Source organism: Marinomonas lutimaris, assembly GCF_019426345.1.
In the GTDB taxonomy this organism is placed as follows: domain Bacteria; phylum Pseudomonadota; class Gammaproteobacteria; order Pseudomonadales; family Marinomonadaceae; genus Marinomonas; species Marinomonas lutimaris.
Genome location: NZ_JAHLLW010000001.1, coordinates 575,851 through 633,521 on the forward strand (window position 1 = coordinate 575,851; position 57,671 = coordinate 633,521).

Sequence of the window (57,671 nt, forward strand, 5' to 3'; positions counted from 1 at the left end):
TCGTGAGTCTAAAGCAAAAGATCTTGTCATTATTGGATTTGATTCTGGTACAGCTCAGATGAATGCGATTCGTAGTGGTTTGATGGCGGGTGCGATTACTCAGAATCCAATCGGTATTGGTTATGAAACTGTGAAAGCAGCGGTTAAAACCATCAAGGGTGAAAAGGTGCCAAAAATTATCGACACAGGCTTCTATTATTACACGGCTAAAAACATCGACGATCCAAAAATCGCTGCAGTTCTATATAAATAACAACCTTATGCTGTGGTGAATCTCTTATTCACCACAGCATTTTTTACCGATAGGAGAAAACAATGAAATTAGTTCGCTTTGGGCCACTAGGGAAAGAAAAGCCAGGTTTACTTGATGACAATGGTCGAGTCCGTGATTTGTCGTCAGTCATTCCAGATCTATCTGATGAACATCTAAGCTTAGCAAGCATGAAAAAGTTAAACGCCTTAGATATTAATAGCTTGCCTTTGGTCGCTGGCGTACCGCAAGAAGATCTGCGTCTTGGAGCTTGTGTGGCCAATGTGGGTAAATTTATTTGTATCGGCTTGAATTATGCCGATCATGCTGCCGAATCTGGCATGCCAGTCCCTGCTGAGCCTGTTATTTTCAATAAATGGACGTCGGCGATTGTTGGGCCAAATGATGATGTGAAAATACCAAAAGGCTCTGAAAAAACAGATTGGGAGGTCGAATTAGGTATCGTTATTGGCGAAGGTGGCAGCGATATTTCTGAAGCTGACGCAATGAAGCACGTAGCGGGATTCTGTGTAATTAATGATGTTTCTGAGCGTGCTTTCCAGCTTGAGGGAACAGGCACTTGGGACAAAGGGAAAGGCTGCGACACCTTTGGTCCAACGGGACCTTGGTTAGTAACCCCAGATGAAGTCGGTGACTTCAATGATCTTGGAATCTGGTTAGAAATCGATGGTAAACGTTACCAAAATGGCTCGACATCAACCATGGTATTTAAAGTGCCTCATCTGATTGCTTATTGCAGCCGATATATGAGCTTGCAACCGGGCGATATTATTTCAACTGGTACGCCACCGGGTGTAGGTTTGGGTTTCAATCCGCCAATTTATCTAAAAGGTGGTGAAGAAATGAAGCTTGGCATTGATAAGCTCGGTGTGCAATGTCAACGAGTGGTTAAAGCTTAACTTAATCAAAATCCGACTAATGATTGCAGCACCGCCTGAACGGACATCCCTGCCCGCGACAGGCGTAGCGCCCATCCATGGGCTTAATGCTTGCAATCATTAGTCTCCTTTTTGAGTTTTTAGCTCTTAAGTTGGTGACATTGAAGCGTAATGTGCCGCGAACAAATATCTATTGGCTATTCAGCCCCTTAACGCCGTTAAGCACCTTTATATTTTAAGTACAAAGGGCTGTGAATAAGTGAGCAAGCAATGAAAACAAGAATAATAAATAGCAGTGGTTCCTCGATTACAGAAATAGGATTTGGTTGTGCTGGCGCGGGTAATTTATTTCGTCCGGTGTCTTACGAGAATATCTGTGGTGCCGTTCTTAAAGCGAGTGAGTTAGGTGTTCAGTACTTTGATACCGCTCCTCATTATGGTGCCGGCCTCTCAGAGCGTCGTTTAGGCTTGGCTCTTGGCGAAACGCCACACCAAGATATTTTCCTATCCACAAAAGTGGGAAGATTGCTGCATCCAGACTGCAAAGTAGATCAAAAAGAAGCCGACGGTTTTGTTAGCGCCAGTCCCTTTGATCGAGAATACAATTATAGCTACGATGGCGTTATGCGTTCTTTCGAAGATTCTCTGCAGCGCCTTGGCGTGAGTCATATTGATATGCTGTTGATGCATGATATTGGCGAATTGACTCACAAAGAACAGCACGCAATGTATTTTCAACAAGCCATTGATGGTGGTTTTAAAGCCATGATGGAATTACGCGAGCAAGGTCTAGTGCGCAATATTGGTTTAGGTGTGAACGAATGGCAAATATGTGATCAAGCGATGAACCACGCCCAGTTTGATTGCTTCATGGTCGCCAACTGCTTCACTTTACTAAACAACGATATTACGCATACTTTTACCAACAAATGTAGCGAAAATAATATCTCTCTTATTGCCGCCGCGCCGTTTAATTCTGGCATTCTAGCCAAAGGCTCTAAAGACTTAGGCCATTACTTTTATGGCGATGCTCCTAAAGATATTGTAAACAAAGTCATCGCTATAGAGTCTATCTGCGAGCAGTATAATGTCTCGTTACAGGCTGCTGCGATTCAATACGCATTGCGATACGATTGCGTTAAGTCGGTGTTAATTGGCATGACCAGTGAAGAGCGTGTTGAGCAAAATATTGCTTGGTACGAAGAATCCATCCCGGAGGAGTTTTGGCAGGCATTATCTCCAGTTATCTACTCGTTATAACGTCCTTCATCCTGTTTTAGGACGCTTTACTCGCATTTTCCTTTCATTGTGACTTCTTTTAAAAGCACTTTGAAAGGAAATATCTCCATGAAACGATTTGCGTGTTTTGTTTTATTGGTCATCAGTTGGGCGGCGAATGCTTCTGCGTATTCGGTGGGTTTTGATCAGGTTCAGTTGTATACCGATAGCGATAGACCGTTAAAAGCCAGTGTTTGGTATCCATCACAGACGACCTTTCCCACTGAAAAAATTGCGGAAAACGCGGCGTTTTTGGGAACCGATGTGGTACGAGTTGGAACGCCAATGCTGGGGGAATTTCCTCTGGTAGTGATTTCTCATGGTTATCGTGGCAACTGGCGTAATGAAAATTGGCTGGCAACGCGACTCGTGCAAGATGGCTATATTGTGGCCGCATTGGATCACCCAGGAACTACCACGTTTGATCATTCCTCGCAAGCAGCGGCTCAGTGGTGGCAGCGCGCGGGCGATTTATCCCGTTTGTTGGATTGGTTGTTAAACGAGTCTTATCTATTGCCAAATATTGATGCTAATAACGTTACCGCAATCGGTCACTCATTGGGTGGCTGGACGGTGATGTTGCTAGCGGGCGCGCAATTTGATCGTGATCAGTTAAAGCAAGAATGCAGCCTGAAAGCGAGCCCTCGGGTGTGTGGTTTGATGGCAGAGCTTGGTTTGGATCAACCACAAATCGGCGAACCGAATGACAGTTTACAAGATGAGCGAATCAAGCGAGTGGTTTCATTGGATTTAGGTTTAGCGCGCAGTTTGTCACGCCAGAGTTTACGGGCTTTAACCTCACCGACCTTAATTCTCGCAGCCGATGTCGATATTGGTGATTTACCTCAAGCAGAAGAATCCGGCTTTCTCGCCCAATATATCCCCAAAAATAATCGTCAATACATTGTCTACCCAGACGCCGCGCATTTTAGCTTTATGCAGCTTTGTAAGCCCGGTGCCATTGAGATGATAGAAGAGGAAGAGCCTGGTGATGGCATTGTTTGCAAAGACGGTAATGAACGATCTCGGGATGAGCTTCATCAGGTGATTTATCAAGACATCATGCACTTTCTCAAAAAGTCTTAACTCTTCATGTTAGCACGACGAAAGGCGCTTGGTGTTTGTTGCGTCACCCGAGAAAACTCTCGATGGAAGTTAGATTTCGTCTGAAAGCCAGAGTCCAAGTAGATTTGGGTGATGGCTTTATCGGTTGTCAGTAGCAGTGTTTTGGCCCGTTCGATTCGATATTCGTTCACCACTTGAGAAATGTTGCGGCCGTAAACTTGGTTAATGGCAGCGGAGATCTGACGCGCTGGAATACAGGCTTTTCTGGCGAGTCTGTCGAGCGTTAGGTCTGGATCGAGAAACACTTCCTTGGTGCTAAGCAGCACGTCTATTTTATGCACTATGTCTTTCACCTCATCGTCGGTTAACGGGTGCTGAGGCTTGTCTTTTGGTTCTTCTATAAGGGCTGTTTGTTTATCCTTGCTTGTCGAGTCATGGATATTGGGGGCCATGCTTAAGCTCATCATAATGACGGCAACTGACAGCATTGGCAGTAATATCGCATGGCCAATAGCGAGAATAATCAGTGCATGCTCGCCAGCAAAAAAAGAAAAATCGACGGCTAAAGCACCATCAATCATGGCAGACATTAAGAGAATAGCGCCGGCGATTCGTTCGGCTTTTAAGGCGTTATCTATGTCGGACAAGCGTACTTGTTCAGGTAGGTTTGATGTTTTAAACGAGGCTCGAATCAATGCAATGCCATAGCCCATATAAAGCAGCGTTAACATTGGGTCCAAAGGTGGTCGCCAGAATGGATAGCTGAAAGACGCCAAGGTAACAAAAATAGGCGGTAAAAAATGCCAAACTTTAAACTTATGGCGCTTATGAGCGCTTGAAAAACAGTACCAAGCGGTAACGGGAATACAAGAGGCTAGGATAGGTTGGATCAGACGAAATAGTGAATAATCAAAACTCCAACGCAAACCAACGACGGTCGTTGTTAGTGCACACAAAGCAATAAAAACAAACGCTGATGGTGTGGTTTCTTCGCGACGAAAAAACAAGACGCCAGCCAAGATAGCTAACAGCAAGGCAACCACAAAAGGTAAGGGAATAGCGATCATTTTGGCTCCATCTTTTATCACTCAGATCTTTATTATGTCCTAGATCCTTATTAAGCACGTCCTTAAACCTGATTTAGGACGCGAATCTTTCTTTCGCAACGTACTTTTAAGCCTTCAATAACTCTTTGGGTTAATCAAAGGAGAAAAGTATGGACTGGTATTTTGATGCGTGGAAGCGTTATGCGCAATTTTCTGGACGAGCATCGCTAAAAGCATTTTGGCTGTTCTTCTTGGTGAACTGTTTGATCTCGGTTGTGTTTGTTGTGTTGGAAATAGTCTTTCAATCGACATGGAAAATAGAGGCGCTTTATAGCTTGTTAGTTTTTTTACCCATGCTGTCTTTGACTGTGCGTAGATTACATGACACCAACCGTTCCGCTTGGTGGTTGCTGGTGGTTTTGGTGCCCGCGATAGGCATGCTTGTTTTGCTGATGTTATTGGCCTTACCAAGTGAACCTGACAGCGATTTTGGACATTATCCACAAAATAACGCCATGCTATAAACAGGAGCCAAACATGAAAGATGTTAATAACTTACCCCACTTATCCACCATGTTATGCTCAGTTTTGCTACTTTTGTCCGTTTCTGCTTGCAGCAGTGAAGCAAAAAACGCGGATCAGATTAACTTAGCATTTTCAGATGACGTAAAAGCGGTGGTCTACATCGAGTCGCCAAAAGTTGGGACTTTATTGCAGCTGCGAGGTATCGCAGGAAAAGGTGTGCTTATCGCCAAAAAAGACAAGCGACAAGAAGACCAAGCGGCCTGCGTTTCTTCACCTATTCGGTTCGCTGCGGGTGATTTCAGTGGTGACAGCATTGGGATTCAGTCAGCAGAGCCCATTCGACTGCTTATCTACTCCGATAAGGTCGCAGAAAAATTGGTGGAAGGAGATGAAGTCGTCAGCGAACATTATGTTATTACCGATCAAAACAATGCCGGACTTGGCGACATCAAAATTGAATCTGGTTTAACGCTCAGTTATGGCTTTGTTCTTAACCCCGGCGAATGGTCTTGGTCGTCGATATTTGGCTTGGATCACCACGATGTGAATTGTAGTCTCAATAGCAATGCGTTAAATCGCCCAACTTGAGACGTTTTTCATACTGTCTAGCAGTATCTTTTTTGCCTGTTCGAAGCCGTCAGGCAACGTATTGTTTTTGAGAGATACAAGGTAAATGGGATAAGTAAATTCTGCCGCGCCTTTTACCTTGTGCAACCGTCCTTCTTGCAAATATCGATCAACCACTCGTGTGCGGAAATAACCGTTTCCACCTTTTGCTAACATGTATTTGAGCGCCATAGGTCCAAGGGAAAATTGCATCGCTGCTCGGCGGTTAAAAGGGACACAACGATCAAACTGCAGGGTAAACTCTTCCCCCCATTCAATGAATAAATCTGGCGTTTTTCGCTGTTTGGAGACGACGTGAATGAGCTTTTCCTCAATGATCTGTTCGACGATTAAACCGGGTAAATAGCGTGGACTATGGACAATAATGGCATCTACTTCTTGTTTCTGGAGGGATTGATACAAACTGTCGGTTGTCGTCACTTGGCTGTTGATGACTAAATGAGGCATGTCGTCACTCATCGCCAGTAGCCAGTCGATGAGAATCGGGTTCCACAGGCTAATTTCGCCACCAATACTCAAAGTCTGCTGAGCCTGATAATCTGAAATGTCGCAAAGCTGCTTTGCCTGATCCCAAGCTTCCAGCATATTTTTCGCCGGGGACACAAAGGCTTCACCACTTTTGGTCAGCTTAGCGCCGGCTCTATTTCGCACAAATAATCGACAATTTAACGCTGATTCTAGTGCTTGTACACGGGCGGTCACTGTGGTTTGAGTAACATGAAGGCGTTCTGCTGCACGGGCAAAGGTGCCAGCATGAATAATTTCGAGAAAGGTTCTGGCTTGTTCAATATCCATTTCAATTTTAAATGCAATTATATTGCATTTAAACCTCATTTAAATTCGTTATACATGAGGCTATTTTAATCACTAAAATGGCGCCGTTACTAGGAAATCACTACAGATTGCTTTAGTTGTTTGAAATCGTTATTTACTTTTGTAAGGCCTTATTGAATAAATGTTCCTCTCATTTTGTCGTAATATTGCTCTATTTATTGGTATTGAAACCAATAAAACCTCCCACTTTGAACGCTTTTTATCAGGTATGACGGCTTGTCTCGCATTAGTTAGTGTTTACTCTGTATCAAGTTTGTTTTTATCTCTACCGGATTCATTATTGGTGGTCGCTTCTATTGGGGCCAGTGCCGTTTTGTTGTTCGCCATTCCTCATGGTGCCTTGTCTCAGCCGTGGCCCTTTGTTACTGGTCATCTAATATCAGCGCTGATTGGTATTGGCTTTTATCAGGCGTTCGGAGCGTCTTTTGTGACTGGAGCGGCCGCTGTGGGCGTGTCGATTATCGGCATGCATTACCTTCGTTGCTTGCATCCACCTGGTGGGTCGACCGCGTTATCGTGTGTGATTGGTGGAAGCAGTATACATGCAATGGGGTTTGAATTTTTACTGTATCCATTATTGATCAATTTATTAGCGATGCTTGTGTTCGCTTTCATCATCAATAATGCTTTTCACTGGCGGCGTTATCCTGCTTCTTTAAATATTTCATTCCATCAAGAAGCCCATGAACAGCACTTGCTTGAAATGGACGATCTTTATCATGTGCTAGAGCAGGAGGATATTTTTATCGACGTTAGTGCTGAAGAGCTTATGCACATCTACAACGCCGCAAGAGAGCACGCGAAAGAGCGCCATAAAAGACTTGTATCTACATTGCCGAAGTAGGATCTTAGTGTGAAGACGCTATTTAATGAAAAAGGAATAACATGTTTTCGCATATTTATTACGGTGTTAGTGACTTTGAGCGAGCTTATGCTTTTTACAGCAAGCTAATGACTTGTTTAATCATCAAAGAGCGCTTTTATGATCGAGATAAGCCTTGGGCAGGTTGGAACAGTCCTAGTTCAAACGGCCGGCCGTTATTCGTTATCGGCAAACCTTTTAATGGTAAAGTCCATGATCAAGGCAATGGACAAATGATTGCCTTCAATGCAAAAGACAGAGCCACCGTCACGGCAGCTTACAACTTAGCTATTCGAAACGGCGCCACATGCGAAGGTCAGCCCGGATTACGCAGTGAATACCATGAAAGTTACTTTGGTGCTTATTTTAGAGACTTAGACGGCAACAAGGTTTGTGTTGTTTGTCATGGGGTTGAGTAACAATATATTTATTCTTGAATCCGATGTTTGAAAAGGAGTTTTATGACAGTGTTAATACGCGAAGCCAAACGAGAAGATTCAAATACCATTCTTAAATTTGTTAAAGAACTGGCCGCTTACGAAAAAGCAGAGCATGAAGTCTTGGCCACTGAGCAGATGATTGAAGACTCTATTTTTTCAGAGCACTCGTCTACCAAAGCGATCATTTGTGAGAAAGATGGCAATCCAATTGGCTTTGCCGTGTACTTTTTTAACTATTCCACATGGCTAGGAAAGCATGGTCTATATCTTGAAGACTTGTTTGTGTCACCGTCGGAACGAGGCAGTGGCGCTGGCAAAGCATTATTAAAGCATTTGGCAGGAATTGCAGTTGCGAATGACTGTGGCAGGTTTGAATGGAATGTTTTGGATTGGAATAAACCCGCCATCGACTTCTATGAATCACTAGGCGCAAAGCCTAAGAGTGAATGGCTAGGTTATCAGTTAACGGGTGAACATCTCACTGCGCTGGCCACTTCTTAAGCGATAACATATTCATTTAAAAAGGGAATTGATTGTAAAAGGGAGTTGGTTTGAAAAAGACAATAACTGTGATGATTTGCCTTCTGCTTTTTGGTTGCTCTCATGTGCCATTAGGCAGCATGCTTAGGCTGAGTGCCTTTGATGAAAATAGTTTTTTAAGCTTAAATCCGCATGAACTGAGAAGTCGAATTCAGGTCGATAAACCGGTTGAAATAGATATATCCAAAACAGCGTTATCATTGAATTTAGAAACATCGAATGGATGGCTGGTTTTTGATTATCCATTGAAGGTTCTCTCTATTAAAAATATTCATAAGGATGACAATAGCTGGTTCACATCGGCGACGGAATTTACGGAATATGAGTTTGCTCTATCAGATGAGGCAGTGCATAGCTTTCAAGCTTTACAAGAAAAAATGCAGTTGGAAAAACCTAAAAGCTACCGTTTGAATATTGATACGGAACTTGAAAAACTACCTGATGATCAAGACGAGATTATGCTATCTATCTTTGTAAGGCTGTCTGCAGAAAGTGATTACATTACCTTGTTTGATAGAGAATCTTTTGATGTTGAAGAGCATAACTAAAGCAAGTGGAAGCCATGTCATTAATTCTGAGTCAGAGCAGGATCAAAATTAAAGGACAAGCTGCGTAGTTAATAGATTCGTATTAGATATATCAACAGTCACTCAACAGGATTTGGAAAATATTTACCAATACTTCATGCCCGGTGGAAGACATCTAGATGGATATTAGATTTGAACCTATTGCTATCGATACACACATTTTCTCAATGTGTGGCATTTAGACGGGATGCTTACTTATGCAGCTTCGGAACGGATGTTGGTTTTGAAGATTCAATCATTGGCTACGAAGCTCTGTTACGGCGAAACACGTTAGAAGAAGGCTGGTATTATTTTCATATCTGGCATAAAAGTCAGCTTATTGGTCAGTTGGAGTTTAGATCTTTTTCTAGGTCTGTTGATACTGGTTATGTTCAATTAATCTATTTGATCTCTGAATATCGAGGTTTAGGCTTAGGCACTGAACTGCAAGAATTCATCCGCACTCAATTGAGAGATGCTGGTTGTAGCAAAGCAAAGCTTTCTGTCAGTAGGGCTAACAAGACGGCTTTGCGTCACTATAAACGCTCAGGTTGGACGTATTTATTCCCTAACCCTAAAGGTAAAAACATGGATTTTTATCAACTTGATTTGTAGGGACTGGGATTAGAGACTCTAGTTACCCGATTAAAGCACTTAGCTGGGATTGTAAGCATTCTTTACCCATTGATGTATTCTATTTGGGCTGACACACTGCGATATCCCATAGTTTCATTAATTCTGTAATGGAAGCGTCGAGATCCGAGGCATCCACTCCATCTCTAGCTAGAATCGATACACCAAGCAGGAAACTATTGAAGGAAATTCCCATAGACCTAGCGTTCGTTTTTTTGGGTAGTTCACCCATAGCTATTGCGCGTTCTACGCATCGCACAAAGCCTTGAAGCGTTCGTGAGCGTGAGGCGGTAAGTGGTTCAACAACGTGAGTAAGCTCTGGCGTGGGTGCGCTCATTGTCCCCAAAGACACCATACATCCCTTGGGATGCCCTGATTCACATTGCATTTTTGTCGAGCGACGGAGTGCAAGCTCAACAGCGTCTCTGGGTGGAATCTCGTCGTCCCATAGGGAGTCTGTTACGCATGCATAAGTTTCTAAATAACATTGTACAGCTTCATTGAACAATTCCTCTTTAGAGCCAAATGCAGCGTAAAAGCTTGGCGTAGAAATCCCTCCACCAATATTAGCCTTTAGTTGACTTAGAGAAGTCATTTCGTAGCCATGTTCCCAGAAAAGATGCATAGCTTGCATAACTGCTTTCTGGCGATCAAACGTTCTAGGTCTGCCCATTTTTGCCATTTTTGTCTCCCTTTTTCCTATGACTTATAGACTACTCGATACATAAGTTCTTGACAAGATTTGGTGTCTTGTCATACATTTGTATCGATCGATCTATATGTAATCGCGGAGGCACATAAGTGCCAACGTGGAACCCACCAAATTTTTAAAGGATATTTTTTTGTGAATAACTCTCTCAATAAAGCAAATGCCGAAGATCCGGATCGCTTACCAATGTCGGCACTGCTTGCATTGGCCATGACTGGATTCATTTGTATCGTTACAGAAACATTGCCGGCGGGGTTGTTGTCTCAGATCAGTGTAGGTCTGGATATTAGCCAGGCTATAGCAGGTCAAATGGTGACTGCATATGCTTTGGGATCTTTACTTGCGGCCATACCGTTGACGATTGCGACACGTGGCTGGAAGCGGCGTAACGTCCTACTGTTGACCATCTTTGGCTTCTTCGTTTTTAACTCGGTCACCGCTTTATCAAGCAACTATGTTCTAACATTGGTCGCTCGTTTCTTCGCGGGCGTTGCAGCCGGACTTGCTTGGAGTCTATTAGCTGGTTATGCGCGCCGTATGGTTCAGCCCCATCAGCAAGGCCGCGCAATGGCTGTCGCTATGGTCGGTATCCCTCTTGCTTTGTCTTTGGGTGTACCTCTTGGCACATTTATGGGCGCTGCTACCGGTTGGCAAACTGCATTTGGCGTCATGTCAGGTTTGGCACTTATCTTGATCGTCTGGGTGATAGTGAAGGTTCCTGACTATCCTGGGCAGTCCGCTCACGAGCGTTTACCGTTGAGGAAAGTCTTCATGAGTCCCGGAGTTCGACCAGTACTCTGCGTGGTTATGACATGGATGTTAGCTCACAATATTCTCTATACCTATATTGCACCGTTTGTTGAGCAAGCAGGGCTTGGGAAACGAATTGACTTGGTCCTACTTACCTTTGGTCTTGCAGCCCTTGTCGGTATTTGGTTTGCAGGCATGCTGGTGGACCGATATTTGCGCACTACCGTTCTAACAAGTCTTTTAGCATTCGCTTTAATTGCTTTGCTATTTGGATTTGGTGCTCAATCTCCAGAAATTATCTACATAGGTGTCGTAGTGTGGGGTATCACTTTTGGAGGCGCATCTACCTTATTGCAAACCGCATTGGCCGATGCGGCAGGTGATGGTGCTGATGTGGCGCTTTCTATGAATGTTGTTGCATGGAATTCAGCTATTGCTGGCGGAGGAATTGTTGGTGGGATACTGCTTGATTCAGTAGGTGTTAGCTCTTTCCCTTGGTCTCTGTTGGCTTTACTTTCGGTCGGACTTCTTATCGCTTGGTTATATCATTCGCATGCTTTTAAGTCTGGAGCGCGCATCGGTGGAAGGCCGGCCGTTGAACATTGATTGAAAGAATGGCTGGTTAAGTTGGGGTCTCAATTTGAGGTGGTTTTACAGAGTATTATCCTCTTCGCGAGCTCCTTGAAGCGCTCGAAGGTTTGAATTAATTCGTTTTGTAAAACCACACTCCAACTCTGGCATGTGGTTTTACTTGGTTTCTGCGACAGTTAAAGCACTGCCCCCATAAATTGTTTCAATTCATCTGTCTGTGGGTTGGACAAGATGGTTTTAGAATCGCCTTGTTCCCAGACTTTGCCTTGGTGCATGAAGACGACTCGGCTGCCGACGTCGCGGGCGAAGTTCATTTCATGAGTCACTAGAACCAAGGTGATGCCTTCTTTTGCCAGTTGTTCGAGCACTTTTAATACTTCGCCGACCAATTCTGGATCAAGGGCAGAGGTGATTTCGTCACACAGCAAGACTTTTGGTGACATTGCCAAGGCGCGGGCGATGGCGACACGTTGTTGCTGGCCGCCAGACAGTTTTTCTGGGAAGCTGTCGAATTTTTCTGCAAGTCCCACTTTTTCCAGCATGGCGCGAGCCGTAGCCTCGGCCTCGGCTTTGCTTTTCTTCAAGACGATAGTTGGCGCAAGCATGACGTTTTCGCCAACCGTCATGTGCGGGAACAGGTTGAAGTTTTGGAAGATCATACCGACGCTAAGCGCAAGACGACGAACCTGAATGTCTTCTGTGGTGACTTCTTTGCCGTCAACGGTAATACCGCCTTCTTGGTATTGCTCTAAGCCATTGATGCAGCGCAGTAGAGTACTTTTACCAGAACCACTTTTGCCAATGATAGAAACCACTTCGCCAGCTTTGATGTCTAGATCAATGCCTTTCAGCACATGATGATCGCCATAGTATTTATGGACTTGATGTAGGTTAACGAGAGACATTGAATTTTTTCTCCAGATGCTTGCTGTACAGAGACAGTGGATAACAGAGCATGAAATAAATCAGCGCAACTAAGGTGAATATTTTGAACGGCTCAAAAGTAGCGTTATTTAACATGGTGCCGACTTTTGTCAGTTCGACAAAACCAATCACCGATGCCAGCGCTGTGCCTTTAATCACCTGAACAGAAAAGCCGACAGTTGGGGCGGTCGCCACGCGAATCGCTTGCGGCAAGATAATATGTCTTAGGGTTTGTAAGAAGCTCAAACCCAAACAGCGGCTGGCTTCCCATTGTCCTTTAGGGAGCGTGTCGATACAGCCACGCCAGATTTCCACCAAGAAGGCACTGGTAAAAAACGTCAGCGACAAAATCGCTGCGCCCCAAGCGGATATTTCATAGCCCAGCATGGATAAGCCAAAGAAGCACAAGAACATCTGCATCAGCAATGGCGTGCCTTGAAACAGCTCCACGTAAACTTTTACGATGCGTTGCATAGCAGGATTACGAGTTAAACGCATGGCGGTTAATGTCAGTGCGACCGTGGTACCGCCTATAAACGCGGCGAGTGACAATAAAATGGTCCATTGTGTCGCAAACAGTAGATTGCGCAGAATGTCGTAGTTAGAAAATTCGATCATTGAGTTTCCCTCATTTTGCTTTTCTGGAATGCCTTTTAATTAGACGTTCGATAAGCAAATAGGCGTTTTCCTAAAGCGTTGAAAGCAAATCTCAGCAGAATCGACAAGCCAAGATAGAGCAAAGCGGTCACCAAGTAGCTTTCAAAAGCTCGGAAATTACGTGATTGCACAAGGTTGGCTGCGTAGGTTAAATCTTGCACTGAGATCTGAGATATCACCGCAGACCCCAGCATAACGATAATGCATTGGCTGGTAAGTGCTGGGTAAATCTTTTCAAAAGCCGGAATGAAAATCACGCGCGTCAGTGTTTGGCGAAAGTTCAGACCTAACACTTTTGCCGCCTCGATTTGGCCTTTGGAAATACTGGCAAGACCGGCACGAATGATTTCTGTGCTGTACGCGCCAAGGTTAATAGTCAGTGCGATCATGCTGGCTTCCCATGGCGACAACATCATGCCAATCGCAGGTAGACCAAAGAAGATAAAAAAGAGCTGAACAATAAACGGCGTGTTACGGATAAGTTCCACGTACACACTGACAACTCGTTGACCTGCTCGGTTGCCGTATTGGCGTACGGTCGCGCAGACCGTACCCAATACCACTCCCAAGATCGTTGTCAGTACAGTGAGTTCAACAGTGGTTTTTAAAGCACTGAGAAACACGTCGCTGTATTGCAATAGATCAGAGAAATACAACATAACAAAAGCCTTATGCGCCGAAGCCTTTAGGTAGTGGTGCTTTTAACCATTTCATTGAAATGTCGTTTAGTTCACCAGATGCCAAGGCGCCTTTGATCAGCTCGTTCACTTTGGCTTGTAGTGCTGTTTCGCCTTTTGCCATACCGATGTAGCAAGGGGAGTCTTTCAACATGAATTTACTTTCTGGTGCGCGTTGTGGCTGGCGTTTAGCAATTTCAGCGGCAACCAAGTTACCCGTAGCGATTAAGTTCACTTGACCAGATAGGTAAGCGGTTAGTGTGGTGTTGTTATCTTCAAAGCGACGTACGTTAACGGATTTCGGTGCGTTTTTCTCAAGCTCTAAATCTTCTACTGAACCACGAGTAACGCCTACTGTTTTGTCTGCTAGCTCGCCGATTTTTGTCACGGCAACGTCTTTAGAGCCGAATACGCCTAAGAAGAAAGGAGCATAAGGCGTTGAAAAGTCGATGGCTTTTTCACGCTCAGGGTTTTTGCCAAGGCTAGAAATAACCAAGTCTACTTTTTGAGTTTGTAGGTAAGGAATACGGTTTGCACTAGTCACTGGGACGATTTCGATTTTCACGCCCATTTCTTTCGCGATGTAATTTGCCATGTCCACATCGATACCCTGTGGTTTCAAATCAGTACCAACAGAGCCAAATGGAGGGAAGTCTTGAGGAACCGCAATGCGAATAAGGTTACGGTCTTTTATATCCTGCAACACGTCTGCGCTTGCGCTTAATGCGCTAAAGCCTGCAGCGATGATCAATGTTTTACCTAGTAGTTTGGTCAATCTTTTCATGGTTGGGGTTCCTGTTTCGTTTTGTGAATGCCTGAAACACAATTTGCAACACCCATGCCAATATGAAACAAAAGTTTCTTAACTGTTGATTTATGTAACAAAACACTTCAAAGATGACTTGAAGCGCCTAGTAATCAAGCTCGATCATAAAAAGGGTTTGCTATGAAATGGGGAGGATTGGCTTTAATTCGTGCGCCAACATAGGGCGGTGATGATTTTTTGGTGCGTGATAGCTTTTTTTAGAGATCAAATCGTACAACAAGATCTTTAAGCAATAATCTAAGTTGGCAGCTCAACGATAATCAATTACCGTAGAGCAAAATATCCCCGAATTGAGGTTAACACGTGGCTACAAAGCAGGATGTGCTATCTCTGATCGAGCAGACCTACCCGACTCTGTCTCCATCAGCGCGATCAATAGCGAACTATTTACAACAGAACCCTTTGGCGATTGTTAGTCAAACGTCGGCCGAGATTGCTGAAAACACCAATACGTCAAAAGCGACCGTGAGTCGTTTCTTTCGTCAGCTTGGCTACGATTCGCAACAAGGCGCGAAGCAAGCGCAACTAGCTCTGCGCGAAAGTGGTGTACCAATATTCACTCAAGGTTCGTCTTTGGATCAAACCGCGCAAGAGCTAAAAAACCTATCGCTTACTTTTGAAGGCTTGCGACCTGAAACCCTTAACGAGATCAGCGAACGATTAGCCAAAGCCAGCCGAGTGACTCTGATCGGCTTTCGTAATGCTTATCCTTTGGCGTTGCATTTTCGTCAACAGTTGCAACAAGTGCGTCATTCTGTGCGTTTATTGCCACAGCCGGGTCAAACATTAGGGGAAGATCTACACGACATTCTCGACGATGAAGTGATTGTCTTACTGGGCTTTAGACGTCGCACTCGTCAATTCAAGCAAATCGTAGAAGCCTTGCAAGGTCGAAATACCATCTTGATCACAGATCCAACAGGCCAGGTTTATAACCAACAAGTATCTCACGTGCTGGTGTGTCACCTTGGTAACGAAAGTCCATTCGATAGTTACGCCGCACCGATGAGCCTGATCTCTATGTTGTGCAACCGAGTGTTTGGTTTTCTGGGCGATGCGGCGAGTCGTCAGACACAAGCAATTTCAGCTTTATATGAAGATTTGGATGAGCTAGAGCCATAATTTTTTGAAAGAAACAGACCCGCACTGTTTGCGACACTTTTTCAGAAAAATTAGAATTCTTTTTTGTTTCAGTTGACAGAGTGGTGAAACGATTGTTTCATATATGCTAATTAAGCGGAGGATATATGAAACATTTCATGGTACAAAATCCATTCCTGAATCTCAGTGAAACGGCTTGGAACGATAGTTCATCAGCTAATCCTACTTTGCCACTGAGTGGTTTACGTTTGGCGGTGAAAGACTTGTTTCATATGGCTGGACTGCCAACTTCTGCTGGAAATCCTACTTGGCTTGCGACTCATCCTATTCCGATAAAAACATCTTCTAGCGTTGCCGCTTTGCTGAATGACGGCGCTATTTTTTGCGGTAAAACCATTACTGATGAGTTGGCTTATAGCCTAAATGGTCAAAATATTCATTACGGAACACCCTCAAATCCGGTGACACCAAATCGTCTCCCAGGCGGGTCGTCATCGGGTTCGGCGGTGGCTGTTTCAGCCGACTTTGCTGATATAGGATTAGGTACAGATACTGGTGGCTCGATTCGAGTGCCTGCTAGTTACAATGGTTTGTTTGGATTACGTCCGACTCATGGCGTGATTCCATCAGACAATATGGTCGCTCTTGCCCCATCTTTTGATACGGTAGGTTGGCTCACCAGAGACTTAGATACATTAGCGAAAACAGCTAGCGTTTTGCTTAAAAACAAACCACCGAAAGAATTTAATAACATCTTGATTGCTAAGAATTTAATTGATCAAGTTGCGCATGTGGATGAGTTGAAAAAACAGTTACAAACATGGCGTGAAAAAGGTCGGTTTTCAAGTGAATCTTCCATCGTCATCGATACCAAAGTGTGGAAAACTAGCGAGACATTTCGAACCTTACAAGGCGCAGAAATTTGGCACGAACATGGTAAATGGATCAAGAGTTTAGAAGATCTTGATGGTGTCGATGCCTCGGCGGTATTTGCACCAGATATTCAGTCACGTTTCGAATGGTGCCAAACCATTTCTTCAGCTGACGTTGCCGCAGCAAAACAGCAAAGGCAGCGTTTTACTGATTGGTTAGAACATGAAATCGAAGATGCTGTGTTGATCATCCCAACCACGCCAGGTCTAGCGCCATTATTTGATGCGGCTGATGATGAACTCGCGGCCTATCGTAATCAGTTGATGGACATTACAGCCATTGCTGGACTAGCTGGTTTGCCGCAATTGCATCTGCCTGTTTGTACCTTACATGGTGCGCCATGTGGCTTGTCTTTAGTGAGTTCAAAAGGTACAGATTTGGCGCTAATTGAATTCGCAAAAACCTTAATGGAGTAGCGTCATGAAAAAGAACGAGATCGCTTTTACTGCGCCGCACTTTAAAGCCACAGAAACAGGTCGAAAAATTCTTGAGCAAGGCGGTACCGCGATAGAAGCCATGGTCGCTGCAGCCGCAACGATTGCAGTGGTCTATCCGCACATGAATGGCTTGGGTGGCGATGGCTTTTGGTTGATCAGCGAGCCGGGAAAAACGCCAATTGGCATTGATGCTTCTGGTAAAGCGGCGCAATTGGCGACACTGGATTTTTATAAGGGCTATGACAGTATTCCAGCACGAAATGGCAAAGCGGCTGTTACTATGGCCGGTGCAGTAGCGGGTTGGCAAGAAGCACTTGCCGTGAGCCAAACTTGGCAAGCGGCCTCCAACGCACAAAACTTGCCGTTATCGACCTTGCTTGATGATGCTATTCAGTTAGCGAAAAACGGCAGTGACGTGACGAAAACTTACGTTGATGCTAGTAAGAAAACGTTTGCCGACTTAGTCAGTGTTCAGGGTTTTGCGTCGTCGTTTTTAAAGAACGGGGGCATGTACGAACAAGGCGATACGTTGACCTTGCCAGTACTGGCCAAAACGCTGGAACAGTTAGCTGAAAAAGGCTTAGATGATTTTTATCACGGCGATATTGCCAAACGTTTGGCGAAAGATTTAGCTAGCGCAGGCTCGCCGATTCGCTTGGCAGATTTTGAATCTTATCAGGCAAAACGCGTTGCGCCTTTACAGGTTAAAACCAGTGTAGGCTCGCTTTATAATTTGCCAGCACCGACACAAGGCATCGCGTCGTTATTGATTTTGGCCTTGTATGACAAGCTTTATACGCAAGGCAAAACCGCCATAGACATGGCGCATTTATTGATTGAATGTACTAAACAAGCCTTTATAGCCCGTAACCAATTTGTGACTGATGAATCGCGTTTGGCAATGGATTTATCATCTTTATTGGATGACGAACAGTTAGAAAAAATGTGTCACGAAATTGCTTTAGAACGTGCGCAACCTTGGCCCCACCAAGCCAAGCATGGCGACACGATTTGGATGGGGGCTTGTGACAGTGAAGGTCGCATGGTCAGTTATATTCAGAGCTTGTATTGGGAATTCGGTAGCGGTGTAGTCAGTCCTTCCACTGGTATTGTGTGGAACAACCGCGGCTCGTCGTTTTCTCTTGAAAAAGGCTCTTTGCAAGAGCTTGGACCGAACCTCAAACCTTTCCATACGCTGAATCCGGCGTTTGCTGAATTGAACGATGGCCGTCGTATGAGTTACGGCACCATGGGCGGTGAAGGTCAGCCGCAGACTCAAGCAGCGCTGTTCAGTCGTTATGTTTATCATCAAATGCCGTTGGATAAAGCCATCAGCGAAGGTCGTTGGTTGCTCGGTCGAACGTGGGGCGATGTAAGTCATAATTTAAAAGTCGAGCGCGATTTTGCAGATATTGCAGGCAATGAATTGGTGGCGCGTGGTCACGATTTGGTTATCGTCGACTCGCAAAATGAATTAATGGGTCACGCTGGTGCGGTTGTGCTTCATCCAGAGGGACATACCGATGCCGCGACGGATCCACGCAGTGATGGCTTGGCCATCGATAGCACTGATATTTAAAAGTAATGTTATTTAGAAACAATCAGATTTAGTAACACTTTAGTTAGTAATTATCTCATTTAGGAGCGAACAGAAACATGTCATTCATAATGGAAAACTATTCCATGATTCTCGCCATGATGGCCACCGGTGTGGTTGGCGGTATTTTAGCCGGTTTGTTGGGTGTCGGCGGCGGTATCGTTATCGTGCCGGTGTTGTTTTTCTTGTATCAAGGCTTGGGTGTCAGTGCGGATACCGCCATGCTGGTGGCAACAGCGACGTCTCTAGCGACCATTATTCCGACCTCTATTAGTTCAATTCGCGCCCATAAAGCCAAAGGCAATGTTGACTTTGATTTGTTGAAGCGTTGGGGCTTTTTTATCTTTTTAGGCGTAATGATCGGTAGTTTTGTGGTGACTCGTGTTGATGGCGAATGGTTGACTCTGTTGTTCGGTATTATTGCGACTTTGTCGGCATTGAATATGTTGTTGGGCAAAAAAGACAGCATGTTCAAATCTTTACCGGGTAATGCTGGTCAAGGCGTGATGGCGACCTGTGTTGGTTTCTTCAGCTCTATGGTGGGTATTGGCGGCGGTACGTTAACCGTCCCTATGCTGACCTTCTGTAACTACCCTGCGCACCGTGCTGTCGGCACTGCGGCGGCAGTAGGCTTGATCATTTCCTTGCCAGCAGCCTTGACCATGTTGATCTTCGGACAAAGCCCAATTGACTCCCCTTACGGTACTGTCGGCTTGGTTAACTTGATTGGCGCAGCTTGTATCATTCCATTGACGGTTTTGTTTGCTCCTGTTGGCGCGGGATTAGCGCATCGCTTAGACGCAGCCAAATTGAAGAAAGTCTTCGCGGTTGTGTTGATTTTCACAGGCATCAAAATGCTTTATCAGGTTTTAGGTTAGGAGATCATTATGCAGCCGCTTTCATTACCTCCAAGATTATTAATGGGTCCAGGGCCAATTAACTGCTATCCACGCGTGTTGTCGGCTATGTCGACTCAGTTAGCGGGCCAATATGATCCGACCATGACCAGTTACATGAACGAAGTCATGGAATTGTATCGCCGAGTTTTTAATACCAAAAACCAGCAAACCTTTTTGATAGATGGTACGTCTCGTGCGGGTATTGAAGCGGCTTTGGTGTCTTGCTTAGAACCAGGCGATAAAGTACTGATTCCTATCTTTGGTCGTTTTGGTCACTTGTTGGCTGAGATTGCTGAGCGCGCTGATGCGGAAGTTCACACCATCGAAGTGCCTTGGGGGGAAGTGTTTGATCCTCAGCAAATTGAAGACGCGATCAAGAAAGTACAGCCAAAATTATTGGCGATTGTACAAGGAGATACTTCGACAACCATGTTTCAGCCATTAGAAGAGCTAGGCGATATTTGTCGCGCTCACGATGTGTTGTTTTACACCGATGCTACGGCATCGATTGGTGGTAATCCGTTGGAAGTCGATGCATGGAAAATCGATGCGGTTTCGGTTGGGTTACAAAAATGCTTGGGCGGGCCATCAGGCAGCGCGCCAATTACCTTGAGCGACCGCTTTGTGTCTTGTGTGCGTAAAAGAGCCCATGTGGAAGCGGGGATTCGTGATGCTCATCATCAAGGTTCGTCTGGCATGCGTATTCGTTCTAACTACTTTGATTTGCCTATGATCATGGATTATTGGGGCGATGAGCGTTTGAACCACCATACGGAAGCGGCAACCATGTTATTTGGTTCTCGTGAGTGTGCGATTCAGCTACTTAGCGAAGGCCAAGATGCGGTGATTCAACGTCATCAGTTGGCTGGCAACGCCATGCTGCAAGGTGTTCTAGCTATGGGCTTACAGCCATTTGGTGATTTGAAACACAAGATGAGCAACGTAGTAGGCGTACATATTCCTGATAACGTCGATGGTGAACAAATTCGCCATGATTTGCTGAACATTTTTAACATCGAAATCGGTACTAGCTTTGGCCCATTAAAAGGCAAGGTTTGGCGCATTGGCACCATGGGTTATAACGCTCGCCAAGACGCTGTTTTGCATACCTTGCAGTCGCTAGAAACCGTACTTCGTCGTGCTGGTTTTGCGTTACCAGCCGGCGCTGCGGTAGACGCGGCCATGTCGGTTTACGCAGGAGAAAAATAATGACTGGTGATTTATTGATGGGGTACGGCAAACTCGCTCAGTTGGTCATGGACCGCTGTGACGAACTTGGCAAAATCAGTCAAAGCGACGATTGTCTAGATCGTCGCTATCTCACCAAAGAACACAAACAAGCCAATGGATTGGTGGGCGGCTGGATGCAAGAAGCAGGCATGCAAAACTGGCAAGATGAAGCGGGGAATCTGTGGGGACGCTGGCAAGCAGCCGACCCTGATGCACCGCGATTTATCATGGGCAGTCATTTGGATACTGTACCAAACGGTGGTCAATATGACGGCATGTTAGGTGTGATTACGCCTGTTACCTTGATAGCAGCCATGAACCAAGCAGGTATTCGTCTGCCTTTTCACCTTGATGTGGTGGGATTTGGTGACGAGGAGGGCACGCGTTTCAGCTCTACCTTGCTGGGCAGTCGTGCTCTAACGGGTCAATGGCCTGCAAGCTGGGCCGATGTGAAAGACAGCGATGGCATCAGCTTATCGCAAGCACTGAAAGACTTTGGTTCGGACTTTGCGAGTATTCCCAATGCGGCCATCTCAACCGATAACTTACTTGGTTACCTTGAACTACATATTGAGCAAGGACCAGTTTTAGAAGATTTAGACTTGCCCGTCGGTGTGGTTAGTGCCATCGCTGGGGCAAAGCGCTTTGAATTTAATATTACCGGCATGGCAGGACACGCGGGCACAGTGCCAATGAATCTGCGCCAAGATGCCCTTTGTGCCAGCAGTGAAATGATTCTTGCTGTAGAAAGAGTTGCTCAAAATCATGGCATTGTTGCTACAGTCGGCCGCATTCAAAATCGTCCCAATGGCGTGAATGTGATTTCTGGCAACACGGGATTTTCCCTCGATATTCGCAGCGAATTTGATGATAAACGCGATATAGCGCTAGACGAAATATTGCTTGAATTAGAAGCCATTGCTGCACGTCGTAATGTACGTATTGAGCGTAAAACGACCCATGCCGCCAACGCCGTACATTGTGACGCCAAGCTACAAAGCGTGCTTCGTAACGCCATCGAAACACAGGAAATTCCAGTGCACACCTTGTTCTCTGGCGCAGGACACGACGCTATGGCGATTGCTGACATTTGTCCTGTGGCCATGTTGTTCATGCGCTGCGAGAAAGGCATTAGTCATCATCCAGCGGAAGCGATTGACACGCCCGATGTGGCCGTAACCTTGGCGGTGCTGAGCCATGCGATACAGAATTTGGTGTAACGCCTCGCTCCTGTTGTACTGAACCCAGTATCACGCTTCGCTCCCCGAGCAAGCTCGAAGAATCGCTCTAGCGTGATTCTGGATGCAGTTTGTGATGGGCGGTTGAAGAATCGCTTTCACGTTATGCTGGGAAGCTAGCCTTCTTCGGTTAAAAGCTTCCATGTGCTTAATGGGTGTTGACGTGTCGAGGAACGAGACAATACGCAAGCCAATTGAATTGCATGGACGCTTATGATGACGGTAAACGAGCAAGTATGAATACGCGGGTAAAAGTTTCCATGTGCTTAATGGGTGTTGACGTGTCGAGGAACGAGACAATACGCAAGCCAATTGAATTGCATGGACGCTTATGATGACGGTAAACGAGCAAGTATGAATACGCGGGTAAAAGTTTCCATGTGCTTAATGGGTGTTGACGTGTCGAGGAACGAGACAATACGCAAGCCAATTGAATTGCATGGACGCTTATGATGACGGTAAACGAGCAAGTATGAATACGCGGGTAAAAGTTTCCATGTGCTTAATGGGTGTTGACGTGTCGAGGAACGAGACAATACGCAAGCCAATTGAATTGCATGGATGCTTATTATTACGGCAAATGGAATTACGGTAAATAGAGGAGATTTCGATGCAATTTACGCGCATTTTTAACGATGATCAGGGCAAGAGCCATTTTGGCGACTTGAATGTTGATGTCCGTGACGGCGGTCCAATTGGCTTTTTGTCTGAGCGTTTTCCAGCGGGTGAGATGATTTTTCGTGAGACCCCAAGCGACTACGATTTTAAATGGCATCCAGCGCCGCAGCGTCAGTTGTTGTTTATTATCAAAGGCCGTTGTGAGTTTAAAGTATCGACTGGTGAAACCCGCCAATTTGGCGCGGGCGATGTTGTCTTGTTAGAAGACACGGAAGGCGAAGGGCACTGCAGCAAAGCCTTATTCAACGAAGTCAGACACTCGATTTTTGTGACTGTGCCGGATGATGCGGTGTTTGGTTAGTACACACGTTAAACGCTGAATTTTTTAGTAATTCTTAAAAGCCTGAATCGAATGATTCAGGCTTTTTTATTGTATTTCATTTGGTCTTTTACACCGTGCTTAATGTTTATGAGGATGATAATTGTTATTATAACGATCTGTTAAAAAGAACAATTCAAGGAAGCTCCTTAAGATGCAGGTAAACCGAGTAAGAAAATGGGCGTTTTTGTTGGCGGCACTGTTACTGTCTGTTGTTCCGGTAGATCAGGTGATGGCGTCAGAAACAAAGACGATTATTCATGCGATGGGGAGTTCTGAGGTCCCCAAAAAAGTTTTACGTGTGGTGACTTTGTTTCAAGGGGCGACCGATTCTGTGGTGGCATTAGGCGTGACGCCTGTTGGTGTAGTGGATTCTTGGGCGCAGCAGCCAACCTATGAATATTTGCGAGATGCTTTGAAAGGCGTAGCTCATGTGGGGTTGGAAACTCAACCGAACCTTGAGGCGATAGTGGCGTTAAAGCCAGATTTGATTATTGGCACCAAGTCTCGTCACGAAAAAATATACCATCAATTGTCGCAGATCGCGCCCACTGTGATGGCTGAGGATGTGTATGACTTTAAAACCACTTTGGATTTAACCGCTGAGGCGTTGAACAAACCAGAGAAAGGTAAGCAGGTTTGGGACGATTTTCAGCAGCGCATTACGAACTTCCGTAATGTCATTAAAAAGCGCGAGGCTAACTGGCCATTAACCGCAGCGATTCTAAATATTCGCGCCGATCATTTGCGTCTGTATTTGAATCAAAGCTTTCCTGGCGTGGTGTTGAAGGAGATAGGTTTTAAATTCCCGTTGCCGAATGAAAATGGTTGGGGCGTGAAGCTGAAAACCAAAGAAGCCTTGCCTAGCGTGAATGCGGATGTGTTCTTTGTCATTTTACATTCCAATGATGCAGCTGTTAGACAAAACTATGATGCATGGCGTGCGCATCCGTTATGGAAAATGCTCACCGCACCTAAAAAACAGCAAGTGTATGAAGTAGATAATGTGGCTTGGTTGTTGTCTGGCGGGATTCTGGGCGCTGAGAAAATACTAGACCAGCTATACCAAATCTATAACTTACCTCAAGTCGATCACTAGAGCATTTATGGTCTTACTCAGTAGCCGCACTTTTAAATGGAGCCTTCTTGCTCTGTCTATCTTATGCCTGGTGGTCTCTTTAATGTGGAGCATAGCCTATGGCCAGTATGTTGTTTCAATGAAATCAGTTTGGACGGCGTTTTGGGCATACGATCCTCAATCTATTGATCACGTTATTATCCGCACTACGCGTTTATCGCGGGCTCTTGTTGCTTGTTTAGTCGGCTCGGCGTTGGCGGTGGCTGGCGTTTTAATGCAAGCCTTAACGCGTAATCCGTTGGCTTCGCCGTCTATTTTTGGTGTTAACGCGGGTGCCGTGTTTGCCATTGTTTTGTTTTCCACCTTCTTTTCGGTGACTTCCCTGAATACGTTTTTGTGGCTAGCTTTTTTAGGGGCAAGCGTGGCTGGCGCCTTGGTGTATGGCTTGGGCAGTTTAGGCAAAGACGGCTTGTCTCCAGTGCGTATTGTGTTGTCTGGTGCGGCGATTTCGGCGCTCTTCATGGCTTTTACTCAAGGCATTTTGGTGATTGGTCAAGAAGGCTTAGACAGTGTGTTGTTCTGGGTGGCTGGTTCTGTATCTGGTCGTGATTTGTCTATGGTGATGCCATTAGCACCCGCTTTTATTATTGGCATCGTGTTGGCGATACTGTCGGCACCGCAGATCAATATTTTGTTGTCCGGTGACGACATTGCTAAAGGATTGGGGCAGAACACGGTGCTGATTAAAGTGATGTTGAGCTTGCTGATTATTGGTTTGGCGGGTGGTTCGGTCGCGCTTGGCGGCAGTATCGGTTTTATCGGTTTGATGGTGCCGCATATGGTGCGTTCAGTGGTGGGTTATGATCATAAATGGCTAATTCCGTTAAGTGCTTTGTGGGGCGCTATTTTGTTGTTGTGTGCGGATGTGATCAGTCGTTTTGTGATCATGCCAGAAGAGGTACCCATTGGTGTGACAACAGCGATTTTAGGTGCGCCCTTCTTTATTTATTTGGCACGTAAAGGAGGTAAACGTGAGTAAGTTTTTCAGCGTTCGTTACCGTTTATTTTCTTTTTCGACTCCAGTTCGTTCTTTGTGGTCGATGCTTGTTCTCCTCGTTTTTTTTCTCTCGATTATTTTGCTTTCCCTGTGTTTAGGCGAAGAGTTCATAGCTTTGCCGCAAGTGCTTCAGGTACTGCTTGGAAAGGGCGGTCAGGCTGCGCAGTTTGTCGTGGAAACTTTGCGTATGCCTCGCGTACTGATGGCGGCCATGGTGGGGGCTACGTTGGCTTCTTCTGGGTTGGTATTGCAATCAATGATACGTAATCCGCTGGCGTCACCAGATATTATTGGCATTACTGGCGGAGCTTCTGCCGCCGCGGTGTGTTTTTTATCCTTTTTTGCGACGGCAATGGGGGTTATCTGGTTGCCTGTTTTTGCCATCGCGGGTGCTTTGCTGGCGGCTTTGTTAATTTATGCGCTCGCTTGGAATAGTGGCGTAACGCCGATGCGGTTGGTATTGGTCGGCATAGGTATTTCCTCGGCGATGGGTGCGGTGACGACCTTTGTTATTGCGGCGAGCCCACTTTCGACCAGTATTACCGCGTATATCTGGCTAACGGGCAGTGTGTATGGCGCGAGTTGGGTTGAGGTGAAAGCTTTGTTGCCGTGGTTGTTGGTTTCATGGCCCTTGGCGTTTTATTTAGCGCGCCGAGTGAATACTCAAGAATTGGGCGATCAATTGGCAACTGGATTGGGGATATCCGTGCAGCGTTTGCGTTTGTCGCTGTTGTTTTTGAGTGTGATTATGGCGGCTCCGGCGATTGCTTATGCTGGGGCGGTGGGTTTTGTTGGCTTGATTGCACCACACATTGCTAGGCGTCTTGTGGCGCGGAGTTTTGCGCTTTTGTTGCCAACTTCTGCATTGGTTGGTGCTTGTTTGGTGATGTTGGCTGATCTTTGTGGTCGCTTGCTATTTCAGCCTTTGGATATTCCGGCTGGTGTGTTTGTGTCTGCTATTGGTGCACCATTCTTTATTTATTTACTCTATCGGCAGCGTTTCTGAGTCGGTTAGCCATATTGGGATTTTTTAATCATGAGTTTGTCTGAACATTCTTTAGTAGACGATAATTTATTAGCTCAGAGTCCATTAGAAAGTGTGGCGCTGTCTTTAGGTTATGAGAAAAAAACCATTATTAAGTCGTTGGATTTAGTTATTGAATCTAAGCAAATCACTGTACTGGTGGGCGGCAATGGTTGTGGTAAATCTACCTTACTGAAGTCGTTTGCTCGATTATTGAAGCCTTCGGCTGGTCAGATCCTGCTGAATGGCGCTGATATTCATTCCTTGTCTGGAAAAGACGTGGCTCGCAAGCTGGCTATTCTTCCGCAAGGTCCTGTTGCGCCAGAGGGTTTGACGGTTGAGCAGTTGGTTCGTCAGGGCCGTTATCCGCATCAAAATTGGCTACAAAGCTGGACGGAAGAAGATGAGCGATTGGTGCGTAAAGCCTTGCAAGATACCAATATGACCGAGTTTGCCAATCGCTCTATTGATGCTTTATCTGGCGGTCAGAGACAGCGAGCTTGGATCGCCATGGCGCTGGCGCAGAATACCGATATTTTGTTACTAGACGAGCCGACAACTTACCTGGACTTAACTCATCAGATAGAGATTCTTGATTTGCTGTTTGAGCTGAATGCGACCCAGAATACGACTATTCTAATGGTGTTGCATGATTTGAATCTGGCTGCTCGTTACGCCCACAAAATGATAGCCATTAAAGACGGTACGGTTTTTTGCCAAGGCGCACCAGAGGCGATTTTAGATCATGATATGGTGAAAGCGGTATTTGATATGGAATGTCATATCAGTGCCGATCCCCTGTTTGGTACGCCAATGTGCATTCCTTATGGAAAAGGGCGCAAGCTCGACTCTCAGGCGGTTGAGCATGTTTAAACAAGACAATAAGCATGAGCTTCTTACCGACGAGTGGGAAGTGTTGGCGGCATTTGGGCTTAAGTTCTATCAACAAGACGAGCCACTTGCCATCGATTCTAGTAAGTTATTGGATGATGTCTTGTGTTTGGAAACACTACAAAAAATCATGCCAGAACTCGGCGCTCCAAATCTGAAAGTAACGGCGTCTTTAGTAATCAAGCGTGTGGCATTTCTCACTCTTGCTCCTGTCTTATACGCCATGTCTGGGTTTGATAAAGGCCTTGATGGCTCCATAGAAAACAGTGTTTTCGAATATCCGTTAGATAACAGAATTTGGCAATCCAAGATGCCATTAAAAAATACATCGGTGTCAGTTTTAGAAAGCTCGGATAAAGAAGATCGAGACGCTTGGCGAGATGAGATATTGAGTAAGGTATTTTCGGGGCATTTAACCTTGTTGGTCGAGCAATTTTACCGTTTAACCAAGGTATCGCGACGCGTTCTCTGGGAAAATATAGCCGTGCGGGTGTTTAGTATCTACGAACAACGTATTTTAGCGAGTGTGACAGAAGAGAAGAGAGCGACAGGGGAAGCGGATTACGCGTATTTGCTTGATAAAACCACGACTCAATTATTTGGTTTAGAAGAAAATCCTTTGACGGTATTTTATCGAGATAAGCAGTTAACGGTACTATCGGAAAACCCTGTTCGAGTTCGACGCACTTGCTGTTTTTACTACCAAGCCACTGAGCCGCCAGTGTATTGCGGCTCCTGTCCTTTGCCATTGAGAAAAAAAACAACCTCGCCTTAATCCTCCCCTTGAAGATAAGGGGAGGAGGCTGTTCTCGTCGTTTTTAGGGGCTAAAAGTCTAAACCATAAGCCAGTGTCACAGTACGGCCTCGACCCTTAAAGTAAAGATCATCCGTTTTGACAGAGCTTTGAGAGTAGTAAGTGAAGTAGTCTTCGTTAAATACGTTGGCGACAGCAACACTCATTTTACCAACCGGAAGTTTGTAACCAACGGATGCGTCGACCAGGGTGTAGCCATCAAACTTTAACTCGTCATCATCGAAGCTCCTGTCAAAGGCATGATTGACTTGCAGCAAAGAGGATAGCTTGTCATTCCAACGAGCATTCCATGAAGTCACTAAGCGATTAGGTGAAATATTTGCTCCAGTTTGTTTTGTATCCACTTTCCCGTCGTCGTTACTGTCATACTTACCCTGAACATAAGAATAGTTGGCTTGTAGTCTGTGGTCCTTGTTTAGCTGGAATCCTAAAGAAGCTTCTAAACCATGAGCTTCTGTCTTTCTCCGTTCAATAATATATATGTCGTCCTGTGGAACAACATTGCTATCTAAGTCTGTATTAGACTGGTACGCGCTGACCTCAAAGTCGTATGTATTTTTATTAATACGGAATCCTACTTCATAATTGGTAGTTACAACCGGATCGAGGTCAATTAGTGTATCCACATCATAGTTGGCTCCCTTCACTGTGCGTAATATGCGTCCGACATCAGGCATACCAAATCCCTCTGAGTAGTTGGCAAATACACTGACAGCAGGTGTGATCTTAAAAACAGCACCAGCGTTGTAAACCGTGTCACTAAAGCTCGGCTTGCCTCCATTTACTGTCACACTGTTATTCGCTGCAACTGTTTGGTAAGTGTCTACGTCTAACTTAGCGTGTTCATTCCGGGCACCAGCTTGTAGTACTAAGCGATCAGTTGGTCGGTATTCAAATTGCACGAATGGCGCGTAATTGGTGTATTCCGTTTCAGGAACATAAGTGCGATTAGTCAATATTAACGTCTGACTGGTGGTGTCTTGTAACAAATCTAAGCCTGCAGTGACGCTTAAATCGTTATCTAACAGGTCGTCTTTAGTTAAGCTGAATTTTGCACCGATTTTTTCTGATTGGTTTTGGCTTTGGTCATAAAGTGTGCCACTTGGTGCAATGCTGGAGTCTTGAAAGCTTCCGGAGTTCGTTGCGCCATAACGGCCTTCAAAATCTTGGTGGAAGACTTGCGCTTTAAGCTCCATACCATCAAGGTCGCTGTCGGTATAAGCAAGACTGGTAGTTTGAACATCGTTGTATGGAGCAAGACCTCTTGGTGTGCTTTTGATTGAGCTGGTTGGAACGCCGTTTGATCTGTCTCCGTTGACACCAGTGAAGTTCATTCGTCCTTTTAATCGGTACTTGTTAACTTCAAGTTCCAGTCTTTGATCATCAGTCAGCCAGTAACCAAGCTTGACGAAAGCATCGTAGCTTTTTGAATCCATCGTATCGCCACGAGTAGAGTCCGAGCCTACATAATCGCCGTCGGCATCAAGGTAAACGCCTTGTACTTCGTTGGTCAAACCTACAAGGTAGTCAAAATTATCTTGTGCACCTTCTACTTGATAGCCAATTTTATAGGCCAGAGAATCGCTTTTTAATTCATCTGTCGGTGTGGTCAGTTGTACATCGACGTGTTGTTTTAATTCGTTTGAACGATTTGATTTGGTGATGAAGTTAATAATACCGCCAGTTGCTCCTAATCCATGAATTGCGCTTGCACCATGGATTACTTCAATGCGTTCTACCATAGCAAGGTCAATGGTGTGTGCTGCACGGCTACCGTCACGAAGTGGATTAGACTGTGGAACACCATCTATCATGTATAAAACAGAACGACCGCGAAAGGATTGGCTACTATCGTTTAATTTTTGCGTATTGGGCGCATAGGCTGGTAGAAGGCTAGAAAGCACCTGCGAGCTGTCAGAGCTAATAGATAGTTGATCTTCAATTTGCTGTCGAGTGATGACAGTAATGACCTGGGGACTGTCATCCTTTTTGGTATTCGATCGGCTGGTTTGGATAACTAGTTCATCGAGGCTTATGGATTCCGTTTCTGCAAAGGTGGTTTGTGAGGCACTAAGGGCGAAAGGCAATAGGATAATCGCCGTGTAAGGTTTTTTGGATAACATCTCATAAGTCCAATAATAGTAAATTTATGTAAATGCTAATGTATTCAATAACCATTATCAAATGAATGGCGGTGAAGATATTTTAAAAAGAGTAAGTTATGAGGATAACCCTTTGTTTATCCTCATAAATAAAAAACCTACAGTTTTGGTGGGTGGTTTTTAATCCAGTGATCAGCGATGTCTTCACGGCGAGCAATCCAGACGTTGTCGTGGGATTGTACGTAATCTAAAAACTTCTTCAGTGCCATGAATCTGCTTGGTTTGCCAAGGGTTCTGCAATGCATGCCGATAGACATCATTTTCGGTGCGGTGGCACCTTCTTCATATAAACAATCAAAGTTGTCTTTCAAGTATTGGAAAAATTCTTCTGCGTGATTGAAACCGTATGGGGAAGAAAACTTCATGTCGTTGCAGTCGAGCGTGTAAGGCACGATTAGATGCGGTTTGCTGCCACCATCGGGTGTATCGACTTTCACCCAATAAGGTAGGTCGTCGCCATAGTTGTCTGAGTCGTATTTGAGTTGCGCTTGTTCTGTGACTAAGGCGCGAGTATTAGGCGAGTCTCGCCCTGTGTACCAGCCAGCGGGTTTAACGCCAGTGACTTCTTCGATCAAGGCGAGGGCTTGTTGCATGTGTTCGCGTTCTTGCTCGATGGGCATTTCTTGGTAATGAATCCATTTTAAGCCATGACAGACAATCTCGTGTTTGCCTTCCACAAAGGCTTTTGCCACTTCTGGGTTACGTTGTAATGCGGTGGCAATGGCAAAAATCGTCAGCGGTAAGCCGCGTTTTTCGAATTCGTTGAGAATGCGCCACACACCAGTGCGGGAGCCGTACTCGTAAAGGGATTCCATGCTCATGTGGCGGTCTTTGAAAGGCTGCGCACCGAATATTTCGGACAAAAAAGTTTCAGCGTGTTCATCGCCATGAAGAACGCAATTTTCTCCACCCTCTTCGAAGTTTAAAACAAACTGGACAGCAACTCGTGCATTGTTTGGCCATTTTACGTTTGGCAACCCTTGGCGGCCATAACCCGCGTAATCGCGTTCTAAATAGTGTTTCATGGTCTGTGTTCCATTATTTTTTATGTCATTTAGCAGCGGTTATAAACTCCAGAGGGAATAACGCCCAGTAAAGGCTTTGCTAACACGCTGTCCGTATTGACCTTTTTTAGAGGTTTGTAGTCCTAACTGATGCAATGATTCTGCCAGTTTTACCGCGGCGACAACGCCGTCAATGATAGGAACAGGTAATTCAGCAGACAGCTTTTCCACCAAACTCGACATGCCTGCGCAACCTAATACAATTGCTTCTGCACCGTCTTGCTCTATGGCCGCAAGGCATTCCGTTTTTAGTAGTAAGTAAGCCGCTGGGTCGATATTTTCTAATGCCAAAACGGGAATGTCGGTGGCTCTGACACCGCTACAATGATGCTTATGGCCATACTTTTGTAGTAAATGTTCACTCGCTGGTAAAGTGCGAGATAGCGTGGTCACAACCCCAAAACGATGGGCGATCAGGCTGGCCATGTGAAAACCTGCTTCAGCAATGCCAATCACGGGGGCGTCAGCTAATTCACGGGCGGCGTCTAAAGCAGGGTCGCCAAAACAAGCAATGATGTGAGCATCAACGCCTTGTTGTTTGCCTTGTTCGATAAGATCAAGAAGAGCGGCGCTAGCAATGACCTCATCAAAAGCACATTCGATGCTTTTTGGTCCATGCTCAGGCGTACAGGCAATAATTTGAGTTGTTTCTAGCGCGACAGATTGAGCACTCAATGCCATAGCGTGAGTCATGTCGGCGCTGGTGTTTGGGTTAATGAGCTGAATTCGCATGGTGCTCCTAGCGGGCAAAAAGTCTTTGAAAATCGATATTTTCTTCGGGTTTGCTATCAAGAATAAGCGAAGATTTGATGTGTCTAAGGTGATGACTCATCCAGTGTTGCGCCTTATCTGTGTGTCCTTGATCGAGAAGGTCCAGAAGCTCCGAGTGATCTCCACAGTCGCAACCGACACTGCCGCGAGTACCGTAAGCGGCGAGAATAAGTGAAGAGCGATAGCACAGTTGTTGGACAAAATTCGCTAGTACCTTATTGCCTGCTAGCGTCGCTAACTCATAATGGAAACGAGCGGTTAGCTGAATAGAGTCTGCTAGTTGGTTGCCTTCTTCTGCGTATTTTTCTTCCTTCGCCATGGTGCGAAAACGCTCAGAATGTTCTGCATTCCAATAACCAAGTAAGGCTGGAATGAGTTGCGGCTCAATTAATATGCGGCTGTCTAGAACTTCTAATGCTTCGGCTTCGCTTGGATGGTTTACCTGCGCGCCTTTGTTTTTTTCGATCACTACAAAATGCTCTAAGGCGAGTCGCTGCAATACTTTGCGGATGCCGGTTCTGCTCACACCAAAAGCTTCTGATAGACGGTCTTCTGGTAAACGCGCTCCTGGTGGTAATTGGTGTTCGACAATGGCCTTTAGCATTTGTCGGTAAATATTCTCGTCATTCGACATGAGTGCTTCTCTATAAATTGTATACGATATCTTGTTAAATATAGTTCTTAAGACAATATAGCATGCTAGTTTGTTTCGTACATCTTAAACAAAAAATGAATTGATTGTGCACAATATTGGTGTGGTTTTCTTGTTTTGACTTGGAATGGTGCAGTAAATATTGGTTTTTTGGGTTCATGTTCCTATTTTTACTTAAGTTCTTTGGGTTCTGTTTTTTGGCACATAAATTGTATTTAACATTGTATACAATTAAAAAGGAACGCAATCATGAAACAAGAATTTGAGCAAAGCCCTAGATTAGCAAATAGCGATCTCTTGCCGGAGAAAGATCAAAAATGGGGTTGGTATAGTATCTTCGCTTTTTGGATGTCAGACGTTCATAGCGTGGGCGGTTATGTGTTTGCTGCCAGCTTGTTTGCATTAGGGTTAAATGGTATTCAGGTATTTATCAGTTTGTTATTGGGGATTTCTATCGTATTGGTGTTTGCCAATCTGATGGGTAAGCCGGGACAAAAAGCCGGTATCCCTTTTCCTGTAGTAGCGCGAATGTCTTTTGGTGTGTTCGGTGCCAATATTCCGGCCATCATTCGTGGCTTGATCGCGGTCGTTTGGTACGGTATTCAAACCTTTTTGGCGTCTAGCTCCTTTATTATTCTTTTGTTGTATTTCTTCCCTGAAATGGCGTCTCTTGCGGATAAATCCTTCGTAGGGCTTTCTTACTTAGGTTGGATTGGTTTTTCTGCCATGTGGATTGTGCAAGGTATTGTGTTTATGTTCGGTATGGACATGATTCGTAAAGTGATCGATTGGTCTGGTCCGGCTATTTATGTGGCCATGTTTGCTTTGTGTATTTATATGGTGGATCGAGCGGGTTGGGAAAACATCAGTTTTAACTTGAGTTCAAATAATCTGACAGGCATGGATGTGTACGTGCAGATGTTCATTGCGATTGCCTTGGTTGCTGGGTATTTTGCTGGGCCAACCTTAAACTTTAGTGATTTCTCTCGTTACTGCGGTAGTTATAAAAAATTGAAACTAGGTAACCTATTGGGCTTGCCAGTTAACTTTGTGCTGTTTTCTTTGTTCAGTGTGGTGATTGTTTCCGCTTCGATTCCTGTTTTTGGTCAGATGATTACTGACCCAGTAGAAACAGTGAAACGTTTAGATTCTGGTTTTATCACCGTTCTTGGCGCGCTGACGTTTATCTTTGCGACAGTGGGCATCAATATCGTGGCGAATTTTGTGGCGCCAGCGTTTGATTTCTCCAACGTATCACCACAGAAAATCAGCTTTAAAGCGGGTGGTTTTATTGCCGCGTTTGGTTCTGTGCTGCTAACGCCATGGAATTTATTCAATAACCCAGAAGTGATTCACTATACAGTGGATGTGTTGGGCGCGATGATTGGGCCTTTGTACGGCATTATTATTGTCGACTACTTCTTTATCAAAAAAGGTCATATCGATGTGGCAGCTTTGTATACAGAGTCTCCTAAAGGCGCTTATTGGTATGAGAATGGCGTGAATAAGAAGAGTGTCTATGCTCTGATTATTGCGGGTGCGGTGTCTATCTTGGCGACCTTTGTGTTTAGCGCCTTGGCAAACTACGCCATCTTCATTGGTGGTATTGTGGCGGCTTTGTCTTATCGTTACATGATGGAGCCAGAGCGCGCAGCTTTGCAAAGCATGAATCTTGCTAAGTCGTAAAATCGTTTTACATTAGTGTCAATAGAATTAAAAAGCCCCGCATTCCCTAGGAAAGGAATACGGGGCTTTGTTTTTTTACTCAGTGAAAAGTGTTGTTAAGCCGTTGCAGCAAGGTCCGCTTCCGCCGCCGCCAGCATGTCGAACTCTTCTTCAGGTGTTTTCGCCACAAGGCGATTCTTGCTGTACAAGAAGTAGTAAGCAGCGCCGATGGCGAACAAGACTAACGTGTAGAAAAATGCGCGTGGATCGTAAGCGTAAACACCAGTCAAAGCCAATAGCGATAAAATAAATGCGATAGACGAGGTGAAAATACCGCCCGGTGTTTTATAAGGACGTTCCATGTTTGGTTGTTTGATACGTAACAAGATATGGCTTAACGCCATCAAAGCATAAGACACTGTTGCGCCAACCACGGCCATGGCAAGCATAAGATCGCCTTCGCCCGTCAAAGAAGCAAGGAAGCCCAAAATACCAGGAACGATCAAAGCACGAGCAGGGACTTTACGTTTGTCTGTTACTGACAAGCTTTGTGGAATGTAACCTGCACGAGACAGAGCAAAGACTAAGCGGCTGTAACCGTAGATGATAGAGAAGAAAGACGCTATCAAACCAGCAAGACCGAGAACGTTTACTGCTGTTGCCAAAGAGCTGTGACCCGCAAAGTTTAAGGCATCAACCAAAGGCACCGCGCTCTTACCCATCGCATCTGCACCAGCAGCGCCCGCTAATAAAAACACCACCAAGAGTGCAGTAAACAGTAAGAAAATCATCGCGCCGATAATGCCTTTAGGTACATCTTTTGCTGGGTCTTTGGCTTCTTCTGCGGCTAAAGGAACACCTTCAACAGCCAAGAACAACCACATACCAAATGGCAGCGCTGCCCAAACACCATACCAACCCATTGGCATAAACTCAGACGCGCCAGCAGCATCGGTTACAGCAACATCAAACAAACGGCTAGTGTCAAAATCACCAATCAGTGCAACCGCTGTTGCTAGGATGGCGATAACCGCCAAGCCACTGATGACCATCATGACTTTTAGCGCTTCGCCCGCACCGGCTAAGTGAATACCGATAAAGACAAGATAAAACGCGGCGTAGACCCAAGGTCCGTTAAACCCTAATAGGGATTCCACCGCAGAACCGATAAATATAACAATGGCGGCAGGTGCCAAAGCGTATTCAATTAACACCGCTAGGCCGGTTAAATAACCACCAGTAGGCCCCATCGCTTGACGAGCAAAACTGTAACCGCCGCCCGCCGCTGGGATAGCGGCAGACATTTCTGCCAAGGATAAAACCAAGGTGAAATACATCACGGCCATTAGCGCTGCTGCGATGGCAAACCCGCCCCAGCCCGCTTCGGCAATACCAAAGTTCCAGCCTGCGAAGTCACCAGATATCACGTAAGATACGCCCAAACCCGCGAGCAGAATCCAGCCCGCGGAGCCTCGTTTTAGCTGGCGTTTCGCCAGATATTCTTTATTGATTTGATCAGACATTTTAGTTTCCTTTTGTTCCAGTTGTGCTCTATAAGTTGAGTTTTAAACCGTCATTTTTGCCCAGTGGGCTTATAGTTTTCTTGCTTTTCTGTTTGTATATATTCGTGCGTTTTGTTTTTTTCCTTATTTTTTTCCTCGTATTAGGAGATGAGGAAGTTTTTTGACTCCTGTGAGGTGTCTACGATTAAATCATCGTCCGATCTGTCTTTTAGTTTGACGCCAGACAGTTTCAGGGTTCGTGCTTCGTTTAATAGATAAAAGGCTTTCCGCGCCGCTTCTTGATACACCAAACCCGCTGGGCGAACATTGGAAATACAATTGCGGTAGGCGTCGGTAAATCCGACTTTGCCACCCCAAGTGAGATACAAGCCTAAGCTATCTGGCGAGCTCAGCCCCGGACGTTCACCGATTAATACCAAGACACATTTGGCGTTTAGCCGCTCACACACATCGTCACCAATGGCAACGCGGCCTTGTTCAACAAAGCAAACAGGCGCGATGTTCCAGCCCTTGATATAGCCAGACAGTGCTTGTAAAAAAGGCAAAGTATTTTGCTCTACTGCCAGCGACGACAAACCATCCACCACGACAATCGCAAGGTCATAACTTTGTGAGGTGGAAGCTCGGTGCTCGTCTAGTTTGTGTGCCGATTCTTCATCTAATCTGCGGCCATAATCTGGACGCTGTAGATAGGTTGCGCGGTCCGTCGCGCGACTGTGCAAGAGTAGGGGGGCACAGTTTCTCGTCCAATCTTTCGCCCAATCTTGCTCTACCAGAGCTTTGGCTAACGCGTTGCTATCGAGTTGCGTGTGCACGGCATCGATCGCTTGAGCATGGGCCAGCTGAAAGGCCAATAAATGCTTGGTTGGGACGCTGATACCAGAACGGCCCAAACCCACTCGCGCATCGGTAAAGGCATTGAGCTTGCTCCATGCATTCTCTGTTACTGGCTCTGCATGCGGGTGTGTTGAGAAAGACTTATTAGGTTTAGGGATGTCGGATTTAGGGATGTCGTGGCTCATGAACGACCTCCAATCATACGATTGAGTGACTTATGAAACGCATCGGGTAGCTGGTGGTTGAGAGTGAATTGCTCGTTGTTTTTGAAGATTTCCATTTTAGCTAACCAAAGGTCGAACTCTGGCGCGGGTTTTAACCCCAATACTCGGCGAGCGTATAAAGCATCATGAAAAGACGTTGTCTGGTAGTTCAGCATGATGTCGTCGGAACCGGGAATACCCATGACAAAAGTACAACCCGCGACACCTAACAGTGTCAGTAAATTATCCATGTCATTTTGATCGGCTTCCGCGTGGTTGGTGTAACACACGTCGCAACCCATTGGTAAACCAAGTAACTTGCCGCAGAAGTGATCTTCTAAACCCGCGCGGGTAATTTCTTTGCCATCGTACAAATATTCTGGACCGATAAACCCAACCACGGTGTTAACCAGCAATGGATTGAATTTCCGAGCTACTGCGTATGCGCGAGCTTCGCAGGTTTGCTGATCCAAGCCGTGATTGGCGTTGGCCGACAAGGCGCTGCCTTGGCCCGTTTCAAAGTACATGACGTTATTGCCAACCGTACCGCGATTCAGCGACAAAGCCGCGTCTTGGGCTTCTGCCAGATTGGCGAGATTGAAACCAAAGCTGTCGTTTGTCGCTTGAGTGCCGCCAATCGATTGGAAAACCAAATCCACTGGCGCGCCTTGTTCGATGCATTCGATGGTGTTGGTTACGTGAGTTAAAACGCAGGATTGAGTCGGGATTTCATAATGCTGGATGACTTCGTCCATCATCTTGATCAAGCGTGTGGCTTGCTGCACGTTGTCTGTGGCAGGGTTAATACCAATCACAGCGTCGCCATTGGCGTAGAGCAAACCGTCTAACATGCTGGCCGCGATGCCAGTTAAATCGTCGGTTGGGTGGTTGGGTTGTAAGCGGGTCGACAAGTGTCCCGGTAAGCCAATGGTGTTACGAAACGCGGTTTTGACATGGCACTTTTTCGCGACCAAGATTAAATCCTGATTGCGCATAATTTTACTGACCGCTGCGGCCATTTCTGGCGTCACACCGGGGCGGATCTGAATCAGTATTTCGCTGGAGGCAAGGTCGCTTAACAACCAATCACGAAATCCCCCCACGGTCAGATGAGAAATCAAAGAAAAAGCGCTTTTGTCATGATCGTCTAATATTAGTCGGGTAATTTCATCTTCTTCATAGGGAACGAGGGCTTGTTCTAGGAAAAGGCTCAGTGGTACATCGGCAAGCGTCATCTGCGCGATGGCGCGTTCTTCGGCGCTTTGGGCCGCAACGCCGGCTAAGCGATCCCCCGAACGTGCGGGTGTTGCTTTCGCCATTAAATCGGCAAGATCGACAAAGCCGAAGGTGCGTTCGCCTACTGTGTTCTTAAACTGAAAAGTCGAATTTGGCTTGCTCATAATTATCTCACGCGCTTTACTGACATGGTGTTGGTTCAAAAAAGCAAACAAGAAAAGGGTGTAAATCTTGCATAGCTTGAACATATATAACGTTAGTTAACATTACGGAAATCCATAAACCGACGTTATCGAATAATGGCAAAAATATTAATGTCTATATATTTCAATGAGTTAGATTTTTATTAAATAAACATTTAATAAAAATCGATATATAGCGGGATGAAGATATGTCGTTAAACCTCAAAAATGCACCAAAAGAGGGCTTTTCCCCTCACATATCGAAAGTTAGATTGTCGGAAGCTCACGATGCCGATTTGCATGCGAGTAATTTGACCAACTGGCAGCAAGAGTACGATCAAATCAGCCGTGGAAGTTTTTACGGTCGTATTGTCGAGTTGCCTTTTGAGGGATTGCAGGTGTTTTGTGAACACACCAGCCAAGCCTTGCAGCAAAAATGCGTCGTTTGGCCGGACTCTGTTTGGCTGGGGATTCCTCTTGTTGATCAAGAAGAGAGTCGCATCAACGGCTTAACCATCAATCCCAATAATATTATGTGCCGACCGGGCGATTGTGATTTTCAGCTATCCACACCGCAGGATTATGATTTATATGGATTAGTGGTGGATCGATCAAAGCTGATCAAAATGGCGGCGATTCACGGGGTGGATCTAAATTGGAAAGAACTCACCGAATGTGGCCGCCTAGGTGTACCCGATAAAACCTTAGAGGAAGTGCGCTTTGTGCTGGCACGTTTGTTGTCGTTGCAAAACAACACCACACCGCCACGCCTGCAGCAAGACATCGTGATGATGGCCTTGCTTGAAGTACTTAAAGTAGAAACCCCACAGCCCGCCAAAACACAAAGCTATTATCACCGTAAAAGCGTTGTAGATACTGCTCGTCAGTTTTTAGATTATCACCTTGATGAACCCGTTACCGTGACGCAATTGTGTGAAATAACCAACGTCAGCCGTCGTACCTTGCAATACAGTTTTGAAAGTATCCTTGGCGTCAGCCCGATTCAATATCTGCGTATCAGCCGACTAAACGGCGTGCGCCGTTCACTAGTTCAAGCGCAACATGGACAAGCCGTCAGCGACATCGCCGTCCAATGGGGATTCTGGCATTTAAGCCAATTCTCAAAAGACTACAAACAACTGTTTGGTGAAACGCCTTCAAAAACACTTACGGGGTTGAGTGGTTGAGTAAAAAGCTCTTACCTCTTCTGCGCCCATGTTCTGAGGGTGTTGTAGCTTATGGAATCGAATGAAAATATTTAATCCAATACAGGTAAGACTTCTCTGTTTTTAAGCTATAACCGCGTAGCCGCAGCTCATGGCGAATAAAATTGAGGAAAGGGCTAGAAGACATCACATACTCCTTGTGGATAATTGACCGAAATCTGTGCAAATATACAGTTTATTTTTATGACTGCCGACTTTTGGCTCGGTTTGCCTGTTTTGAATAGTCCTATTTTGCGTATTTGTACTGGTAGTAAGCCAGAAAGGCCTTTAGTATCAATAGCTCAGAATATCAGCAGCCGAAATAACAGGCTGTGAATAAATGTGTAAACCCGCACGCTCGGATTTCCAACTAACCAGCCTGTGGGAAAGGTTAAAAAGTGACATAGAATCAGAGTTTTACAGGGATTTTTATGGAACTTAAAAACAGTGTAGATGCGCAAGCGCACTATTAAAATGTTAGGCTCACGGAGATTCGAGTTTGAATCATCAAATACCAAATTCGGTTATCGGAGCAGTAGCTTCTGTAATCGCTGAGCATTACTACAGTCACTCCAAGCTTGATACGCTCTTTATGGAAAGTGGAGCGCCAGGAGATGTGCCTGAGGGTAATTGCGAAAAGAAGTGCAGTAACTGGCTAAAGCGTTGTAACGAAGAGCCTAAAACTGATGCGCTAGAAGTTCTGGGCGCTGTGATTCAAGAGTACATGGATCAGGAGCCGCCCTCTTCACTTTTTGGTGGGCCATCATCAACCAAGGTGACCGAAGGCCAAGCGAGAATTAACGCCGCATTAGCGAAAAATCAATTAGTCTATCGAACCAATGGATACGTGACGAAAGCAGGCTCAACACCAATTACTAAAACTCTGGAAGACTATCTGAGGTCAGGTGACTTCTCATCCATTGAAAAGGAATTTGAGAGAGCAATCGAGCATATCCAAAGTGATCCTCATGCATCAATAACTGCATCCTGTTCAATTATCGAAGCCACGCTAAAGTTCTACATCGAAAGCTTCGATGATCTAGCTATGCCAAATAAACTTAATGTAATGCCACTGTGGGGCGTCGTTCAGCCGCACCTTGCACTAAATACCGATGTCACTCTGGCAGCTGATCAGCACAAAGTGCTTAAAGGTATTTCTTCAATCATTGATGGTGTTGGTGCCTTTAGGTCACACATAGGTTCTGCTCATGGTCGTGGGTCTAGCCCACCAAGTATTGTGGTTGCAGAGGCACGGCTTGTTGTTAATGCTGCGCACACTTTGGTGGTCTTCATTATGGAGATGCTACATGCAAAAAAAGCCTAACAATCGCAGGCACGGCGACGGCTTTTTCGTTGCGGCTTCGCCTTCACTACAAAGCCGCGCGTGCTGCGGACGTTAGCAATTGAAGGAATTAGCTAAATGGAAATATTTAAAGCTTCAGTACAATACAATGATATGACAGGCACTGCCGCCGCAGACAGAGCTGACTTCGAAACAGCTTCTGACTGGCTGCGCGAGCATGAGCATATGTCCGATAATGAGTTCCTTATTGGGATCAAAATGTTTTCAGGCGAGAACCATAACAAAGACAACATTGACCCTGTTTTCGTTACATTTTTAATAACTGATGAGAACGGACTGAGAGCAATCGGGGCTGACAGTTCTGAATATAGAACAAAAAGGGTAGATGTTGATATGGGGCTCATGGAGTTCATGGCATTATTCAAAAGGTTTAATGTCTCCTTATCGTCAAATGGGTGTCTTGAGGACAAGCCATTCAATTGCTAACAATCACATTAAGTCGGTCGCAAGCTCTCTGGGACAGTAACACGTGGGCGCTGTCGCTTCGCTCCTATTTTAGCCCATGTGTTCCTGCCCCTTATGTGGGTGTTAGCTTATTTGGAGGTTAAATTTGGAATTTGATATAACAAAAGAACTAGATGTAGAAATTTCGGCAAAAGCATTGAAAGCGTACTCAGAGAGCTTTCAGAGTGCTTTTAAACTGGAGAATATTGCTATATTTTTGGATACCAATGTTCTGATTAGTTACTATGGTATGGCTTCGGCGGAAAAAGCGAAACTGTTGTCTTTTCTCAGGGATAATCGAGAAAACATTTACCTCACTCATCAGGTACAAGTTGAGTTTCGACGAAACCGAGTTAAGAACATAGAGTCAGACTTGTTTGAGCCATTAAGAAAAATTCCAACTTCGTTGGAGTCAGCCGTTGCAGATTCAAAAAATAAGTTTAAGCAATTTTTGAGTTCAAATAAAAAACTATTGCTTGCCGACTATCCTGATGAGTGGGAAAAACTACTAAAAATAGAAGAAAACTTGATTCAGGCTCTAGACATTGAACAACTGGGAGAAGAGTTAAAAAGTAAAATAGAACGGACTACGAGTGATTTGAAAGACATTAAAGTAGTTGATGAACTTCTAGATACTTGCTTGGTGCTGAAAAAAACACCGAAGTTAGAAGACGGTAGGATAAGTGAAATTATCAAACTGTACGAGCGCTTGTCCGATAACCTAGATAATGCAAACTCATCTAGTCAACAATATTGTGTCTTTCCTGGTTCTGGTGATCGGAAAAATAAGAAAGATTATCCTTATGGAGACTTTATTATCTATCATGAGATTTTGGACTTTGTCGCGCAAAATAAAGTAAATGCTGTTTTCTTAACTCATGAGAAAAGCAAAGGGGACTGGATTGGTGGCAAAATGTCACCGCATATCCATTATATCGAGCATACTTATGCTGAAACGGGGCAGATAGTTTATATTCTAAATGCTGAAAAGCCATTAAGCCTATCACTAGAGAATATTCATGGTGGCAGCAAAGAGGACTTAAAGTATCGAGAAGCAGCTGTCATGACAATTGATCATGATAAAGGTTTCGGGTTCATTTATAACGATGGTGAAACCGTTTACTTCAATGTCAATTCATTTGACGATAAAGATGATTTCTTTAATCTTAAGCGTCAAGAGTACCTAAGGTTTACGCTTAAAGAGCATGACGAAAATATAACCGCTGTCAATTGTCGTCGCCAAGACTATTCTTTTGACGACCAGCAATTTACAGTGCATGAGAGTCGAGTTGTCTCTATAAAAGATCGTTATGGTTTTATTGAAAATGAAAATGGTAATTTATATTTTCACAAGCTTACAACAGACGATAGTTGCCAGTTTAGTGACTTCAAAGTTGGCTCAATCGTCGAATGTTTATTTGGTCTCAATTTTGATGGCGATCCCGTAGTTCGTAAGATTCGATTAAAAAAATAAGCTAACAAAGCATTTAAGAGTGATTCGCAACGCTTGGCGTTTTCGCTTCGCTCAAGTATAGCCAAACGTCGCTCACACCTTAATGCGGCGTTATGCCCCAAACATTAGATTCACATCCATACTCTTATGTAAGATCCTGATAATTTGAATATTCTGACTACCAATTTGTTGATAAAAAATAACATGGCTTCCTTGCAGAAACTCTCGGTAGCCATCTCTGATTTCATCACACGCTTTGCCAATGTCAGGGTTTTCAGCTAATAGCCAAAATGACTCATCGAATTGTTTTAGATAAATATTTCGCTGCTCTCGCCCCCACCGACGGGAGGTAAATACGGCAATATCTTTTAAATCGGATTTTGCCTTGATGGTAAGTCGGAATAGTTTCATTTTTTCTCTTCGTTATCGAGTTCATTGATCAACGAATCGAGGTCATAATCTGCCATACCACTTTCTTCACCTTCAACGAGCAGCTGTCGTAAGGTGTTCATTTTCGTTTCTTGTGTTTCAAGTAAACGTAAAGCGGAACGAATCACTTCACTTGCTGAACCATAGCGTCCACTTTGGACCTGGCTACTGATAAAGCTATCAAAATGTTCACCAAGCGTAATGCTAGTATTTTTCGCCATTGTGATCTCCTTAATACCAAATAATACCTAATTATGGTACTGGGTTGGTTGTATCGCAAGTGGAGGATGACAAACAATGTAAGCCTATTCGTTACGAGTGGACGTCGTTAATCCTTGTCTTTTCATCGCTCCGAAAATTATTTTTAAAAAATATCGTTTATCTGAAACCTTTTTTTTAAATATGAGTATCTCTGTATGAGCCACCCAATTGGGTGACACCAGGTTTACTAATAAAACTCATATAGGATGATTATGATGAAAAAGACGATTATTGCTGCCACGACTGCTTTCGCTGTTTCTGCTTGTTCAACTGGCTTTTACGGAACATCGGACCAAGCTAGCCCTGTCGCTGGGTACGCGCTTGCTAATAATGGAACGACTTTGATCACAATGGGGTCTATCGCGTCTCCTGCTAAAATGGACACTTTTACCCTAAGCAATAAGCTGGATGCCGTGGCTTATCGTCCCGTCACAGGCGAGCTGTTGGGCTATACTAACGGCGCGGTTTATGCTGTGAATACTAAGACTGGCAAGCTAACCGATCTGGGTGCTACCTTCACAAATGGCGCCATGATTTCCAAGGGGGCGTCAGCCACCGCGATGGATTTTAATAACGCTATCGATGCTGTTCGTATGGTGGGTTCTGACGGGACAAACTTGGTGTATTTCCCAGTCGGTTTTGGTGACCAAGATAAGCGCGCTAATTCCGTATTGAAATTCACCTCTACCTTTTATGTAAAAGGCGACAGCAACGAAGGCATGACGCCTGAAATTTTTGCCAACGCTTATACAAACGCCATTGCCGGAGCTAAAGCGTCGAGCACTTTCCAGTTTGCGTTAGACAGCAAAACAGACTCATTGGTCAGCCTTGCTAATAATGCCGGCGAATTAAAAACCGTCGCTAAGATCACCGTTAATGGCAAGGCCGTTGACCTATCATCAATGGGTGGCTTCGATATTGTTTCTGCTAAAGAAGGTTCTGACGCGGCTTACGCCATATTGCAGCTCGAAGGTGCATCAAAAGCCGGCCTTTACTCTATAGACCTGACGACAGGCGCGGCAACCTTAATGGCCGACCTACCAATGGGGGGCTTTAGTGGTTTTGCTGTCTCTGGCGGCAAATAATGGCAAAGGGGTTTTTACACCAGTAGTAATTCAATGATAGGCAAGGTTAAGATGAAAAATCCCCGTATTCTTCATCTTGACCTTAATTAGTCGACAACTATTTGGCGAACTGCTCTCGCAAACTTTAGAATGATGAGGTGAGTAATTAATAAGGTTTGCTTCCCATGTCTCGTTTTTTAATAGCCTTATGGCTGTATTTTTTGGCTATCCCCGTTCAGGCACAGTCTGTTGAGCAAGATATGAATCATGGGGACTTTGGTCCTTTTATGCGTTCGTTAAATAATACGAGCTATGGTTATCAAGTTATTCAAGACATTACTGATAGCGCATCAACTAAACTAATCGAGAAATTCGAGGTGCGTCCAGGAGACTGCTACTGGAATAAAGGCTGGAACGATTGCGAGCAAGATCGCGAACGCAGTGAGTTATCCGAGCAGCAGAAAACGACGCCAGCAGGTAGTGACGCTTGGTACGGTTGGTCGATTTATTTCCCCGATGATTATCCCAATGTTTTTCCAACCAAGGTGGCTCTCGGTCAATTTCATCAAGCTAATTCTCACCCTATTTGGATGTTTCAAAATGGCCGTGGCGGGTACCATCTAGATGATCATATTTCCGGTACTAAGCAATACTACGAGTTGATTAGTGAGGCTGATCTGCGAGGCCAGTGGCATAAAATCGAAGTATATGCTCGTTGGGAAAAAGACGATTCTGGTGCGTTCCAAGTTTGGGTAAACGGCAAGCAAAAAGTCGACTACCAAGGCCCGACGATGGACGCAGATATTGTGTATTTTAAATACGGTGTGTATCGATCTTTTTTATCACGATATAAACAAGCTAAGCAGTTAAACGCTGTGCCGCCGCAAATTGTCTATTACAGCAATGTGAAGCGTGGTAAAAATAGAGCATCGCTTCAGCCTTAGATAATTGCCATCGGGAGATAAAATGAGCGTTCAAATTCGTCCAGCTGTCATTGAGGATTTACCCGCATTAACCGATCTTTATAATCACTACATAGTAAATACGGCGACTACTTTTGATATAGAGCCGTACACGTTAGAAGGTCGAGCTGTTTGGTTTTCGCAGTTTGCGCCAACAGGTCGGTATCGTTTACTGGTGGCGGAACAAGACGGAGAAATTCTTGGCTACGCCTGCAGTGGGCAATTCAAGCCTAAACGCGCTTATGAAACCTCAGTGGAAGTCAGTATTTATCTAAAGCCAAATACCAAAGGTCGAGGTTTGGGAACCGCCTTGTACCTTGAGCTGTTCGAGCAATTGGAAACAGAAGACGTACATCGCGCCTACGCTGGCATCACTTTACCTAATGAAGCCTCACAAATTATCCATGAAAAGTTCGGTTTTGAATCCGTTGGTGTCTACCTAGAAGTAGGCCGAAAATTTGGCCAATACTGGGACGTGGAATGGTTCGAGAAAGAGGTTGGTTAAGGCGACAGTTTTTCAAGTGAAAATGGCTCTTTTTTGCTATCTCTGAATAGAGGTTACGACTGTTTGTTTTACGCAGTGTGTTAAGCCTGATTACATACCTTTACCCTTTTAATCAATACTCTTCTTTTTTTAATAAATGGCTTGGTCTACCTTTTATATTCAGGTCGAAGTGAATGTTAAAGGGAGGGAATTGGTCATGGGGGTTTCTAATAAGAATAGTTGCGGGTTTTATTTCTTCAAAGCTATTACTTTTTCCGTCCCGTTTATGCTGAAGAAGTACAAAGTAGTTATTACATATGAATAAAAAAAAGGCCCGTAAAATTGGCTTTCTAACCTTTTGGCTTCCACTGTTGTTTGGCATTCTAACCACCTCTGTTGTGGTCAGTACGGTTAACTATCAAAATGAATACGAAGTAAAGTCATACACCGATGACCTTGCTAATAAAGCTGAGAGCTTGATTGCCGAACGGTTTAAACATTATGAGTATGGTTTGCGAGGTCTCAGAGGGGCGATTGTGAGCGTGGGAGTTGATAATATTACCCGCAAGCAATTCGAAAACTACAGCCATAGCCGTGATATTGAGCATGAGTTTCCTGGCGCTCTGGGTTTCGGTTTTATTCGCCGGGTTCCGCTCGCTGAAGAGGCAAGTTTTATTGCTCGTACTAGAGAAGATGGCACGCCCAATTTTTCGATTCGAGCTTTAGCACCACACGATACCGACCGTTTTGTTATCCAATATATTTATCCGACTTATAAAAACAAACAAGCCATCGGGCTTGATATTGGATCAGAAGCGAATCGCCGCTCTGCCGCCTTACTTTCGGCTAGAAAGGATGTACCTTATTTAACGGCTCCGATCACCCTTGTACAAGCGAATAAAAAGCCTCGTAAAGGTGCACTCGTACTGCTGCCTATTTATTCTGACAATGTTGTTTTGAACACCATGGAAGCCCGTGAAAGTGCGGTAATGGGTTGGTCTTACGCTCCGTTAGTCATTGACGAAGTATTAGCTAATCTTGATTCTTTAACAGACCAATCCTATGTCTCTTTAACCAATCTTACAGAAAGTGAGCCGTTTTATCGTTCAAAAGACACAGAAACGCTTGGGTCATTAGAAGACAAAGTGGTGCGTAATATCTATGTGTTAGGTCAGCATTGGAAGATGGAGCTGGTTCCTTCAATCCAAGATGTAAATCAGGTCAAGCCTTGGGCGGTGAGTTGGTTTGTTGTGTTTGGTTTAGGGCTTACTCTGTTGACGCTTTTTATCATTAATTTGCTAGGTATTAATGGTGAGAAGGAAGAGTCTTATACCGACAGTTATCAACTAAGTTTTCGTAGTTTATTGGTTTTTCTAAGTCGTACACGTGTTAAGCGATCCTTCAAATTCGCCTTGCTGCTTTCCTTTCTAATGCTTTTTGGGGTGGGTTGGTTAATTGTACAAAGTCATTTTATAGAGGTGAGTGATAGCCTTTCAAAAACAAAAGGTGCTGCGCTTTCAAGCCTAAATAAGGACGCGACGAGTTATCGCAGAGATACTCTTTATCTTGCGAATACCCCTGCCATTGTTGCTTTAGAAAAATTACAAACAGAGGACATTCAATCAGGAAAAACCGTGGCAGCGTTATCGCTATGGAATGAGCGACTGGCTGATATTTTTAAAGCTTATATGCTGTCTAACAAAGATGTGCATCAAGTGCGATTTATAGAAGCTAGTAATGGTTGGTATGAGCGAGTCAAAGTGCAGCGTATTGGTGAAGACCTGAGAGCATTTAGTGGGGAAGAGCTCCAATCTAAAGAAAGTGAAACGTATATTGCTCAAACGCTTCAAGCTGGGATTGATCGTGTCTTCCAGTCAGACATTAATTTAAATCGTAAATTAGGGAAAATCGAACAGCCTAGTCGACCTATTTGGCGCTTTTCTACGCCTTTGTTTCATACTGATGGCAGTGTATTCGGTATCATTATTATTAACGTGAGTGCTGAGAATATTCTTAAAACTACGGCTGAACATGTCGTCAAAGATACCGATTTATACATAACCAACAAAAACGGTGATTATTTACTTCATCCTAATGCGTCTAAAGCTTTTACGTTCGAATATGGTAATCCTCACCGTTGGCAGGATGAATTTACCTCTGCTTCTTTATTTTATGGCCTAAACGCTTTTGATTTAATGAGCTTTAAGGGACAGAACGGTAGTGTATTCGCAGAGCAAGGACGTTTTTCGCTGGGCAATAGTGATGACGAGCGGGTTTTGAACGTCTATAGCACAACCTCTCAATTTTCACTCTTCAAAAAAGTAGCCATCGACATTGGCTATGTTATTGCCGTCCTGTTTTCCGTTATTTTTATAGGTTTTACTGTTCAATACTGGGTTTGGTTAAGTGGGAAAATACGTCATAAAGATGCCTTAAACGCACAGTTAGAAAACCAAAAAAATAAAGAAATGATGCGTTTCAAAGGATTATTGGAATCGGCACCGGATGCAACCTTTGTAGTTGATGAATATGACATTATTCAGATGGTCAATGCGCAAGTCGAAAAAATATTTGGTTATGATAGGTTTGAATTAGAAGGGCAGTGCATACAAAAATTATTGCCAGAGTATTCTAAAAAAGTCAGTGAATCGCGAATATTAGAAGAATATCAGGGTGATCAGGCAATCGTTCTAGGGCGCGACGAAAAGCTTTTTGCATTAGGAAGCAATGGGATTCAATTTCCAGCTGAGATCAGCTTAAGCGCGGTGCGCCTAGATGAAAAAATACTGGTATCCGCTTCAGTACGCAATATTAGTGAAAGACTTGCTATAGAAGAAAAGCTTCGCGCAGCCTTACGCGACGCTGAATTAGCGACAGAAGCAAAAAGTGCCTTTTTAGCGAACACCAGTCATGAAATTCGTACACCGCTTAATGCCATTATTGGGCTAAGTTATCTCTTGTCTGAAGATCAATTAACCGACGCCCAGCATCAATTGGTTTCTAAAATTCAGGTCTCTGGGAAATCGTTGCTTGGCATTGTTAATGATGTGTTAGATTTGTCGAAAATTGAAGCGAACGAAATGGAGCTGGAAACACAGCCTGTCGAGTTACGCGAGCTTTGCGAAGAGGTATCGAGTCTGTTCGCCATTCAAGCAGAAGCCAAGAGTGTCGAATTCAACGTTGAATTAGACTCTAAACTTCCGTCTTGGGTGATAGCGGATAGCGTTAGATTGCGCCAAATAATGGTGAATTTGCTTAGTAATTCTCTGAAGTTCACTTCCGCAGGTAAAGTGTCCATTAGTGCTGAGGTGATAACCAGCGAGCAGACATTGCCAGGAGATCTGGTGAATGTACGGTTAACTGTCATAGATACAGGAATTGGTATTTCATCTGATGCTCAGTCGCGTTTATTCAAACCCTTCACGCAAGCAGATTCGAGCACCACTCGCCGTTTTGGTGGTACTGGCTTAGGATTATCTATAGTGCATCAGTTGGTTCAGTTAATGGGCGGTAAGATTAGTGTTGAAAGTAGAGAGGGTTTTGGTAGTAAGTTTTGGGTGGATCTACCGCTTAAAACCCAAACATTGGAAGAAATCGCAGCACAAGAAAATCAAAATCAAACGCTCTTTGTTTTTATTGCTGAAGATGACCCTGTGGACGCCGAGCAGCTTAAACAAATTGCTCGCTCGCTTGGCTGGCGATCTGAAGTTGTGGGGAGTAGCGAGGATCTTGTTAAAGCCTATATCACTCGTCAAAATAATAAGTTACGCGCCCCCGATGCCATTATTGTGGATCATCAAATCCCTTCAAAAGGTGGTTTCAGTGCGATTAGCCATCTTGTTGCTACTATCGGTAGAGAACATCTCCCTGCGGTTCTGATGCTCTCATCCCACAATAAAGACAGTATGGCATCAAAAGACTCTGAGCATTTGATCAATCACTTTTTATTAAAACCTATCACTTCAACCACTCTGTTTAGTGCGATGAATAACATTGTACCTCTCAATGCAGGTAATTCTAAACGCGTGCAGCCATCAAGTATTGTTGAGGCGGCTGGAGTAAAATTGTTATTGGGTATTCGGCTGCTTGTTGTGGATGACAGTGCGACGAATCTTCTGGTTGTGAGCCGTATCTTAGAGCATAACGGCGCTGTCGTTCAGACCGCAAACAGTGGTGAGGAAGCATTAGCCCAGTTAAATGATTCATCCAATAACTTCGATGCTGTATTAATGGATGTGCAAATGCCGGGGATTGATGGCCTTGAGACAACGTCACGAGTTAGAAACGATTTAGGGTTAACATCATTACCCATTATTGCCCTAACTGCTGGAGCATTAGTCGAAGAAAAAAACCGTGCCTTGGAGGCAGGTATGAACGATTTTCTAACGAAACCTATTAACCCAGCAAAGCTTATTAATGTGGTAAGCACATGGGTAGAAGGTTATCGAGGCAAGGACGTCTAGACCGCCGTTATCCGATAAACCTGCATTAACGCTTGAGCCAAAATTTAAAGCAGAGCCAAATGTTAGAGCAGAGACTAAGTAAGACCAGTGGCCTGTGATTGCTGGGTTGAACCCTGATAAAGCGCAATACATATTGTTTGGTGATAAAGCACTCTTTTTGCATACGCCAATCTGGCTTTAACACCAGAGGAAAGTATTGATCGTGCTGAATCTGTAGTGTCACGCCTTCAGCCGGCAGCGCAAGTTCATAAATTGAGAAGTGTGTCTGGTAACGCGCATCTTAATCTTATTAGACAATCAAGGTTTGAAGCCTTGGGCGACATTGAAGAGCACAGTGACTCATTACGAGCAGCCTTAGGAGATGATAACTTTGGGCAATTTCAAGAGTGCCTAACGAGGCTTAACTACAAAAAAGCCACTTCAATACTTATGTCACTGAGTAAGACGCTATGGGTCTTATAGCGTATTTACTACACCGCTTTACAAGATTGCCTTTCAATAAGACGACAGCCGAGTTCTACTCTTCGTGCAGGTGCATTTTTGCTTGTGCGACGGGTAAGAAGTTCGAGTTCTTCCAAGGCGCAACGGGCGATGTGATGCAGCGGCGTATGAACGGTTGATAGCGCAGGTTGCATCATTTGGCCGGCAAACACGTCATCAAAGCCGAGAATAGAAACATCCTTCGGCACTTGAATACCTTTCTTTTGTAAGGCATTAAGAACACCGATGGCGACGTTGTCGGCAAGACAAAAGAAGGCGGTTACCTGGTTTAGGTCTGGGTTCTGTTCCAACCATTCACTCATGCCTTTCTCAGCAATGTCGGGTTGGAAGCTGTCCAGCTGAATGCTGGTAGTCGTTATGCCTAATTCTAGGTGTTCATTAATGGCTTCTTTAAAACCATCTAAACGCTGCCTGATGGTATAACGCCCCGGCCAAGAGACAATACCAATGTTCCTGTGACCTAGCTCAATTAAGTGTTCAACTCCCAGGCGAGCACCGTTCCTGTCTCCAATACCAACCGACCCAATGTGCATACCGGGTTCTTGTCCAGCGAGCAAAATACAGGGCAAAGCGGTATTGATTACTTCGTTCAGGAGTTTTTGGTTTTCGTCGAAGTACACCAAAATGCCGTCGCATTTGGTCTTCGTCATACGTTCCGATATCTTGTTGTAATCGCCTTGAATTTCGTCGATCAAAACGGGTTCGATTTCGACCCCTTTTTGCTCGCATTCCTTGCGTAGTGTTTCGAGTATTGTCCATGAGACGAAATTGACGTCGGTTTGTCTCAAGCGTTCAGAATCAACAAATAGGGCGATTTTCCGCAATGTTGCTGTCTGTGCGCGCTTGATACGAGAATCCAAATAGCCAATGTCTTTGGCGATTTGTAACACTCGTTGGCGAACGTCGTCAGATATCTTGGCGGTGCCATTGAGTACATGACTTACTGTACTGATGGCGACACCGCTTTGTTCTGAGATTTTCTTTAAACTCATAGCTTATTTGACTCCACTGCCTGCTACGCCCTCAGTAATGTATTTTTGTAAAACAAGAAAGACGATTGTCACTGGTAACAGTGCAATAACGGTCATCGCGAGAATATAGTGCCACTCTACCGAGAATTGCCCTTGGAAAGCATTTAAACCAATTTGTAGCGTGTAGTTCTCTGGACTTGATAACACGATCAATGGCCAGAGGAAATCATTCCATCGCCATATTACCGAGAATATAGCCAATACCGCCAGAGCCGGCGCACAAAGCGGTAACACAATGCGCCAGTAAATCCGAAATTCTGAGGCCGCATCGACTCGTGCGGCTTCGATTAAATCATCTGGAATGGTGAGCATATATTGCCGTAGCATAAACACACCGGTTGGTGTGGCGACCGTGGCAAAAATCACCCCCCATAAATTGTCCGCGAGATTTAAGCCAACAATAACGATAAAAGCGGGTACCATTATGACAGAAAGGGGAAGCATTAAGGTGGACAAAATCAACATGAAGATCGCGTTTTTGCCGCGGAATTTATACTTAGATAAAGCAAAGGCTGCCATTGAGTTGAGCAGTAGCGTCAATATTGTCGCCACTACAGTGACGAACACTGTATTTTTGATGTAAGTAAAAAAATCAAAACGCTCTAAAGGATCTGTGTAGTTACTCCACTGGAAATGCACATCTTTGAGCTGAGTGATTTCTGAAATAGGTACCTGAAAAGTTTTTTCTGGTTTTTCCATATCCAACACTGTGGCTTTGATGCCAATTCGACGCACCAAGGCGACTTTTTTGGTTTCGCCACTAGCTTGCGTCCACTCCCAAACTGAAAGGTCTTTGTCATAGCCTTCTACCTGAGTGCTGACAGTAGACTGTGGAATTAAACTCGGTGGGAAGCTGTTTACTTCGGCCTGAGTTTTGAGTGACGACAACATAGCCCAAGCAATTGGAATAGCAATTACGGCTGTGCCTAGTGTTAGCCAAAGCCAAGATAAAATGTCGGTGATGTCCATTTTACCAGGACGACGAGTACGGGTTAAAAACTTAAGCATAATTAGTACTCCGCTTTTTTCGCTAGCCAGACTTGTATCAAGGTCAGCGCGAGCAGGGCCAAGCCCATTAATACCGATGCCGCAGACGCCAGACCATAGAGTCTAATTTCTGAGCTGAAGGCGGTTTGATAGATAAATTGCACGATAAAGGTGTTAGCGGTTCCTGGCCCACCACCATCGGTCAGTACCCAAGCTTCGTCGAACACTTGAACTGAACGAATCAATAGGAGCACAGCAACCACTAATAAATTGGGTGTCAAAAGGGGGAGAGTGATTCGCCAAAATTGTCGCCATTCGCTGGTGCCATCGACTTTTGCCGCTTCATAAATGTCTCTTGGAATGGCTTGTAAACCTGCCAAAATGATCAGGGTAAAGAAGCCCATATGAAACCAAATAGACACATAGACAACCCAAAAACGTGACCACCAGACTTCCAATAGGAAGATTGTGCGCTCGCCACCAAGATCCAATACAAGAGCATTAAGCAAGCCATCACGAGCTAAAAACCATTTCCAAATAAGCCCAACAACTACAGGAGAAAGCAGCACAGGATAAAAGAAAATGGAACGAAATAGCGCCTTACCTTTGCTTAAACGATTTAGCACGACTGCGGTGATGAGTGCCATGACCAAGGTGCCAGTGGCGTTAAGTAAGGTGTACCACCAAGTGTTGTGAACAGCGGTCCAAAAAAGATCGAATTCACAGCTGGCAGGGTCCATATAACTGCCGCAGTTAAGTAGGCGTGAGAAGTTTTCTAAGCCAATAAAGGGGCGATCCCAGATCAACATGTTGGTGCCGCCAGTAAAAGCATAAGCGATGGCTAAACCGACTGGCAAAAACACGAACAAGGAGAAAAGCACCATATTCGGCGCGACAAACAGGTAACCCATGCGTTGCACGCCTATCTTTTTTTGCACATAGACGGTCGGCAATTCAACCAGTCGCATGAATTTATCGAGAATCGAGAAAAGGAAAGCGGACAGGTTTTTCATACTTCTATCCTCTTAAAGGCTTGATCTGTTTTATCGCAGAAGACGTGCATAAATTGCGAGGTAAAACGTAAGAAAATAGTATCGCCAATTTCGGCGTCAAAATGATGAGGAAGGTGAGCAACTAAATCTTCTTTTTCGCCCTGAATAGAGCCGTAAATGAAGGTTTCGTGTCCCATACATTCAAGCTGGGTGATTTCTAATGGAATGCCCGACTCAGCGATTTCTATGTGTGATGGTCGAACACCAAGGGTGACACTATCGCCTATTTTAGCTGTCTTTGAGATGACTGGAATACTGAATTCGCCGATGGATTTTGAGGTCACCTCTATGCCATTGTCAGATACCTTGGTGATGCCGGCTTGAAATATATTCATTTTTGGAGAGCCGATAAATTCGGCTACAAAACGATTGGCAGGACGTTCGAAAAGGTCGAGAGGTTTACCGACTTGTTCAATTCTTCCCGCATTTACCACGACGATTTTTTCAGCCATGGTCATGGCTTCGACCTGATCGTGGGTTACGTAAATCATGGTGGTGTTGAGTTTTTTATGGAGCTTGGTGATCTCGCCTCGAGTTTGTACACGTAATTTTGCATCCAGATTAGACAGAGGCTCGTCAAACAAAAATACTTTAGGGTTACGGACAATGGCTCGACCAATGGCGACACGTTGACGCTGTCCACCGGAAAGCGCTCTAGGTTTGCGGTCCATATAAGGCAGAAGGTCGAGTAGTTTTGCGGCTTTCTGGATACGTTCTTCAATAATGGCTCGGTCCATATTGAGATTTTCGAGACCAAACGACAGGTTTTTCTTTACCGTCATATGTGGGTAAAGCGCATAGGATTGGAATACCATGGCGATTTCTCGTTCGGCAGGTGAAAGTCTATTAACGACTTTGCCATCAAACAGAATTTCCCCTGAGGTAATGTCTTCTAATCCAGAAATTAAGCGCAATAACGTCGACTTACCACAACCTGACGGTCCGACCAAAGCGACAAACTCTCCATCTTCGATGTCGATGTTAACCTGATGCATGACATCAATGGATTCATAGCGTTTGTGAAGGTTTTTTAGCTGAATGGCAGCCATGTAGTGCTCCTGTTTTTATATTTATTATTAGAGGTCTTTCACGACTACTACGCTTGCCAATACTTTGTTAAAAATAGATTCAAAATGCTCATTTATAATTCATAAACTCCGCTTTTTCGTCTATTTTTGCCTCGTCTTGGCTTCGCTCGTGACGTCGTGAAAAGGCCTCTATTAGAGTATTTATTAATGCGAGTGTTAGCGTGTTTTGTTAGTAAAACTCCGATACTCTGACANGACGTCGTGAAAAGGCCTCTATTAGAGTATTTATTAATGCGAGTGTTAGCGTGTTTTGTTAGTAAAACTCCGATACTCTGACAGAAAAAGTGACGCTAGTGCTTGGCCGTAAGGTGTTGGTATGTTGCCAATTTGCTTATAAAAATCTAATGAGTGTCCCATGGCGGTGCCGTCTGATACTTCTTCTAAAATACCTTTTTCATTGATCCTAGTGAGTACTGCGTTCAGACACAAATTAATCATTTCTTGGTATTCGGTGATGTCTAATAATCCTTCACGGCAACCTGCCAGTAAACCATAACCAATTGCTGCAGTCGCTGAGGCTTCAATCGGTGAGCTTGGATCGTCGAGTAAGGTATGGAACATGCCGTCTTCACGTTGACATTTTTTGAGTGCTCTGACTTGTGTTAAATACACATTTTTGAGCTGTCGAGCGGTGACGCTTTGAGGTTCAAGGATGCGAAACAGCTCCGGAATAGACAGTGTTAGCCAAGCATTACCGCGTGCCCAAAGTGCGTTGGCGAAGTTGTGGCGACCATGGAAGGTCCAGCCGTGGTAAAACAAGCCACTGTGGGTATCGCCAAGAAAGCGGATATGACACAAATATTGGTATTGCGCTTCTTGTGTCCATTCTGGACGTTGGCAAAGTTTGCCTGCTGCGCCCATAAATAATGCCGCCATAAATAGGGTGTCATCCCAAAGCTCGCCATCGTTATCGCGTTCTTTGACGAGATGCTGATAACCTTCTTCATCGGTTTTGGGCATTTTAGTGTGTATCCAGTCTGCCCATTCTTCGACAATGTTTTTCCAATCGTCACGCTGAAAATGTTCTGCTAATAATGCCAGTGTCAGCATAGGTGCAGTGGAGTTAACCTGACGACGAGGTAAACCGCGTTGGATCTGCCAATCGTACCAGCGGCCAATGCGTTCTAGTGCAGCTTGGTCGTTGCGTTCTTTTGCATCACGAAAATCACCGTATAAACCGACACCTACTTCCCAATCCCATTCATCAAACAGAATCTCGTCACTGAATTCTGCTTCGACATTGCCAATGCCTTTAAGCGAACGAAACCCCTGCGACAACGAGGTTAAGGCATCATTTAAATTGTGCGTGCTCATGTGTGTTTGCATGTTTGTTCTCCAAATACTTAGTCTGTCTAACGTGACAAATAGCGTCTTAATAAATAACCACCCGATACATTGCTAGGTGGTTCATGGATGTACGTTTTGCCAAGGAATAAGCTTTGTATCGCCAAACGTTATGTGTGGTATAGGTAGCAATGGTGCAAACGGAATTGGTTCGCCTTTTAGGTGAATTCCTGTGTGGTAATGTAAAGCCAATGTACCATTGTCATAGGTTAGATTGATTTGGTTGTCTTCGGCTTGGAAGTCAGGAGCATGCGCCACACAATATTCACGGAAACTGGCCAAACTTTTGTGCTCATCTACTTCGCCTGTAATCACTAACCATGCAGAATGCTTGCTATAGGCGCGCCATTCGTAGCCTGCATATAGACCATGTTTTAGTGGCTGTAGGGCTTGCGAGGAGTAGATACCGACTAGTGCAGAGCCTGTGCGAGCAAATAACCAATGGGATTCTGCGATAAATTCGTCGCAGATCGGTGCTGGTACAAAGGCATGGGTAAAGTTAATGACATCAGCGAAGGCTCTTTGGTCAAAAATCATCAAACCAATGTTTTTGTATTGCGCGACTTTTGGATGAACACCGTTGCCCGCCCAATAGGAAGGTCGGCTTCCACCCCATACTTTAAGATCACCAGGGTGGTTTATCCAAAAACGCGCCAAAGGATGAGCATTGGTTTGCACATCTAAAAAGTGTTGCTGGTGGCCTTTTTGTCCAGTTTTATAATCGGATACCGTGGACAGCTGTAATGAAGCTGATTTCCATAAGGTGATTTTCGCGTTGTGATCTAATCCTTGTGTGTATCTTGAGTAGATGGATTCTCCAGCAGGCACACTTAGTAAACGCTGGCATAGTTGAGGAGGTTGATAATCGCTCACGGCTAATAATGCAGTAACACGGTCATAGCCTGGATACCATTGGCCGCCAAAGGCAATAGCCGCGATAGAACCAAGTTCGGTTGCAGGTCCTGCTAATAACTCTTTTTCATAAATTCGGCCTTGAGAGCCGGCGCATACGCTGCCAGTGGTGTGTAGCGCGACCATAATAAAAATTTGGTCAATCAGCTGCTTAGCTCTAGAAACCAAAATGTCGTCTTCGGCATTGGTCATTAGAGTAAATAAGCCAAGAAAATCTATGGGGTAATAAGCCGCTGAGTTCCACTCTGCTAAGCCGTGATCATCCATTGAGTCAAACCAACGAATTAAACGAGCATGGGCTTGCGCTTTATGTTGTTTGCCTGTTTTGCCACTGTTCG

55 protein-coding genes (2 of these 55 only partly in view) are annotated in these 57,671 nt (G+C 44.7%); 33 read left to right on the plus strand and 22 right to left on the minus strand.

Annotated features, from left to right (window positions below):
• From KPL72_RS02560 to KPL72_RS02575, 4 genes are all read left to right on the plus strand, one after another.
• On the plus strand, positions 1-253 hold the end of the coding sequence (locus KPL72_RS02560; protein ID WP_219701729.1) for an ABC transporter substrate-binding protein. Its footprint begins 695 nt before the window's first position; the window shows 253 of its 948 coding nt (coding positions 696-948); its start codon lies beyond the left edge, outside the window; the stop codon is at positions 251-253.
• 62 nt (positions 254-315) lie between these two features.
• Positions 316-1,170 (plus strand): fumarylacetoacetate hydrolase family protein, encoded by an 855-nt coding sequence (locus KPL72_RS02565; protein ID WP_219701730.1) that lies wholly within the window; start codon positions 316-318, stop codon positions 1,168-1,170.
• Positions 1,171-1,419: 249 nt separating this feature from the next.
• Positions 1,420-2,409 carry an aldo/keto reductase gene (locus KPL72_RS02570; RefSeq protein ID WP_249422050.1) on the plus strand — a complete coding sequence of 330 codons (990 nt, stop codon included), beginning with the start codon at positions 1,420-1,422 and terminating at the stop codon, positions 2,407-2,409.
• An 87-nt stretch (positions 2,410-2,496) separates the two neighbouring features.
• Positions 2,497-3,513, plus strand: coding sequence for an alpha/beta hydrolase family protein (locus KPL72_RS02575; RefSeq protein WP_219701732.1), 1,017 nt, complete (start codon positions 2,497-2,499; stop codon positions 3,511-3,513).
• Here the strand turns inward: KPL72_RS02575 and KPL72_RS02580 are convergent.
• Entirely contained in the window at positions 3,510-4,559 is a 1,050-nt protein-coding gene (locus tag KPL72_RS02580; RefSeq protein WP_219701734.1) for a helix-turn-helix domain-containing protein, read from the minus strand. The two genes, KPL72_RS02575 and KPL72_RS02580, sit on opposite strands and share 4 nt — an antisense overlap.
• A 149-nt stretch (positions 4,560-4,708) precedes the next feature.
• On the opposite strand from KPL72_RS02580, the gene KPL72_RS02585 reads away from it, so the two are divergent.
• Positions 4,709-5,062, plus strand: a complete 354-nt coding sequence (locus tag KPL72_RS02585; RefSeq protein ID WP_219701736.1) for a DUF805 domain-containing protein — start codon at positions 4,709-4,711, stop codon at positions 5,060-5,062.
• A 13-nt stretch (positions 5,063-5,075) separates the two neighbouring features.
• Positions 5,076-5,651 (plus strand): hypothetical protein, encoded by a 576-nt coding sequence (locus tag KPL72_RS02590; RefSeq protein ID WP_219701738.1) that lies wholly within the window; start codon positions 5,076-5,078, stop codon positions 5,649-5,651.
• Here KPL72_RS02590 and KPL72_RS02595 read toward each other — a convergent pair.
• Complete coding sequence (locus KPL72_RS02595) at positions 5,634-6,485, minus strand: LysR family transcriptional regulator (protein WP_219701739.1); 852 nt, start codon at positions 6,483-6,485, stop codon at positions 5,634-5,636. The genes KPL72_RS02590 and KPL72_RS02595 overlap by 18 nt on opposite strands.
• Positions 6,486-6,645: 160 nt before the next feature.
• Between KPL72_RS02595 and KPL72_RS02600 the strand changes: the two genes are divergently transcribed.
• The 5 genes from KPL72_RS02600 (at position 6,646) to KPL72_RS02620 (ending at position 9,547) form a co-directional block, all read left to right on the plus strand.
• The gene (locus tag KPL72_RS02600; protein ID WP_219701740.1) at positions 6,646-7,368 is read left to right on the plus strand and encodes an HPP family protein; all 723 of its coding nucleotides are present in this window, start codon (positions 6,646-6,648) and stop codon (positions 7,366-7,368) included.
• 41 nt (positions 7,369-7,409) lie between these two features.
• Positions 7,410-7,805, plus strand: a complete 396-nt coding sequence (locus tag KPL72_RS02605; protein WP_011978264.1) for a VOC family protein — start codon at positions 7,410-7,412, stop codon at positions 7,803-7,805.
• A gap of 42 nt (positions 7,806-7,847) precedes the next feature.
• Positions 7,848-8,327 carry a GNAT family N-acetyltransferase gene (locus KPL72_RS02610; RefSeq protein ID WP_219701741.1) on the plus strand — a complete coding sequence of 160 codons (480 nt, stop codon included), beginning with the start codon at positions 7,848-7,850 and terminating at the stop codon, positions 8,325-8,327.
• A 50-nt stretch (positions 8,328-8,377) separates the two neighbouring features.
• Positions 8,378-8,914: a hypothetical protein gene (locus KPL72_RS02615; protein WP_219701742.1), complete on the plus strand. Its 537-nt coding sequence runs from the start codon at positions 8,378-8,380 to the stop codon at positions 8,912-8,914.
• A gap of 171 nt (positions 8,915-9,085) precedes the next feature.
• Positions 9,086-9,547, plus strand: coding sequence for a GNAT family N-acetyltransferase (locus tag KPL72_RS02620; protein WP_219701743.1), 462 nt, complete (start codon positions 9,086-9,088; stop codon positions 9,545-9,547).
• A 79-nt stretch (positions 9,548-9,626) separates the two neighbouring features.
• Here KPL72_RS02620 and KPL72_RS02625 read toward each other — a convergent pair whose 3' ends face one another.
• Positions 9,627-10,199, minus strand: coding sequence for a TetR/AcrR family transcriptional regulator (locus tag KPL72_RS02625; RefSeq protein WP_249422051.1), 573 nt, complete (start codon positions 10,197-10,199; stop codon positions 9,627-9,629).
• Positions 10,200-10,409: 210 nt separating this feature from the next.
• Between KPL72_RS02625 and KPL72_RS02630 the strand changes: the two genes are divergently transcribed.
• Positions 10,410-11,630, plus strand: a complete 1,221-nt coding sequence (locus KPL72_RS02630; protein ID WP_346729489.1) for an MFS transporter — start codon at positions 10,410-10,412, stop codon at positions 11,628-11,630.
• Between the two features lie 161 nt (positions 11,631-11,791).
• Here the strand turns inward: KPL72_RS02630 and KPL72_RS02635 are convergent, their stop codons facing one another.
• Genes KPL72_RS02635 through KPL72_RS02650 form a run of 4 tightly spaced genes read right to left on the minus strand, consistent with a single transcriptional unit; the run spans position 11,792 to position 14,657 of the window.
• On the minus strand, positions 11,792-12,520 hold the full coding sequence (locus KPL72_RS02635) for an amino acid ABC transporter ATP-binding protein (protein WP_219701745.1): 729 nt from the start codon (positions 12,518-12,520) through the stop codon (positions 11,792-11,794).
• On the minus strand, positions 12,507-13,157 hold the full coding sequence (locus KPL72_RS02640) for an amino acid ABC transporter permease (RefSeq protein WP_219701746.1): 651 nt from the start codon (positions 13,155-13,157) through the stop codon (positions 12,507-12,509). The genes KPL72_RS02635 and KPL72_RS02640 overlap by 14 nt, the downstream gene beginning before the upstream one ends.
• A 35-nt stretch (positions 13,158-13,192) precedes the next feature.
• Positions 13,193-13,855, minus strand: coding sequence for an amino acid ABC transporter permease (locus tag KPL72_RS02645; RefSeq protein ID WP_219701747.1), 663 nt, complete (start codon positions 13,853-13,855; stop codon positions 13,193-13,195).
• 10 nt (positions 13,856-13,865) lie between these two features.
• Positions 13,866-14,657 carry a transporter substrate-binding domain-containing protein gene (locus KPL72_RS02650; protein WP_212917416.1) on the minus strand — a complete coding sequence of 264 codons (792 nt, stop codon included), beginning with the start codon at positions 14,655-14,657 and terminating at the stop codon, positions 13,866-13,868.
• A 345-nt stretch (positions 14,658-15,002) separates the two neighbouring features.
• Here KPL72_RS02650 and KPL72_RS02655 point away from each other — a divergent pair, with 345 nt between their 5' ends.
• From KPL72_RS02655 to KPL72_RS02710, 12 genes are all read left to right on the plus strand, one after another.
• On the plus strand, positions 15,003-15,821 hold the full coding sequence (locus KPL72_RS02655; RefSeq protein WP_212917417.1) for a MurR/RpiR family transcriptional regulator: 819 nt from the start codon (positions 15,003-15,005) through the stop codon (positions 15,819-15,821).
• 125 nt (positions 15,822-15,946) lie between these two features.
• Entirely contained in the window at positions 15,947-17,149 is a 1,203-nt protein-coding gene (locus tag KPL72_RS02660; protein WP_219701748.1) for an amidase, read from the plus strand.
• A gap of 4 nt (positions 17,150-17,153) precedes the next feature.
• Positions 17,154-18,749, plus strand: coding sequence for a gamma-glutamyltransferase family protein (locus tag KPL72_RS02665; RefSeq protein WP_219701749.1), 1,596 nt, complete (start codon positions 17,154-17,156; stop codon positions 18,747-18,749).
• A gap of 77 nt (positions 18,750-18,826) precedes the next feature.
• Positions 18,827-19,645: a sulfite exporter TauE/SafE family protein gene (locus tag KPL72_RS02670; protein ID WP_114413114.1), complete on the plus strand. Its 819-nt coding sequence runs from the start codon at positions 18,827-18,829 to the stop codon at positions 19,643-19,645.
• A 9-nt stretch (positions 19,646-19,654) separates the two neighbouring features.
• Positions 19,655-20,875 (plus strand): pyridoxal-phosphate-dependent aminotransferase family protein, encoded by a 1,221-nt coding sequence (locus tag KPL72_RS02675; protein WP_219701750.1) that lies wholly within the window; start codon positions 19,655-19,657, stop codon positions 20,873-20,875.
• Positions 20,875-22,116 carry an allantoate amidohydrolase gene (locus KPL72_RS02680; protein ID WP_219701751.1) on the plus strand — a complete coding sequence of 414 codons (1,242 nt, stop codon included), beginning with the start codon at positions 20,875-20,877 and terminating at the stop codon, positions 22,114-22,116. Before KPL72_RS02675 ends, KPL72_RS02680 begins: the two co-directional genes overlap by 1 nt.
• 628 nt (positions 22,117-22,744) lie before the next feature.
• The gene (locus KPL72_RS02685) at positions 22,745-23,113 is read left to right on the plus strand and encodes a cupin domain-containing protein (RefSeq protein ID WP_219701752.1); all 369 of its coding nucleotides are present in this window, start codon (positions 22,745-22,747) and stop codon (positions 23,111-23,113) included.
• Positions 23,114-23,285: 172 nt separating this feature from the next.
• Entirely contained in the window at positions 23,286-24,230 is a 945-nt protein-coding gene (locus KPL72_RS02690; protein ID WP_219701753.1) for an ABC transporter substrate-binding protein, read from the plus strand.
• A 7-nt stretch (positions 24,231-24,237) separates the two neighbouring features.
• On the plus strand, positions 24,238-25,248 hold the full coding sequence (locus KPL72_RS02695; protein ID WP_219701754.1) for a FecCD family ABC transporter permease: 1,011 nt from the start codon (positions 24,238-24,240) through the stop codon (positions 25,246-25,248).
• Positions 25,241-26,272 carry a FecCD family ABC transporter permease gene (locus tag KPL72_RS02700; RefSeq protein ID WP_219701755.1) on the plus strand — a complete coding sequence of 344 codons (1,032 nt, stop codon included), beginning with the start codon at positions 25,241-25,243 and terminating at the stop codon, positions 26,270-26,272. The genes KPL72_RS02695 and KPL72_RS02700 overlap by 8 nt, the downstream gene beginning before the upstream one ends.
• Before the next feature lie 30 nt (positions 26,273-26,302).
• Positions 26,303-27,163 carry an ABC transporter ATP-binding protein gene (locus KPL72_RS02705; protein ID WP_249422053.1) on the plus strand — a complete coding sequence of 287 codons (861 nt, stop codon included), beginning with the start codon at positions 26,303-26,305 and terminating at the stop codon, positions 27,161-27,163.
• Entirely contained in the window at positions 27,156-27,956 is an 801-nt protein-coding gene (locus KPL72_RS02710; RefSeq protein WP_219701756.1) for an IucA/IucC family C-terminal-domain containing protein, read from the plus strand. The genes KPL72_RS02705 and KPL72_RS02710 overlap by 8 nt, the downstream gene beginning before the upstream one ends.
• A 50-nt stretch (positions 27,957-28,006) precedes the next feature.
• Here KPL72_RS02710 and KPL72_RS02715 read toward each other — a convergent pair whose 3' ends face one another.
• The 4 genes from KPL72_RS02715 to KPL72_RS02730 all read right to left on the minus strand — a co-directional run bounded on the left by KPL72_RS02715 (position 28,007) and on the right by KPL72_RS02730 (position 32,626).
• Complete coding sequence (locus KPL72_RS02715) at positions 28,007-30,118, minus strand: TonB-dependent receptor (protein WP_219701757.1); 2,112 nt, start codon at positions 30,116-30,118, stop codon at positions 28,007-28,009.
• Positions 30,119-30,255: 137 nt separating this feature from the next.
• Positions 30,256-31,182: an allantoinase PuuE gene (gene puuE, locus KPL72_RS02720; protein WP_219701758.1), complete on the minus strand. Its 927-nt coding sequence runs from the start codon at positions 31,180-31,182 to the stop codon at positions 30,256-30,258.
• A gap of 39 nt (positions 31,183-31,221) precedes the next feature.
• Positions 31,222-31,953 (minus strand): aspartate/glutamate racemase family protein, encoded by a 732-nt coding sequence (locus tag KPL72_RS02725; protein ID WP_219701759.1) that lies wholly within the window; start codon positions 31,951-31,953, stop codon positions 31,222-31,224.
• Positions 31,954-31,960: 7 nt separating this feature from the next.
• On the minus strand, positions 31,961-32,626 hold the full coding sequence (locus KPL72_RS02730) for a GntR family transcriptional regulator (protein WP_219701760.1): 666 nt from the start codon (positions 32,624-32,626) through the stop codon (positions 31,961-31,963).
• A 267-nt stretch (positions 32,627-32,893) separates the two neighbouring features.
• On the opposite strand from KPL72_RS02730, the gene KPL72_RS02735 reads away from it, so the two are divergent.
• Positions 32,894-34,330, plus strand: coding sequence for an NCS1 family nucleobase:cation symporter-1 (locus KPL72_RS02735; protein ID WP_219701761.1), 1,437 nt, complete (start codon positions 32,894-32,896; stop codon positions 34,328-34,330).
• A gap of 95 nt (positions 34,331-34,425) precedes the next feature.
• Here KPL72_RS02735 and eat read toward each other — a convergent pair whose 3' ends face one another.
• The 3 genes from eat to KPL72_RS02750 all read right to left on the minus strand — a co-directional run bounded on the left by eat (position 34,426) and on the right by KPL72_RS02750 (position 38,272).
• Entirely contained in the window at positions 34,426-35,832 is a 1,407-nt protein-coding gene (gene eat, locus KPL72_RS02740; protein ID WP_219701762.1) for an ethanolamine permease, read from the minus strand.
• A 140-nt stretch (positions 35,833-35,972) separates the two neighbouring features.
• A complete protein-coding gene (gene eutC / locus KPL72_RS02745; RefSeq protein WP_249422054.1) occupies positions 35,973-36,854 on the minus strand; it encodes an ethanolamine ammonia-lyase subunit EutC in 882 nt (293 codons plus the stop codon).
• Positions 36,851-38,272 carry an ethanolamine ammonia-lyase subunit EutB gene (locus tag KPL72_RS02750; protein WP_219701763.1) on the minus strand — a complete coding sequence of 474 codons (1,422 nt, stop codon included), beginning with the start codon at positions 38,270-38,272 and terminating at the stop codon, positions 36,851-36,853. The genes eutC and KPL72_RS02750 overlap by 4 nt, the downstream gene beginning before the upstream one ends.
• Positions 38,273-38,499: 227 nt before the next feature.
• On the opposite strand from KPL72_RS02750, the gene KPL72_RS02755 reads away from it, so the two are divergent.
• The 4 genes from KPL72_RS02755 to KPL72_RS02770 all read left to right on the plus strand — a co-directional run bounded on the left by KPL72_RS02755 (position 38,500) and on the right by KPL72_RS02770 (position 42,776).
• A complete protein-coding gene (locus KPL72_RS02755) occupies positions 38,500-39,477 on the plus strand; it encodes a helix-turn-helix domain-containing protein (protein ID WP_219701764.1) in 978 nt (325 codons plus the stop codon).
• Positions 39,478-39,994: 517 nt separating this feature from the next.
• Complete coding sequence (locus tag KPL72_RS02760) at positions 39,995-40,819, plus strand: abortive infection family protein (RefSeq protein ID WP_219701765.1); 825 nt, start codon at positions 39,995-39,997, stop codon at positions 40,817-40,819.
• A 96-nt stretch (positions 40,820-40,915) separates the two neighbouring features.
• On the plus strand, positions 40,916-41,284 hold the full coding sequence (locus KPL72_RS02765; RefSeq protein ID WP_219701766.1) for a hypothetical protein: 369 nt from the start codon (positions 40,916-40,918) through the stop codon (positions 41,282-41,284).
• A 124-nt stretch (positions 41,285-41,408) separates the two neighbouring features.
• A complete protein-coding gene (locus KPL72_RS02770) occupies positions 41,409-42,776 on the plus strand; it encodes a PIN-like domain-containing protein (RefSeq protein WP_219701767.1) in 1,368 nt (455 codons plus the stop codon).
• Between the two features lie 90 nt (positions 42,777-42,866).
• Here the strand turns inward: KPL72_RS02770 and KPL72_RS02775 are convergent, their stop codons facing one another.
• Together KPL72_RS02775 and KPL72_RS02780 are read right to left on the minus strand one after the other, a co-directional pair.
• A complete protein-coding gene (locus tag KPL72_RS02775; protein ID WP_219701768.1) occupies positions 42,867-43,166 on the minus strand; it encodes a type II toxin-antitoxin system RelE/ParE family toxin in 300 nt (99 codons plus the stop codon).
• Complete coding sequence (locus tag KPL72_RS02780) at positions 43,163-43,405, minus strand: type II toxin-antitoxin system ParD family antitoxin (RefSeq protein ID WP_111608278.1); 243 nt, start codon at positions 43,403-43,405, stop codon at positions 43,163-43,165. The genes KPL72_RS02775 and KPL72_RS02780 overlap by 4 nt, the downstream gene beginning before the upstream one ends.
• Positions 43,406-43,660: 255 nt before the next feature.
• On the opposite strand from KPL72_RS02780, the gene KPL72_RS02785 reads away from it, so the two are divergent.
• The 4 genes from KPL72_RS02785 (at position 43,661) to KPL72_RS02800 (ending at position 50,418) form a co-directional block, all read left to right on the plus strand.
• Positions 43,661-44,530 (plus strand): DUF4394 domain-containing protein, encoded by an 870-nt coding sequence (locus KPL72_RS02785; protein WP_249422055.1) that lies wholly within the window; start codon positions 43,661-43,663, stop codon positions 44,528-44,530.
• A gap of 164 nt (positions 44,531-44,694) precedes the next feature.
• The gene (locus KPL72_RS02790; RefSeq protein WP_219701770.1) at positions 44,695-45,453 is read left to right on the plus strand and encodes a polysaccharide lyase family 20 protein; all 759 of its coding nucleotides are present in this window, start codon (positions 44,695-44,697) and stop codon (positions 45,451-45,453) included.
• Positions 45,454-45,475: 22 nt separating this feature from the next.
• Positions 45,476-45,976, plus strand: coding sequence for a GNAT family N-acetyltransferase (locus KPL72_RS02795; RefSeq protein WP_212917445.1), 501 nt, complete (start codon positions 45,476-45,478; stop codon positions 45,974-45,976).
• A gap of 296 nt (positions 45,977-46,272) precedes the next feature.
• Positions 46,273-50,418, plus strand: a complete 4,146-nt coding sequence (locus tag KPL72_RS02800) for a CHASE domain-containing protein (protein WP_219701771.1) — start codon at positions 46,273-46,275, stop codon at positions 50,416-50,418.
• Positions 50,419-50,888: 470 nt separating this feature from the next.
• On the opposite strand, the gene KPL72_RS02805 is transcribed toward KPL72_RS02800, so the two are convergent.
• From KPL72_RS02805 to KPL72_RS02830, 6 genes are all read right to left on the minus strand, one after another.
• A complete protein-coding gene (locus KPL72_RS02805) occupies positions 50,889-51,911 on the minus strand; it encodes a LacI family DNA-binding transcriptional regulator (RefSeq protein ID WP_219701772.1) in 1,023 nt (340 codons plus the stop codon).
• Positions 51,912-51,914: 3 nt separating this feature from the next.
• Entirely contained in the window at positions 51,915-52,958 is a 1,044-nt protein-coding gene (locus KPL72_RS02810; RefSeq protein WP_219701773.1) for a carbohydrate ABC transporter permease, read from the minus strand.
• 2 nt (positions 52,959-52,960) lie between these two features.
• Positions 52,961-53,950 carry a carbohydrate ABC transporter permease gene (locus KPL72_RS02815; RefSeq protein WP_219701774.1) on the minus strand — a complete coding sequence of 330 codons (990 nt, stop codon included), beginning with the start codon at positions 53,948-53,950 and terminating at the stop codon, positions 52,961-52,963.
• On the minus strand, positions 53,947-55,038 hold the full coding sequence (locus KPL72_RS02820) for an ABC transporter ATP-binding protein (RefSeq protein WP_212917450.1): 1,092 nt from the start codon (positions 55,036-55,038) through the stop codon (positions 53,947-53,949). Before KPL72_RS02820 ends, KPL72_RS02815 begins: the two co-directional genes overlap by 4 nt.
• Before the next feature lie 279 nt (positions 55,039-55,317).
• Positions 55,318-56,403, minus strand: a complete 1,086-nt coding sequence (gene bglB / locus KPL72_RS02825; protein ID WP_219701775.1) for a beta-galactosidase BglB — start codon at positions 56,401-56,403, stop codon at positions 55,318-55,320.
• Between the two features lie 81 nt (positions 56,404-56,484).
• Positions 56,485-57,671, minus strand: partial view of a hypothetical protein gene (locus KPL72_RS02830; RefSeq protein WP_219701776.1) — the 3' end only. It continues 1,345 nt past the right edge of the window; 1,187 of the gene's 2,532 nt are visible here — the last part of the coding sequence; its start codon lies off the right edge, out of view; its stop codon occupies positions 56,485-56,487.

Excerpts from the sequence above, each read along its gene's own strand:
- KPL72_RS02565 (WP_219701730.1), top strand. The coding sequence starts at position 316 with ATGAAATTAGTTCGCTTTGGGCCACTAGGGAAAGAAAAGCCAGGTTTA.
- KPL72_RS02570 (WP_249422050.1), top strand. The coding sequence starts at position 1,420 with ATGAAAACAAGAATAATAAATAGCAGTGGTTCCTCGATTACAGAAATA.
- KPL72_RS02575 (WP_219701732.1), top strand. The coding sequence starts at position 2,497 with ATGAAACGATTTGCGTGTTTTGTTTTATTGGTCATCAGTTGGGCGGCG.
- KPL72_RS02580 (WP_219701734.1), bottom strand. The coding sequence starts at position 4,559 with ATGATCGCTATTCCCTTACCTTTTGTGGTTGCCTTGCTGTTAGCTATC.
- KPL72_RS02585 (WP_219701736.1), top strand. The coding sequence starts at position 4,709 with ATGGACTGGTATTTTGATGCGTGGAAGCGTTATGCGCAATTTTCTGGA.
- KPL72_RS02590 (WP_219701738.1), top strand. The coding sequence starts at position 5,076 with ATGAAAGATGTTAATAACTTACCCCACTTATCCACCATGTTATGCTCA.
- KPL72_RS02595 (WP_219701739.1), bottom strand. The coding sequence starts at position 6,485 with ATGGATATTGAACAAGCCAGAACCTTTCTCGAAATTATTCATGCTGGC.
- KPL72_RS02600 (WP_219701740.1), top strand. The coding sequence starts at position 6,646 with ATGTTCCTCTCATTTTGTCGTAATATTGCTCTATTTATTGGTATTGAA.
- KPL72_RS02605 (WP_011978264.1), top strand. The coding sequence starts at position 7,410 with ATGTTTTCGCATATTTATTACGGTGTTAGTGACTTTGAGCGAGCTTAT.
- KPL72_RS02610 (WP_219701741.1), top strand. The coding sequence starts at position 7,848 with ATGACAGTGTTAATACGCGAAGCCAAACGAGAAGATTCAAATACCATT.
- KPL72_RS02625 (WP_249422051.1), bottom strand. The coding sequence starts at position 10,199 with ATGCAAGCTATGCATCTTTTCTGGGAACATGGCTACGAAATGACTTCT.
- KPL72_RS02635 (WP_219701745.1), bottom strand. The coding sequence starts at position 12,520 with ATGTCTCTCGTTAACCTACATCAAGTCCATAAATACTATGGCGATCAT.
- KPL72_RS02640 (WP_219701746.1), bottom strand. The coding sequence starts at position 13,157 with ATGATCGAATTTTCTAACTACGACATTCTGCGCAATCTACTGTTTGCG.
- KPL72_RS02645 (WP_219701747.1), bottom strand. The coding sequence starts at position 13,855 with ATGTTGTATTTCTCTGATCTATTGCAATACAGCGACGTGTTTCTCAGT.
- KPL72_RS02650 (WP_212917416.1), bottom strand. The coding sequence starts at position 14,657 with ATGAAAAGATTGACCAAACTACTAGGTAAAACATTGATCATCGCTGCA.
- KPL72_RS02660 (WP_219701748.1), top strand. The coding sequence starts at position 15,947 with ATGAAACATTTCATGGTACAAAATCCATTCCTGAATCTCAGTGAAACG.
- KPL72_RS02665 (WP_219701749.1), top strand. The coding sequence starts at position 17,154 with ATGAAAAAGAACGAGATCGCTTTTACTGCGCCGCACTTTAAAGCCACA.
- KPL72_RS02670 (WP_114413114.1), top strand. The coding sequence starts at position 18,827 with ATGTCATTCATAATGGAAAACTATTCCATGATTCTCGCCATGATGGCC.
- KPL72_RS02675 (WP_219701750.1), top strand. The coding sequence starts at position 19,655 with ATGCAGCCGCTTTCATTACCTCCAAGATTATTAATGGGTCCAGGGCCA.
- KPL72_RS02680 (WP_219701751.1), top strand. The coding sequence starts at position 20,875 with ATGACTGGTGATTTATTGATGGGGTACGGCAAACTCGCTCAGTTGGTC.
- KPL72_RS02685 (WP_219701752.1), top strand. The coding sequence starts at position 22,745 with ATGCAATTTACGCGCATTTTTAACGATGATCAGGGCAAGAGCCATTTT.
- KPL72_RS02690 (WP_219701753.1), top strand. The coding sequence starts at position 23,286 with ATGCAGGTAAACCGAGTAAGAAAATGGGCGTTTTTGTTGGCGGCACTG.
- KPL72_RS02695 (WP_219701754.1), top strand. The coding sequence starts at position 24,238 with ATGGTCTTACTCAGTAGCCGCACTTTTAAATGGAGCCTTCTTGCTCTG.
- KPL72_RS02705 (WP_249422053.1), top strand. The coding sequence starts at position 26,303 with ATGAGTTTGTCTGAACATTCTTTAGTAGACGATAATTTATTAGCTCAG.
- KPL72_RS02710 (WP_219701756.1), top strand. The coding sequence starts at position 27,156 with ATGTTTAAACAAGACAATAAGCATGAGCTTCTTACCGACGAGTGGGAA.
- KPL72_RS02715 (WP_219701757.1), bottom strand. The coding sequence starts at position 30,118 with ATGTTATCCAAAAAACCTTACACGGCGATTATCCTATTGCCTTTCGCC.
- puuE (WP_219701758.1), bottom strand. The coding sequence starts at position 31,182 with ATGAAACACTATTTAGAACGCGATTACGCGGGTTATGGCCGCCAAGGG.
- KPL72_RS02725 (WP_219701759.1), bottom strand. The coding sequence starts at position 31,953 with ATGCGAATTCAGCTCATTAACCCAAACACCAGCGCCGACATGACTCAC.
- KPL72_RS02730 (WP_219701760.1), bottom strand. The coding sequence starts at position 32,626 with ATGTCGAATGACGAGAATATTTACCGACAAATGCTAAAGGCCATTGTC.
- KPL72_RS02735 (WP_219701761.1), top strand. The coding sequence starts at position 32,894 with ATGAAACAAGAATTTGAGCAAAGCCCTAGATTAGCAAATAGCGATCTC.
- eat (WP_219701762.1), bottom strand. The coding sequence starts at position 35,832 with ATGTCTGATCAAATCAATAAAGAATATCTGGCGAAACGCCAGCTAAAA.
- eutC (WP_249422054.1), bottom strand. The coding sequence starts at position 36,854 with ATGAGCCACGACATCCCTAAATCCGACATCCCTAAACCTAATAAGTCT.
- KPL72_RS02750 (WP_219701763.1), bottom strand. The coding sequence starts at position 38,272 with ATGAGCAAGCCAAATTCGACTTTTCAGTTTAAGAACACAGTAGGCGAA.
- KPL72_RS02755 (WP_219701764.1), top strand. The coding sequence starts at position 38,500 with ATGTCGTTAAACCTCAAAAATGCACCAAAAGAGGGCTTTTCCCCTCAC.
- KPL72_RS02765 (WP_219701766.1), top strand. The coding sequence starts at position 40,916 with ATGGAAATATTTAAAGCTTCAGTACAATACAATGATATGACAGGCACT.
- KPL72_RS02775 (WP_219701768.1), bottom strand. The coding sequence starts at position 43,166 with ATGAAACTATTCCGACTTACCATCAAGGCAAAATCCGATTTAAAAGAT.
- KPL72_RS02780 (WP_111608278.1), bottom strand. The coding sequence starts at position 43,405 with ATGGCGAAAAATACTAGCATTACGCTTGGTGAACATTTTGATAGCTTT.
- KPL72_RS02785 (WP_249422055.1), top strand. The coding sequence starts at position 43,661 with ATGAAAAAGACGATTATTGCTGCCACGACTGCTTTCGCTGTTTCTGCT.
- KPL72_RS02790 (WP_219701770.1), top strand. The coding sequence starts at position 44,695 with ATGTCTCGTTTTTTAATAGCCTTATGGCTGTATTTTTTGGCTATCCCC.
- KPL72_RS02795 (WP_212917445.1), top strand. The coding sequence starts at position 45,476 with ATGAGCGTTCAAATTCGTCCAGCTGTCATTGAGGATTTACCCGCATTA.
- KPL72_RS02800 (WP_219701771.1), top strand. The coding sequence starts at position 46,273 with ATGAATAAAAAAAAGGCCCGTAAAATTGGCTTTCTAACCTTTTGGCTT.
- KPL72_RS02805 (WP_219701772.1), bottom strand. The coding sequence starts at position 51,911 with ATGAGTTTAAAGAAAATCTCAGAACAAAGCGGTGTCGCCATCAGTACA.
- KPL72_RS02810 (WP_219701773.1), bottom strand. The coding sequence starts at position 52,958 with ATGCTTAAGTTTTTAACCCGTACTCGTCGTCCTGGTAAAATGGACATC.
- KPL72_RS02815 (WP_219701774.1), bottom strand. The coding sequence starts at position 53,950 with ATGAAAAACCTGTCCGCTTTCCTTTTCTCGATTCTCGATAAATTCATG.
- KPL72_RS02820 (WP_212917450.1), bottom strand. The coding sequence starts at position 55,038 with ATGGCTGCCATTCAGCTAAAAAACCTTCACAAACGCTATGAATCCATT.
- bglB (WP_219701775.1), bottom strand. The coding sequence starts at position 56,403 with ATGCAAACACACATGAGCACGCACAATTTAAATGATGCCTTAACCTCG.